At 61.7% G+C, this 55,134-nt stretch carries 52 protein-coding genes (2 of these 52 only partly in view); 25 read left to right on the top strand and 27 right to left on the bottom strand.

Going from position 1 to position 55,134, the window contains the following annotated elements; genetic code table 11:
- The 3 genes in view from DGA31_RS02015 to DGA31_RS02005 are tightly spaced (at most 45 nt apart) and all read right to left on the bottom strand, a layout consistent with a single transcriptional unit that may run on beyond the window.
- Positions 1-557, bottom strand: the 5' portion of a protein-coding gene (locus DGA31_RS02015; protein WP_109511371.1) for a cob(I)yrinic acid a,c-diamide adenosyltransferase. It extends 22 nt beyond the left edge of the window; the window shows 557 of its 579 coding nt (coding positions 1-557); its start codon is at positions 555-557; its stop codon lies off the left edge, out of view.
- A 15-nt stretch (positions 558-572) separates the two neighbouring features.
- Positions 573-2,609: a sensor histidine kinase gene (locus tag DGA31_RS02010; protein WP_109511370.1), complete on the bottom strand. Its 2,037-nt coding sequence runs from the start codon at positions 2,607-2,609 to the stop codon at positions 573-575.
- A gap of 45 nt (positions 2,610-2,654) precedes the next feature.
- Entirely contained in the window at positions 2,655-3,614 is a 960-nt protein-coding gene (locus tag DGA31_RS02005) for a putative 2-dehydropantoate 2-reductase (protein WP_109511369.1), read from the bottom strand.
- 114 nt (positions 3,615-3,728) lie between these two features.
- On the opposite strand from DGA31_RS02005, the gene DGA31_RS02000 reads away from it, so the two are divergent.
- Together DGA31_RS02000 and DGA31_RS01995 are read left to right on the top strand one after the other, a co-directional pair.
- On the top strand, positions 3,729-4,214 hold the full coding sequence (locus DGA31_RS02000) for a YajQ family cyclic di-GMP-binding protein (RefSeq protein ID WP_109511368.1): 486 nt from the start codon (positions 3,729-3,731) through the stop codon (positions 4,212-4,214).
- A gap of 138 nt (positions 4,215-4,352) precedes the next feature.
- Positions 4,353-5,195, top strand: coding sequence for a mechanosensitive ion channel family protein (locus DGA31_RS01995; protein ID WP_109511367.1), 843 nt, complete (start codon positions 4,353-4,355; stop codon positions 5,193-5,195).
- 68 nt (positions 5,196-5,263) lie between these two features.
- Here DGA31_RS01995 and DGA31_RS01990 read toward each other — a convergent pair whose 3' ends face one another.
- Entirely contained in the window at positions 5,264-6,793 is a 1,530-nt protein-coding gene (locus DGA31_RS01990; RefSeq protein WP_056834261.1) for an AmpG family muropeptide MFS transporter, read from the bottom strand.
- Positions 6,794-6,835: 42 nt separating this feature from the next.
- Entirely contained in the window at positions 6,836-7,207 is a 372-nt protein-coding gene (locus DGA31_RS01985; protein ID WP_056834264.1) for an MGMT family protein, read from the bottom strand.
- A 139-nt stretch (positions 7,208-7,346) separates the two neighbouring features.
- On the opposite strand from DGA31_RS01985, the gene DGA31_RS01980 reads away from it, so the two are divergent.
- A complete protein-coding gene (locus DGA31_RS01980; protein WP_109511366.1) occupies positions 7,347-8,354 on the top strand; it encodes a DUF481 domain-containing protein in 1,008 nt (335 codons plus the stop codon).
- A gap of 52 nt (positions 8,355-8,406) precedes the next feature.
- On the opposite strand, the gene DGA31_RS01975 is transcribed toward DGA31_RS01980, so the two are convergent.
- Positions 8,407-9,165 (bottom strand): SDR family oxidoreductase, encoded by a 759-nt coding sequence (locus tag DGA31_RS01975; RefSeq protein ID WP_109511365.1) that lies wholly within the window; start codon positions 9,163-9,165, stop codon positions 8,407-8,409.
- Between the two features lie 110 nt (positions 9,166-9,275).
- On the opposite strand from DGA31_RS01975, the gene DGA31_RS01970 reads away from it, so the two are divergent.
- The 10 genes from DGA31_RS01970 (at position 9,276) to DGA31_RS01925 (ending at position 17,711) form a co-directional block, all read left to right on the top strand.
- Positions 9,276-10,007, top strand: a complete 732-nt coding sequence (locus tag DGA31_RS01970; RefSeq protein WP_109511364.1) for a HugZ family pyridoxamine 5'-phosphate oxidase — start codon at positions 9,276-9,278, stop codon at positions 10,005-10,007.
- A gap of 66 nt (positions 10,008-10,073) precedes the next feature.
- On the top strand, positions 10,074-10,574 hold the full coding sequence (locus DGA31_RS01965) for an FxsA family protein (RefSeq protein ID WP_056834274.1): 501 nt from the start codon (positions 10,074-10,076) through the stop codon (positions 10,572-10,574).
- 243 nt (positions 10,575-10,817) lie between these two features.
- A complete protein-coding gene (locus DGA31_RS01960; RefSeq protein WP_056834276.1) occupies positions 10,818-11,111 on the top strand; it encodes a co-chaperone GroES in 294 nt (97 codons plus the stop codon).
- A gap of 51 nt (positions 11,112-11,162) precedes the next feature.
- On the top strand, positions 11,163-12,806 hold the full coding sequence (gene groL, locus DGA31_RS01955) for a chaperonin GroEL (RefSeq protein WP_056834278.1): 1,644 nt from the start codon (positions 11,163-11,165) through the stop codon (positions 12,804-12,806).
- 174 nt (positions 12,807-12,980) lie between these two features.
- Positions 12,981-13,664: a two-component system response regulator ColR gene (gene colR, locus DGA31_RS01950; protein ID WP_056834281.1), complete on the top strand. Its 684-nt coding sequence runs from the start codon at positions 12,981-12,983 to the stop codon at positions 13,662-13,664.
- Positions 13,654-14,943 (top strand): sensor histidine kinase, encoded by a 1,290-nt coding sequence (locus DGA31_RS01945; protein WP_056834283.1) that lies wholly within the window; start codon positions 13,654-13,656, stop codon positions 14,941-14,943. Before colR ends, DGA31_RS01945 begins: the two co-directional genes overlap by 11 nt.
- Before the next feature lie 194 nt (positions 14,944-15,137).
- Positions 15,138-15,830 carry a class I SAM-dependent methyltransferase gene (locus tag DGA31_RS01940; protein ID WP_109511363.1) on the top strand — a complete coding sequence of 231 codons (693 nt, stop codon included), beginning with the start codon at positions 15,138-15,140 and terminating at the stop codon, positions 15,828-15,830.
- 15 nt (positions 15,831-15,845) lie between these two features.
- A complete protein-coding gene (locus tag DGA31_RS01935; protein ID WP_109511362.1) occupies positions 15,846-16,550 on the top strand; it encodes a lipopolysaccharide kinase InaA family protein in 705 nt (234 codons plus the stop codon).
- Positions 16,550-16,777 (top strand): hypothetical protein, encoded by a 228-nt coding sequence (locus DGA31_RS01930; RefSeq protein WP_056834290.1) that lies wholly within the window; start codon positions 16,550-16,552, stop codon positions 16,775-16,777. Before DGA31_RS01935 ends, DGA31_RS01930 begins: the two co-directional genes overlap by 1 nt.
- Positions 16,778-17,000: 223 nt before the next feature.
- Complete coding sequence (locus DGA31_RS01925; protein ID WP_056834292.1) at positions 17,001-17,711, top strand: PspA/IM30 family protein; 711 nt, start codon at positions 17,001-17,003, stop codon at positions 17,709-17,711.
- 7 nt (positions 17,712-17,718) lie between these two features.
- Here the strand turns inward: DGA31_RS01925 and DGA31_RS01920 are convergent, their stop codons facing one another.
- The 11 genes from DGA31_RS01920 to DGA31_RS01870 form a co-directional block, all read right to left on the bottom strand.
- The gene (locus DGA31_RS01920) at positions 17,719-18,822 is read right to left on the bottom strand and encodes a DUF1513 domain-containing protein (protein ID WP_109511506.1); all 1,104 of its coding nucleotides are present in this window, start codon (positions 18,820-18,822) and stop codon (positions 17,719-17,721) included.
- A 17-nt stretch (positions 18,823-18,839) separates the two neighbouring features.
- Positions 18,840-19,904 carry an imelysin family protein gene (locus tag DGA31_RS01915; protein ID WP_109511361.1) on the bottom strand — a complete coding sequence of 355 codons (1,065 nt, stop codon included), beginning with the start codon at positions 19,902-19,904 and terminating at the stop codon, positions 18,840-18,842.
- 28 nt (positions 19,905-19,932) lie between these two features.
- Positions 19,933-21,360: a di-heme oxidoreductase family protein gene (locus DGA31_RS01910; protein ID WP_109511360.1), complete on the bottom strand. Its 1,428-nt coding sequence runs from the start codon at positions 21,358-21,360 to the stop codon at positions 19,933-19,935.
- 102 nt (positions 21,361-21,462) lie between these two features.
- Entirely contained in the window at positions 21,463-22,548 is a 1,086-nt protein-coding gene (locus tag DGA31_RS01905; protein WP_109511359.1) for a hypothetical protein, read from the bottom strand.
- Between the two features lie 375 nt (positions 22,549-22,923).
- The gene (locus DGA31_RS30120; protein ID WP_241509509.1) at positions 22,924-24,045 is read right to left on the bottom strand and encodes a DUF6708 domain-containing protein; all 1,122 of its coding nucleotides are present in this window, start codon (positions 24,043-24,045) and stop codon (positions 22,924-22,926) included.
- Positions 24,032-27,490: a toxin VasX gene (locus DGA31_RS29505; protein WP_152034983.1), complete on the bottom strand. Its 3,459-nt coding sequence runs from the start codon at positions 27,488-27,490 to the stop codon at positions 24,032-24,034. The genes DGA31_RS30120 and DGA31_RS29505 overlap by 14 nt, the downstream gene beginning before the upstream one ends.
- Entirely contained in the window at positions 27,487-28,365 is an 879-nt protein-coding gene (locus tag DGA31_RS01890) for a DUF4123 domain-containing protein (RefSeq protein ID WP_109511357.1), read from the bottom strand. Before DGA31_RS01890 ends, DGA31_RS29505 begins: the two co-directional genes overlap by 4 nt.
- A 200-nt stretch (positions 28,366-28,565) precedes the next feature.
- Entirely contained in the window at positions 28,566-29,948 is a 1,383-nt protein-coding gene (locus DGA31_RS01885) for an imelysin family protein (RefSeq protein WP_109511356.1), read from the bottom strand.
- 208 nt (positions 29,949-30,156) lie between these two features.
- A complete protein-coding gene (locus DGA31_RS01880; protein WP_109511355.1) occupies positions 30,157-32,208 on the bottom strand; it encodes a putative bifunctional diguanylate cyclase/phosphodiesterase in 2,052 nt (683 codons plus the stop codon).
- Positions 32,209-32,567: 359 nt separating this feature from the next.
- Complete coding sequence (locus DGA31_RS01875) at positions 32,568-33,149, bottom strand: superoxide dismutase (protein ID WP_056834310.1); 582 nt, start codon at positions 33,147-33,149, stop codon at positions 32,568-32,570.
- A gap of 198 nt (positions 33,150-33,347) precedes the next feature.
- Positions 33,348-33,950, bottom strand: coding sequence for a LysE/ArgO family amino acid transporter (locus tag DGA31_RS01870; protein ID WP_056834312.1), 603 nt, complete (start codon positions 33,948-33,950; stop codon positions 33,348-33,350).
- A 97-nt stretch (positions 33,951-34,047) separates the two neighbouring features.
- Here DGA31_RS01870 and DGA31_RS01865 point away from each other — a divergent pair, with 97 nt between their 5' ends.
- The 4 genes from DGA31_RS01865 to DGA31_RS01850 all read left to right on the top strand — a co-directional run bounded on the left by DGA31_RS01865 (position 34,048) and on the right by DGA31_RS01850 (position 37,834).
- Positions 34,048-34,968: a LysR family transcriptional regulator ArgP gene (locus DGA31_RS01865; RefSeq protein ID WP_056834314.1), complete on the top strand. Its 921-nt coding sequence runs from the start codon at positions 34,048-34,050 to the stop codon at positions 34,966-34,968.
- A 26-nt stretch (positions 34,969-34,994) separates the two neighbouring features.
- Positions 34,995-36,005, top strand: a complete 1,011-nt coding sequence (locus tag DGA31_RS01860) for an NAD-dependent epimerase/dehydratase family protein (protein WP_109511354.1) — start codon at positions 34,995-34,997, stop codon at positions 36,003-36,005.
- A gap of 69 nt (positions 36,006-36,074) precedes the next feature.
- The gene (locus tag DGA31_RS01855; RefSeq protein ID WP_056834319.1) at positions 36,075-36,947 is read left to right on the top strand and encodes a hypothetical protein; all 873 of its coding nucleotides are present in this window, start codon (positions 36,075-36,077) and stop codon (positions 36,945-36,947) included.
- Between the two features lie 110 nt (positions 36,948-37,057).
- A complete protein-coding gene (locus DGA31_RS01850; RefSeq protein ID WP_109511353.1) occupies positions 37,058-37,834 on the top strand; it encodes a hypothetical protein in 777 nt (258 codons plus the stop codon).
- A 51-nt stretch (positions 37,835-37,885) separates the two neighbouring features.
- On the opposite strand, the gene DGA31_RS01845 is transcribed toward DGA31_RS01850, so the two are convergent.
- Both DGA31_RS01845 and DGA31_RS01840 read right to left on the bottom strand, forming a co-directional pair.
- On the bottom strand, positions 37,886-38,935 hold the full coding sequence (locus DGA31_RS01845) for an alkene reductase (RefSeq protein ID WP_109511352.1): 1,050 nt from the start codon (positions 38,933-38,935) through the stop codon (positions 37,886-37,888).
- Between the two features lie 105 nt (positions 38,936-39,040).
- Positions 39,041-39,355, bottom strand: a complete 315-nt coding sequence (locus tag DGA31_RS01840) for an ArsR/SmtB family transcription factor (protein ID WP_109511351.1) — start codon at positions 39,353-39,355, stop codon at positions 39,041-39,043.
- A 164-nt stretch (positions 39,356-39,519) separates the two neighbouring features.
- On the opposite strand from DGA31_RS01840, the gene DGA31_RS01835 reads away from it, so the two are divergent.
- Complete coding sequence (locus tag DGA31_RS01835; protein ID WP_109511350.1) at positions 39,520-40,158, top strand: acyl carrier protein phosphodiesterase; 639 nt, start codon at positions 39,520-39,522, stop codon at positions 40,156-40,158.
- On the opposite strand, the gene DGA31_RS01830 is transcribed toward DGA31_RS01835, so the two are convergent.
- Positions 40,077-40,880, bottom strand: coding sequence for a lysophospholipid acyltransferase family protein (locus tag DGA31_RS01830; protein ID WP_109511349.1), 804 nt, complete (start codon positions 40,878-40,880; stop codon positions 40,077-40,079). The two genes, DGA31_RS01835 and DGA31_RS01830, sit on opposite strands and share 82 nt — an antisense overlap.
- Positions 40,880-41,635 (bottom strand): L-ornithine N(alpha)-acyltransferase, encoded by a 756-nt coding sequence (olsB, locus tag DGA31_RS01825; protein ID WP_056834330.1) that lies wholly within the window; start codon positions 41,633-41,635, stop codon positions 40,880-40,882. Before olsB ends, DGA31_RS01830 begins: the two co-directional genes overlap by 1 nt.
- A 467-nt stretch (positions 41,636-42,102) precedes the next feature.
- Here olsB and DGA31_RS01820 point away from each other — a divergent pair, with 467 nt between their 5' ends.
- The 4 genes from DGA31_RS01820 (at position 42,103) to DGA31_RS01805 (ending at position 45,357) form a co-directional block, all read left to right on the top strand.
- The gene (locus DGA31_RS01820; RefSeq protein WP_109511348.1) at positions 42,103-43,200 is read left to right on the top strand and encodes a serine hydrolase domain-containing protein; all 1,098 of its coding nucleotides are present in this window, start codon (positions 42,103-42,105) and stop codon (positions 43,198-43,200) included.
- Positions 43,197-43,532 carry an amidase gene (locus DGA31_RS01815; RefSeq protein WP_109511347.1) on the top strand — a complete coding sequence of 112 codons (336 nt, stop codon included), beginning with the start codon at positions 43,197-43,199 and terminating at the stop codon, positions 43,530-43,532. The genes DGA31_RS01820 and DGA31_RS01815 overlap by 4 nt, the downstream gene beginning before the upstream one ends.
- 76 nt (positions 43,533-43,608) lie before the next feature.
- Complete coding sequence (locus DGA31_RS01810) at positions 43,609-44,190, top strand: YceI family protein (protein WP_109511346.1); 582 nt, start codon at positions 43,609-43,611, stop codon at positions 44,188-44,190.
- 3 nt (positions 44,191-44,193) lie between these two features.
- Positions 44,194-45,357: a phospholipase D-like domain-containing protein gene (locus DGA31_RS01805; protein WP_109511345.1), complete on the top strand. Its 1,164-nt coding sequence runs from the start codon at positions 44,194-44,196 to the stop codon at positions 45,355-45,357.
- On the opposite strand, the gene DGA31_RS01800 is transcribed toward DGA31_RS01805, so the two are convergent.
- Entirely contained in the window at positions 45,354-46,289 is a 936-nt protein-coding gene (locus DGA31_RS01800; RefSeq protein ID WP_109511344.1) for an iron-sulfur-binding ferredoxin reductase, read from the bottom strand. The genes DGA31_RS01805 and DGA31_RS01800 overlap by 4 nt on opposite strands.
- A 168-nt stretch (positions 46,290-46,457) precedes the next feature.
- Between DGA31_RS01800 and DGA31_RS01795 the strand changes: the two genes are divergently transcribed.
- The gene (locus tag DGA31_RS01795) at positions 46,458-47,981 is read left to right on the top strand and encodes a fumarate hydratase (protein WP_056834342.1); all 1,524 of its coding nucleotides are present in this window, start codon (positions 46,458-46,460) and stop codon (positions 47,979-47,981) included.
- Positions 47,982-48,518: 537 nt separating this feature from the next.
- Here the strand turns inward: DGA31_RS01795 and pyk are convergent.
- Positions 48,519-49,970, bottom strand: a complete 1,452-nt coding sequence (gene pyk / locus DGA31_RS01790; RefSeq protein WP_056834344.1) for a pyruvate kinase — start codon at positions 49,968-49,970, stop codon at positions 48,519-48,521.
- 170 nt (positions 49,971-50,140) lie between these two features.
- Between pyk and DGA31_RS01785 the strand changes: the two genes are divergently transcribed.
- Together DGA31_RS01785 and DGA31_RS01780 are read left to right on the top strand one after the other, a co-directional pair.
- Positions 50,141-50,515, top strand: coding sequence for a tetratricopeptide repeat protein (locus tag DGA31_RS01785; protein ID WP_109511343.1), 375 nt, complete (start codon positions 50,141-50,143; stop codon positions 50,513-50,515).
- A 197-nt stretch (positions 50,516-50,712) separates the two neighbouring features.
- Positions 50,713-51,066 carry a PilZ domain-containing protein gene (locus tag DGA31_RS01780; protein ID WP_109511342.1) on the top strand — a complete coding sequence of 118 codons (354 nt, stop codon included), beginning with the start codon at positions 50,713-50,715 and terminating at the stop codon, positions 51,064-51,066.
- A 183-nt stretch (positions 51,067-51,249) separates the two neighbouring features.
- On the opposite strand, the gene DGA31_RS01775 is transcribed toward DGA31_RS01780, so the two are convergent.
- The 4 genes in view from DGA31_RS01775 to DGA31_RS01760 are tightly spaced (at most 8 nt apart) and all read right to left on the bottom strand, a layout consistent with a single transcriptional unit that may run on beyond the window.
- The gene (locus DGA31_RS01775; RefSeq protein ID WP_109511505.1) at positions 51,250-52,581 is read right to left on the bottom strand and encodes a DUF58 domain-containing protein; all 1,332 of its coding nucleotides are present in this window, start codon (positions 52,579-52,581) and stop codon (positions 51,250-51,252) included.
- An 8-nt stretch (positions 52,582-52,589) separates the two neighbouring features.
- Complete coding sequence (locus DGA31_RS01770) at positions 52,590-53,630, bottom strand: AAA family ATPase (protein WP_109511341.1); 1,041 nt, start codon at positions 53,628-53,630, stop codon at positions 52,590-52,592.
- The gene (locus DGA31_RS01765) at positions 53,627-54,817 is read right to left on the bottom strand and encodes a DUF4350 domain-containing protein (RefSeq protein WP_109511340.1); all 1,191 of its coding nucleotides are present in this window, start codon (positions 54,815-54,817) and stop codon (positions 53,627-53,629) included. The genes DGA31_RS01770 and DGA31_RS01765 overlap by 4 nt, the downstream gene beginning before the upstream one ends.
- A protein-coding gene (locus DGA31_RS01760; RefSeq protein WP_109511504.1) for a DUF4129 domain-containing protein crosses the window boundary here: on the bottom strand, positions 54,814-55,134 show its 3' portion. Its footprint extends 1,221 nt past the window's final position; the window shows 321 of its 1,542 coding nt (coding positions 1,222-1,542); its start codon lies beyond the right edge, outside the window; it ends in the stop codon at positions 54,814-54,816. Before DGA31_RS01760 ends, DGA31_RS01765 begins: the two co-directional genes overlap by 4 nt.

Below are 55,134 nucleotides of genomic sequence, written 5' to 3'. Positions count from 1 at the left end.
TGCCACAGGATTTCATCCACTCCCTGGCGCCTGGCAATCAGCCGGGCTGCCACAAACAGCAGATCCGACAGCCGGTTGATATACGCCAGCCCCACGCCCTGCAGTGGCTCGATGGCATTGAGTTGCTGGCAGCGCCGTTCTGCCGTACGGGCCAGGCTGCGGCAGACATGGGCCTGGGCGATCAGCGCCGAGCCGCCGGGCAGGATGAAGTTCTCCAGCGGGCCCAGTTCATCGTTCCACAGGTCGATCGCCGCTTCCAGGCGCTCGATTTCCTGGGTGTTCAAGGCCTGGTAGGCCGGCATCGCCAATTCGCCGCCCAGATCGAACAGCCGATGCTGGCAGGGCGCAAGCACCTTGATCACCTCGGCCAGCGCCGGGCGTTGCTCCACGGCCTCGTTCAGTCCGGCCAGCAGCAGCCCTAACTGACTGTTAAGCGTGTCCACCTCGCCAATGGCCTCGATGCGCGGATGATCCTTGGGCACCCGACGGCCGTCGCCCAGCCCGGTTTCGCCGCTGTCTCCGGTACGTGTGTAGATTTTCGACAGGCGAAAGCCCATACGTGTCGCTCCTGTTCAAGGCTTGTTGATGACATAGGCCGGCACCGTGACCTGGTTGGCCACCAGCGGCAGGCGCAGGGTAAAGCAGGTGCCCAGGCCAATGGACGATTGCACCTCCATCTGGCCCTTGTGATTGTTGGTGATGATGAAGTACGACACCGACAGGCCGAGACCGGTGCCCTGGCCGATCTCCTTGGTGGTGAAAAACGGCTCGAAGGTGCGCTTGCGCACGCTTTCGGACATGCCGATGCCGTTGTCTTCGACCTGGATTTCCGCCCAGGGCGGATTGAGACGGGTGCGCAGGGTAATACGCCCCGGCTCATCGTCATTGCCACGCTGATGAATCGCCTGGGCAGCGTTCTTGAGCAGGTTGAGCAGCACCTGTTCCAGCTCGTTGGAGATGCATGGCACCGGGCCAAGGTCAGGGTCGAACTGACGAATGATGTGCTGGCCCTTGAAGTCAAAGCCGATGGCCAGGTCGAAATCGTTGCTGGCAATTTCCACTGCCTGATCGATCAGCGCCGGCAGGTCGCACGGCGCCAGTTGCCGGTTGCTCAGGCGACTGAAATTGAGCATGTGGCTGACGATCTTGGCGGCGCGGGCGCCGGCCTGCTGGATGCCGTCGAGCAAGGCCGGTACTTCGCGGGCAGTCAGGTAGCGATTGACCTGCTCAAGGTCCAGGCCCTCGCTTTGCGCCTGCTCCAGGTTTCTGGGCAGCTCCGGCGACAGGCGGCGGCGGATGTTCTGCACATTGTGCAGGATCGCGCCCAGCGGGTTGTTGATCTCATGCGCCATGCCGGCGGCCAGGCCGCCGACCGAGAGCATTTTTTCCGACTGCACCATCATTTCTTCCAGGGAAATGCGCTGGGTAATGTCATCGATACGGATCACCACGCCGCGTCCGGCGTCGCCAGTCAGCGGGTAGAAGGTCAGCGCATAGTGGCGGGGCTCGTCCTGCTTGATCCAGGTGACGCGCTCGATCTTGGTGACGCTGTGCTGCTCGACGGTCTGCTTGAGCTGCGGCATGAACGCGCGCATCGGTTCGAAGGCAATGAAGATCGGCTGGTTGAGCGCCTCGTCCAGCCGCGTGCCGGACAAGGTGGCGGCCTCCTGATTCCACTGGGTCACGTACAGCTGTTCATCCAGGGCAATCATTGCTGACGGCATCGAGTCGATGATGCTGTTGAGGTAATTCTGGAAGCCGGTGAGTTTCTTTTCGATCTTGCCACGCACCTGCACTTCCAGCTCCAGCTTGCGGTTGGTGCGCCGGGTTTCTTCGGCCAGCCCGCGGGCCTGGTCATAGGCGTCCTGTGAGTCGTCGCGGGCGCGCTTGAGCTGCTGCTCGCGAGCCTCGATACGGGCCAGCATGGTATTGAAAGCCGAGGCCAGGCTGCCGATCTCGTCCTTGTTGCCCGGCCCGACCCGCAGGGCGTAGTTCTCTTCGCGGGTCACCTGGCGCGACAGCTCTTCAAGCTGGTAGATCGGCTCGGTGATCAGGCGGCGAATCTGTCGGGCCACCACCATCCACAGCAGAATACTGAACACCAGGATGCCCAGGCTGGCGGTCAGCGTGCCGCTGTAGAACGCGGCAGGCAATTCGCTGCTGGCCACCAGCAACAAGTGCCCCGGTGGCTGATCACCCTTGGGCACCGTGATGACCTGAGTGGTGCGAAACTCGGTCAGCCGCCAGCTCTCGATGCCGCTGTAGCGGCTGGGCAGGTCCAGCGCGTCGCCTTGTTGCAATTGCGCCAGGCGCTGGCCGTCATTGTCATACACCGCCGCTGCCCGCAGCGGGCTGTAGCTTTTGAGCTCGTTCAGCAGGGCCTGGGCGTCGGTACTCGAGTCGAGCGCCCGCTCGTTGAGATTGGCGCTGCTGATCAGTCGGCCGATGGTCTGCATGGCCTGGGGCGCCATGGCTTCCTGGGAGATGTAGTAGGCCGCGCCGATAAAGGTCAGGTTGGCCACCAGCAGCACGGTGGTCAGCAAGACCAGCAGGGCTGCCAGCAGCTTCTGGCCAACCGGCAGGTTATCCAATCGTTGACGCAAGGGCATGGGCAGATCACACGACGACAAAGGGTGCCAGCAGGGTAGCGCGGGCTAGTCGCTACGCAAACCCTTGGCGGCCAGATGCTGGCACAAACGGTGGTGCAATTGCTGTACATGCGGGATCGTGCAGTGATGGCGCCGCGCTGCGGCGCTGACATAGCCCAGCAGGTAGGCGATTTCGGTGCGCCGGCCATGGGCGACATCCTGATACATCGACGAGTAGTTGGCGGCCGTGGCCTGGATGACGCGCAGTACGTCACTGTGCAGGTCGTGTGCGGCAACAGGTTGACCGCAACGCTGCAGCAGTTCAGTCAGCTCCTGGCACAGGGTCGCGACTTCGCACGGGTGCTCCAGCAGGCCGCCATTGCGGCAGTCATGCAATACCGTCAGCGGATTGATCGCGCAATTGAGTGCCAGCTTGCGCCACAGGCGGGTCAGAATGTCCGGTGTCCATTCATGGCTGATGCCTGCGGTATGCAGATCGTCCAGCAGGGCGGTGGGGGCTGCCGGGTCTTGCACATCGCCCAGCCAGGTGAAGCCGTGCCCGGCAAAGCGCACCTGCCAGTCCGCTTCGCGAAACGCGCCCTCGGTGCTGGAGGCAAAGATACAGCGCCGCGGCTGAATCAGCGCCGCAACGGCCTCCTGGCTGCCCAGGCCGTTCTGCAGCAGGATGACGTCGGCCTGGGCACTCAGGCGCGGTCTCAGTGCGGCGACGGCCTGTTCGGCGTCGTAGGCCTTGCACGCCACCAGCAGGCGCTCGATGGGCTCGCTGCCGTCTGCGGTTTCGGCCGGTATCGGCCATTGGACGCAACGATCCTGTTCGATCAGCGTCAGATGACTGCCATGGGCGCGGTAGGCCGCCAGCCGTGCCGCGTCACGCAAGATCAGTCGCACCGGCAGGCCGGCCCGTGCCAGGCGCGTCGCCCATAATCCGCCCAGGCTGCCGGCGCCCAGGATGTGCCAGGCAGTAGCGGGCGATGCAAGCGGGTGCAGCAAATCGCGGTCAGACATCAAGGCTCGCAGTGAAGGCTGGAAAAGTCTCGTTATAATGACCGCTCTTTCAAACCGTCAAGTCATGCGTGCCCGTGAATGATTCGCGCACGCCGTTCAACTGGAGAACCTTAAATGCCCTCGTTCGACGTAGTGTCCGAATTGGATAAACACGAAGTCACTAATGCCGTCGACAACGCGATCAAGGAGCTGGACCGCCGTTACGACCTCAAAGGCAAGGGGACTTTCGAATTCAAGGAAAAGGACCTGGCGATCACGCTCACCGCTGAAGCCGATTTTCAGCTTGAGGCGATGATCGAGATCCTCAAGCTGTCGCTGGTCAAGCGCAAGATCGACGTCAAGTGCCTGGACGTCAAGGAAGCCTACGCCTCGGGCAAGCTGATGAAACAGGAAGCGATCCTGCGCGAAGGGATCGACAAGGAACAGGCCAAGAAGATCGTTGCGCACGTCAAGGACGCCAAGCTCAAGGTCCAGGCAGCCATCCAGGGCGAGCAGGTGCGCATCACCGGCAAGAAGCGTGACGATCTGCAGGAAGCCATTGCCCTGCTGCGCGCCTTCGATGCCGAGCTGCCCTTGCAGTTCAACAACTTCCGCGACTGAGTCCTGCACCTGATCGGGCTGCCGGTGCGCCTGGGCAGCCTCGATGCCTTCTGTTTTCCTGCCTCTGCCGGGTGTCACGCTTGCTTGATTGTGGTGACGCCCAGGCGTTGTCGATTGACCCGTTTCAAGGAGTAAACGATGGATTTGAATGCTGAAGTGGACCACCTGTGGAAGATTTCCCAGTCCTGGGTTCCACTGATCATGCAGTACGGCAGTCGTGTGTTGCTGGCGCTGGTTACGCTGTGCATCGGCTGGTGGCTGATCAACCGCCTGACCAACAAGGTCGGTGCCTTGCTGGCGCTGCGCAATGCCGATCAGGCGCTGCAGGGGTTTGTCAGCAGCCTGGCCAATATCATTCTCAAGATCCTGTTGATCGTCAGCGTGGCGTCGATGATCGGGATCGAGACCACCTCGTTCGTGGCCGCCATCGGTGCGGCGGGCCTGGCCATCGGCCTGGCGCTGCAGGGCAGCCTGTCGAACTTTGCCGGCGGCGTGCTGATTCTGCTGTTCAGGCCGTTTCGCATCGGTGACTGGATCGAGGCGCAGAATGTGTCGGGCACGGTCGATAACATCCAGATTTTCCACACCATCCTGCGCACGGGCGATAACCGTACAGTGATCGTGCCCAATGGCATCTTGTCCAACGGCATCATCACCAACACCAATCGTCAGCCGACCCGCAAGATCGTGTTCGATGTGGGCGTTGACTACGAGGCCGACCTCAAGCAGGCCCAGCAGGTGCTGCTGGACATGGCCGACGATCCCCGGGTGCTCAAGGACCCGGCACCGCAGGCGGTCGTGACAGTGCTCGGCGATAACGCGATTACCCTGCAATTGCGCGTCTGGACCAAGACCGGCGATATGGGCGATCTGGTGTCTAAGTTCAATATCGAGATCCGGGACCGCCTGAAAGCCGCCGGTATCGACATTCCTTACCCACAGCGGGTGATCCGCGTGGTGCAGGATACGCCGAAGGTTTAGACGCACACGGGGCGTTGAGCGACCCGGCGTTCAGGCCGGGGCGCTCGTACGGGCGCAGAGGAGCCGTCTCAGGGTGTATCTTCCAGCGGCTCTTGCGGGCGTAGCTCGCGATTCCACTGCAGGATGATCATCACCAGCGTCGGCACCCCCAGCAGGGCGGTGATCAGAAAGAAGTTGTGGTAGCCGAGTTTTTCCACCATCACCCCCGAATACCCCCCGATCAGGCGCGGCAACAGCAGCATGATCGAGCTCAGTAGCGCGTACTGAGTGGCCGAGAAGCGCAGGTTGGTCAGGCTCGACAGGTAGGCCACGAAGGCCGACGTCGCCAGCCCCGAACTGAAGTTATCCAGCGAGATGGTCAGGATCAGCATCTTCACGTTCGGCCCCATGTCGGCCAGCAACAGGAACAGGATGTTGGTGGCCGCCGAACTCAGGCCACCGATGAACAGGATCGGCATGATGCCGAAACGCACGATCAACAGGCCGCCCGCGCCCGCACCGACCAGGGTCATCACCAGGCCGAACAGCTTGCTGACACTGGCGATCTGCTCCTTGGTAAAGCCCTGGTCGATATAGAAGACGTTGGCCATGACGCCCATCACCGTGTCCGACATGCGGTACGTGGCAATCAGCCCCAGCAACAGCAGCGCCTGCCAGCGGTAGCGCATGATGAAATCATTGACCGGCGTCAGCACCGGCGCCAGCCCCCGGCGGCCCATCGATGACAGGCAGCCCAGCGTGAGCAGGGTATAGAGGATGGCACGCAGGAACGCCCGGTCTTCCAGCAGCAGGTCGGTCCAGCCCGTGGCGCCGAACAGCACGCTGGCAAAGTCGGTATTGTACAACTGGGTGAACATCGCCGGCACCGACACCAGCAGCACGATCAGCACGAACACCGAAGCCAGTTGATGGGTGAAGCCGTAGCGCGCTGCCGACAATTGCGTGCGCAGCGGCACCGGTGGTTCGCGCATGATGAACGTGACCGCCAGTGCCGGCAGCATCAGCAGGCCGAACAGCAGGTAAGTGCCGGTCCAGGCCGAGTGCTTGTAGGCAAAGCCGGTAGAGCCGAAGCCTTCGGCGAAATACAGGGCGCCGGCGGTCGACAGCAGGGCAGCCACCCGATAGCCGGACATGTAGCTGGCTGCCAGTGCGGCTTGCTGGGTGTCCTGGGCGATTTCCAGGCGGTAGGCGTCGATGGCGATGTCTTGCGTGGCCGAGGCAAAGGCCACCACGACGGCAATGGCGATCAGCCAGGACAGATGCTGCTGGGGATCGCAAAAGCCCATGCCGATCAGCCCCAGCATCACCAGGGTCTGCGACAGCACCAGCCAGGAGCGGCGCCGGCCGAGTTTGCCGAGCAACGGCAGGCGCCACTGGTCGAGCAAGGGCGACCAGACCCACTTGAACGCATAGGCCAGGCCGATCAGGCTGGCGTAGCCGATGGTTTCACGCGCGACCCCGGCTTCGCGCAACCAGACCGACAGGGTGGAAAACACCAGCATGTAAGGCAGGCCGGCAGCAAAGCCCAGCAGCAGCAGCACGAACGTTGACGGGCTGGCATAAGCGGCGAGCGCGGCGCGCCAGGTTTTACGGGGCATGAGCTAAGAACGGCCTCGGGTAACGAAAACAAAGGGCGCACTCTAACCGCTGTGCTGCATGGGACGCCAGCCATGGCGCTGCATATCCACACGATTATTGCGGACGGTAATGCCCTCGGCGCGCAATCGGGCGCGCTGCTCGTCGCCTGAGGGCGTGCCGGCCGCCAGGCTGATCCGACCGCCGGCACCCAGCACCCGGTGCCAGGGCAGGGTCGAGCCCTCGGGCAGCTGGCCCAGGGTGCGCCCCACCCAGCGGGCGGCCCGGCCAAGCCCGGCCAGTCGGGCCAGTTCGCCATAGCTGATGACATGACCGGCAGGCACTTGATGCAAGGTCAGGTACAGCGCGGTCTTGCGCATTTCGGCAGGCGACAGGCCAGAGGGTTCGTCGACAGTGGCAGGGTTGGGTTCGTTCATGTTTATTCGATGCGCGGTCCGTGGGAATTTGAACTACAGAACATTCCATGGGTCAGTGCTAATCGCGTCCCGCGGCTGTTCCTGCGAAGTGCTGCCGACGGATAATGCCTGAATTTCTGCCAGAGTCCGGTCGTTGCTTATGTTGTCCAGAACCCTGCTGTGCCTCGCTGTAACCTGCGCCTCCACCCCCTTGCTTGCCGACACTGTCTGGCTGAAGAACGGCGACCGCCTGAGCGGCACGATCAAGCTGTTCGACGGCGGCAAGCTGTTGCTGCAGACCGATTATGGTGGTGCCATCCCGCTGGACTGGAAACAGATCAAGACCCTGGAGAGCAAGGAGCCGCTGCTGGTCAAGCAGGGCGAGTACACCGGCGAAGTCGCCCAGTCCCTGCAAGCCAGTGACGAGGGCAAGGTGGTGCTGTCCGAGGGCGGCGCGCCCAAGACCGTGGAGCTTGCCAGTATCCAGCAGATCATCAAGCCGAAGCCTGTGATCACCGACCTGGTCTGGAAGGGCAATATCGATGCGGCGGTGGACTTCCAGAAAGCCGAGAACGACACCGACGACTACAACCTGGCGTTCAAGACCTCGGCACGCCATGACCGCTGGCGCCACAATGCCAAGGGCGAATATAACCGCGAAAGCCAGGACGACGTGGTCAGCACGGACAACTGGAGTGCCGAATACTCGCTCGATTATTTCCTGACCGACAAATTCTTCTGGGACGGCCGGGTCAATTACAAGCGCGACAAGATCGAAGACCTGAGCCGCGAGCGCACGGTCGGTACCGGTCCCGGCTACCAGCTGTGGGATGACGAACTGGGCGCCTTCAAGGTCGGCGCCTTGCTCAATCGCACCGATTACCAGTTCTCCAACGGACAGAAGGAAAACTTCTATGCCGTGGCCGGCACCTGGGATTACAACCGCTATCTGGTGGGCAAGAAGTTCGAGTTCTTCACCAACGGCGAGTTGGGCAAGCCCCTGAGCGGCGTGGCTGATTATGCCCTGGATGTCGAGGTCGGCCTGCGTTACAAGGTCACCGACTGGGCCTCGCTGAACCTCAAGGCCGAGAAAGACATCATCAGCGGCTCCAATGACGGCGACGTCGACAAGACCCGCTACACCGCAGGCTTCGGCGTGACCTGGTAAGTCTTGCAGGCTGCACGTGGCCTGACGGCAAACCGTCAGGCCATCGTTGTCTTCAGAGGCGCATGGCGCCATCGAGCTCCAGCACCCGGCCGCTGAAATAATCGTTTTCCAGAATGAACGCCACGCCGTGGGCAATTTCCTCGGGCGTGCCCATGCGCTTGAGCGGGATGGCCGAGGTCATCTTTTCCAGCGCTTCGGGTTTCATGCTGCCGGTCATTTCCGTCTCGATAAAACCGGGTGCCACAGCCGCCACGCGAATGCCGTAGCGCGCAAGCTCCCGCGCCCAGGTCACGGTGGCAGCGACCACACCGGCCTTGGATGCGGCGTAGTTGGTCTGGCCGATATTGCCGGCCCGCGAGATTGACGAAATGTTGATGATCGCGCCCTGGCTCTTCTGCTCGACCATGGTGGCGGCCACTTCGCGGGTGCACAGGAACACGCCGGTCAGGTTGACATCGATCACCGACTGCCACTGCGCCAGGCTCATGGTGCTGATCTGCCCATCCTTGACCTTGACCAGCAGGCTGTCGCGCAGGATGCCGGCATTATTGATCAGCCCGTGGATCGCACCGCTGTCGGCGGCAATGCGCGCAACGGTCTCGACCACCTGCGCCTCGTCGGTGACATTGCACAGGTACGCATGGGCCTGGATGCCCAGCGCTGTGCAGGTCGCCACCGCCGCATCAAGCTTGTCCTGATCAAGGTCCAGCAGCGCCAGGTTCGCCCCACGGCCTGCCAGGTGGCGCGCCATCGCCAGGCCCAACCCCTGGCATCCACCGGTAATAATGATTAACTTGCCTTTCAATTCCATACGCGTGCCCATTGAACAAGTCATAGTGATGGCATGGCGGGCATGCCACTGATAGGTATAGCAGTCGAGCCCATGTATCGACCTGCCACTCACCCTGATAAGGAAACACGATGAGCGCCAAAGCCTCTCGATCGGCCCGCGAGCTGTTGCTGCGCGAATACCGTGGCGTACTGTCCACGCACTCCAAGTCGATGCCCGGCTTTCCGTTCGGCTCCGTGGTGCCTTATTGCCTGGACGGGCAGGGCATGCCGCTGATCCTTATCAGCCGTATCGCCCAGCACACCCATAACCTGTTGCAGGATCCCAAGTGTTCGCTGCTGGTGGGCGAACGCGAGGCCGCCAACGTCCAGGCCGTGGGGCGTATCACGATGATGGCCGAAGGGCACAAGCTCACCGATCCCGACAGCATCGCGGCAGCGGCCCGGCGTTACTACCGCTATTTTCCGGAGTCACAGAGCTATCACAGTGCCCACGATTTCGATTTCTGGCGGCTGACCCCGGTGCGCTATCGCTACATCGGTGGCTTCGGTGCCATCCACTGGCTTGATGATGTGACGCTGGCCAACCCGTTCGCCGGCGCCAGCGAGGCCGGGATGATCGAACACATGAATCAGGATCACGCCCAGGCCATCGCTCATTATGTGCAACTGGCCGGTCTGCCGCAGACCGAGCCGGCGCAGATGGTCGGCGTCGACAGCGAAGGCCTGCATTTGCGTATTGGTCAGGCTTTGTTCTGGTTACCCTTTGGCGAAACCTGCAACACTCCGATACAGGTTCGCGAAGCCTTGGTTTATCTGGCCCGCGCCCGCGAATGGCCGACCCCTGACGCATCCGGCACTTGATTTAACGACTTTCCGGCTGCAAATAGGGTCTATTGGAAGACGTTCTTCCTTAGAGGAATCGATTTGATGCGTGTTTTTCTGCTGCTGTTTCTCCTGTTTCCAGTGATCGAGCTGTTCATCCTGGTGAAGGTCGGCATGTCCATCGGCTTTTTGTGGACGTTCCTGCTGGTGCTGGCGACCTCCATGCTCGGTTTGTTCATCATGCGTGTGGCAGGGCTTGCCACCGCCCTGAGCGCCCGTGAAAGCCTGGCGCGTGGCCAGTTGCCCGCCCAGCAGATGCTTGAAGGACTGATGATGGCGGTCGGTGGCGGCCTGTTGCTGTTGCCCGGTTTTCTCAGCGACATCCTGGGCGTGATCTGCCTGCTGCCGTTCACCCGTCGCCTGCTGATCGCCAGGCTGCGCAAGCGCGCCGAAGACCAGGCCATGCGCCAGCGCGCTTTTGCCGACGACCTGCAGGCCTACCCGCACGCCCGGCAACCCCAGGAGCCTCAGTCTTCAGGGGCGATTCATGCGCCGACGCGCAAGCCCGACGTGATCGAAGGCGAGTTCGAACACCGCGACAAATGACCGGCACTTGCACCGCACACGGCACCTTCGGGTGCCGTGTGCGTTTGATGCGGATGTAAAAAATTTCGTGTCCTGCACTTGTAATCACCTTGGGTGCCCTTATGTATGGGTCACCGCAAGGTTTCTGGCTCGATGCCAGACCGTATTCTGCGGTTCGCCCGTCGAACCGTACCCGGCCATGCCGGAATTCAACAAACCGCCGGTGTGCTCACCGGACCTATAAACAAAATCAGGAGATCGACAATGAAGCTTCGTCCTCTGCATGACCGCGTCGTAATCCGTCGCAGCGAAGAAGAAACGAAAACTGCCGGTGGCATCGTGCTGCCAGGTTCGGCTGCCGAGAAGCCTAACCGTGGCGAAATCGTTGCTGTAGGTACCGGCCGTGTTCTGGACAACGGTGAAGTCCGTGCGCTGGCCGTGAAAGTGGGTGACAAAGTGGTATTTGGCCCTTACTCCGGCAGCAACACCGTGAAAGTAGACGGCGAAGACCTGCTGGTGATGAGCGAGAACGAAATCCTCGCCGTCATCGAAGCCTGAGTCCTCCCGCTCAATTTCCCGCGATTACCCAGTATTTAAGGAATAACGATCATGGCTGCTAAAGAAGTTAAATTCGGCGATGCCGGCCGCAAGAAAATGCTCGCAGGCGTCAACGTCCTGGCTGACGCTGTAAAAGCGACCCTGGGCCCTAAAGGCCGTAACGTGATCATCGAGAAGAGCTTCGGTGCTCCTCTGATCACCAAGGACGGCGTTTCGGTTGCCAAAGAGATCGAACTGAAAGACCGTTTCGAAAACATGGGCGCGCAGCTGGTCAAAGACGTTGCCTCCCGTGCCAACGACGACGCCGGTGACGGCACCACCACGGCGACCGTTCTGGCTCAGGCCATCGTCAACGAAGGCCTGAAAGCCGTCGCTGCCGGCATGAACCCGATGGACCTCAAGCGCGGTATCGACAAGGCGACCATCGCCATCGTTGCCCAGCTCAAGTCGCTGTCCAAGCCATGCACCGACACCAAGGCGATTGCCCAGGTCGGCACCATCTCGGCCAACTCCGACACTTCCATCGGCGACATCATTGCCGAAGCCATGGAAAAAGTGACCAAAGACGGTGTTATCACCGTTGAAGAAGGTTCGGGTCTGGAAAATGAACTGTCGGTTGTAGAAGGCATGCAGTTCGACCGTGGCTACCTGTCCCCGTACTTCATCAACAAGCCGGACACTATGGTGGCCGAGCTCGACAGCCCGCTGCTGTTGCTGGTCGACAAGAAAATCTCCAACATCCGCGAAATGCTGCCAGTGCTGGAAGCCGTTGCCAAAGCCGGCCGTCCGCTGCTGATCGTGGCTGAAGACGTCGAAGGCGAAGCGCTGGCGACCCTGGTCGTCAACAACATGCGTGGCATCGTCAAGGTTGCAGCCGTCAAGGCTCCAGGCTTCGGCGACCGTCGCAAGGCCATGCTGCAGGACATCGCTGTCCTGACCGGCGGCACCGTGATTTCCGAAGAAATCGGCCTGAGCCTGGAAAGCACCACCCTGGAGCACCTGGGTAACGCCAAGCGCGTCGTGCTGAACAAGGAAAACACCACCATCATCGACGGTGCTGGCGTTAAAACCGATATCGACTCGCGCATCGCTCAGATCCGCCAGCAGATCGGCGACACCAGCTCCGACTACGACAAAGAGAAACTGCAAGAGCGCCTGGCCAAGCTGTCCGGCGGTGTTGCCGTGATCAAGGTCGGCGCCGGTTCCGAAGTCGAGATGAAAGAGAAGAAAGCCCGCGTTGAAGACGCCCTGCACGCTACCCGCGCAGCCGTCGAAGAAGGCGTGGTACCTGGCGGTGGCGTAGCGCTGGTTCGCTCGCTGCAGGCCATCGAAGGCCTGAAAGGCGACAACGCCGATCAGGACGTGGGTATCGCTCTGCTGCGTCGCGCTGTTGAAGCGCCACTGCGCCAGATCGTGGCCAACTCCGGCGACGAGCCAAGCGTTGTGGTTGACAAGGTCAAGCAAGGCTCGGGTAACTTCGGTTACAACGCAGCGTCCGGCGAATACGGCGACATGATCGAAATGGGCATCCTGGACCCGGCGAAAGTGACCCGTTCTGCTCTGCAGGCCGCGTCCTCGATCGCCAGCCTGATGATCACCACCGAAGCCATGATCGCTGACATCGCCGAAGACAAGCCAGCCGGCGGCGGCATGCCGGACATGGGCGGCATGGGTGGCATGGGCGGCATGATGTAAATCGCTTCACCCTCAAGCGTCACCTGAAGAACCCCGCCTCGTGCGGGGTTCTTTCATTCAGGGGATGAAATGTATGACGCCGGCGATGGTCTGTTGCCATAGCCATTGCTGCGGCTTGCACTGCAACGTCAACAGCCCCTAAGCTGCGCCAGCCCATTGCCTGCGGAGAGCCTCATGCGAATCCTTCTGGTTGAAGACAACCGCGATATTCTGGCGAACCTGGCCGACTATCTGGGGATGAAGGGATACACCGTCGATTGCGCCCAGGACGGCCTTTCCGGCCTGCACCTGGCCGCCACCGAACATTACGATCTGATCGTGCTGGACATCATGCTGCCCGGCATCGACGGCTACACGCTGTGCAAGCGCCTGCGTGAGGATGCCCGGCGCGATACGCCGGTGATCATGCTGACGGCCCGCGACCAGCTCGACGACCGCCTGCAAGGCTTTCGCTCGGGTGCCGACGACTACCTGCTCAAGCCATTTGCCCTTTCGGAACTGGCTGCACGTATCGAGGCGGTGTTGCGTCGTGCCCAGGGCGGCGGGCGTCGGACCCTGCAAGTGGCCGATCTGGTCTACGACCTCGACACCCTGGAGGTCACCCGTGAAGGGCGACTGCTCAAGCTCAACCCGGTCGGCCTCAAGTTATTGGCGGTGCTGATGCAGAAAAGCCCGCATGTGCTGCGCCGCGAGATTCTCGAAGAGGCGCTGTGGGGCGACGACTGCCCGGACAGCGACAGCCTGCGCAGCCATGTGCACCAGTTGCGCCAGGTCATCGACAAACCGTTCCCCAAAGCGCTGCTGCACACCGTGCATGGCGTGGGCTACCGCTTGGCCGAGGGCCGGGATGGAGTTTAAACAGAGCCTTGCCCAACGGATCATCATCGCCTTTGCCCTGATGAGCGCACTGGTGGCCGGGTCCTTCGCCGTCGGCATCATCTCCACAGTGCACCTGGTCGAGGAAAAACTGATTTCGGCCGGCCTGGGTGGCGATCTCAACCGCTTGTTGCTGGCCGACAGCGTCAGCGACTGGAGTCACCGACCCAAGCAGGATCAGTTGTTCTACTTCAGCAACGGTCCTGGCGATTTCGACCTGCCACAGGACATACGCCACCTGGAGCCCGGCTTTCATGAGGTGTTTCGCGGCCCGTTGTCGTACCACGCCATGATCGAGGTGGTCGAAGGCCGCCACTACGCCTTGCTGCAGGACCAGAGCGATTTCGAGGAGCGCGAGCGCGTGTTGTTCGCGGTGGTGCTGGTGGGCTTTGTCATGGCCCTGGCATTGGCCGTGTTTCTCGGCTGGGTGTTGGCGCGCCGGGTCATCGCCCCTGTATCGCGCCTGGCACGCCAGGTGCGGCACCGCGACCAGTTGCTGGGCCTGGCGCCACCGCTGGCGCCTGATTATGCCGCCGATGAGGTCGGTGAACTGGCTGTGGCCTTCGACGCCACCCTGGGACGACTGCGTCAGGCCCTGAGCCGTGAGCGGATGTTCACCAGTGACGTCAGCCATGAGTTGCGCACGCCCTTGATGGTGCTGGCCAGCTCGTGCGAACTGCTACTGGAAAACCCGGCGCTGGACCAGCGTGCCCGGCGTCAGGTCGAGCGTATCGCCCGTGCCTGCGAAGAGATGCGCGATCTGGTCCAGACCTTCCTGATGCTGGCCCGTACCCAGCGCGAAGACCCGACCATGACCCCCAAGGCGACCCTCAACAGCGCTGCAGAGCAATTGGTTGCGCAATGGCGCGGGCCGATTGAAAGCAAGGGCCTGCAATTGATCTACACGCCCAGTGAAAACGATCCGGCGCCCGATATCAGCTACAACGCGACCTTCTTGCTGGCCGTCATGGGCAACTTGCTGCGCAATGCACTGCATTACACCGACAGCGGTTTCATCGCCCTGACGTTGCAGGCTGAAGGTTTTGTGGTCGAAGACAGTGGTGTGGGCATCCCCGAGGAAAAGCGCGAAGCCATGTTCGAGCCATTCGTACGGGGTAACGAACAGCGTGGCGAAGGATTGGGGCTGGGCTTGTCACTGGTGCAGCGCATCTGCGCCAACCAGGGCTGGACCGTGAGCCTGACCCCCAATGAGCCAAACGGGTGCCGGTTCAGGGTCAGTCTGGAAGTGGCCCGCGCTTGAGCGGGCCTTTCATCCGCAAGGTGTGGATGCCGATAAAGTGCCGTACACCTCCACGAACAGACCCGAATAGCCGTAACTTCTTGTAATTTATGGAAACATCCCGTTTCATTGCGTACATTTTTTTCACATTGGCATGACCTGAGCAAGACGCCCGGCTCCTTATCGTGAGCGGCATCTGAATCGGAGACGCCGCCATGAGTGATCGCATCGAACTGGAATTTTCCAGCAAATACGACAATGACCACGCCCAGCAATATTTGCACAAGCACCAGAACGGCCTATGGCGTCAGTTGTCCCATCGGCGTGATGAACAACTGGCCCGCAAGGCCTTGCGCCTGGCAGGCGACCCTGGCCTGGTGCTGGATTTACCTTGCGGGGCAGGGCGTTTCTGGCCATTGCTGGCGGAAAAGCCCAATCGCTTGATCATTGGGGCCGACAATTCGGCCGACATGCTCAGGACCGCTTGCCGGGCACAACCCGCCGAAGTCGTACAACGGGTACAACCCTTGCAGACATCTGCCTTTGACATTGATCTGCCCGACAGTGCAGTAGACAGTATCTTTTGCATGCGCCTGATGCACCATATTGGTCAAGCCGAGCATCGTATCGCTCTATTGCAGGAGTTCCAGCGGGTTACCCGCGACAGTGTCATCGTTTCGTTATGGGTCGATGGCAACTTCAAGGCCTGGAAACGCAAGCGTCTGGAGCGAACTCGCAAGCACTCCGGCGAGCAGGTCGATGGGGAAAACAGTTACCAGAATCGTTTTGTGTTACCAGCCGCTACGGTCGAAGCCGAGTTTGAACAGGCCGGCTTCCGGATCCAGCAGCGGATGGATTTCCTGCCACTGTATGCCATGTGGCGTGTTTATTTGTTGCGCAAGAAGTAATCGGGATGACGCACCATGGGACAGGCAGTACTGACAGAGTCAGAGAATGAGTTCGAGTACTTCTGGGCAACACGCGGTGAGTGGGTCGAACCGCCCAACGTGCGTCGTGGCGGCGAGAGTGGCGTGCAGCGCGTGCAGGCTGACGACGGTCGTTTACTTTACGTAAAGCGCCAGACCGGCCACATCTACCGCAGTGTGTTGCACCCGTTTGGCCGTCCTACGGTACTGCGTGAGCGAGATGCCCTTGAAGGCCTGCATCGCCTGGGTGTTGGCGCACCGCAAACTGTTTTCTGCGGGGCCCAGCGCGATGACAAGTCGCAATGGCGTGCCCTGCTGGTGACCGAAGCGCTGGTGGGCTACGAGCCGATCGAGGACTGGTACGCTGCCGGTGGCCGTGAGCGTCATGGTGAAGCGCTGCACGACCAGTTGCTGCAGACCCTTGCGCAGAACCTGGCGCGGATGCACCGGGGGCGTTGGCAGCACAGTTGCCTGTATATCAAGCATGTGTTCGTCAGGGTCACGGGTGAAGGCGAGCAGGCCGTTGCACAAGTCGCCTTGCTGGACCTGGAAAAAGGCCGGCAACGACTGACCGCCCGGCGCGCAGCGCTGCATGACATCAAACAATTACGCCGCCATTCGTCATTCACCGCCCCCGACTGGGAAAAGTTCATCTACTTTTACCAGACAGCGTTTGGCAGCGCCCTCAAGGGGTTGGAGTGATGAAGCTAGAAATGGCTCGAGGTTTATTCCTGGTGGCAGCCCTGGCAACGACCACGGTCGCCATGGCGGCCTGGCAACAGCCGGCTACCCGGATTCTGAGTACCGTACACGGTGAGGGGCATTGTCCCTTGCCACGTGTCGCCAAGTCGCAACCGGTGGTGCGGCCTGACCATGATCTGCTGCTGTTTCTCTACAGCATGACCCAGGGCACCGGCCAGAGAGGTTGAATCCATGCGTCACCCGACAAGCCTCGAGCGTTTGACGCCCGGGGCTTTTTTACGTCCGGCATAAGTAAGGGGCACCTCTGAAGCCTCAAGTCGTGTGGAAATTTCTTACTTCCTCTATGGGATATTTCCGGCATATCCGCCCCAGTGCTTGTGTCATCGTTTTCCCTTGCTCGCTGTAACGTTCGCTTTCATTCATTTCGCGGCTGCGCAGAAGGAAATTGCCATGGGCCTGATCTGGACAAAAATATTGATCGCCTTGCGGGGGCGCGGCCATGATGTCTCCGATACCGTCATGGCCGACCAGGCGTTACGCCTGCTTGATCGGGCGGTGGGTGAAGCCGAAGAGGAGATCGGCCTTGGGCGTTCGAGCCTTGCCAACCTGATGACCAAGCATATCCTTGCTTCCCGGGAAACCGAACAGACCGCTGCGCGGCTGGCGGAACTGGCCGGAAATGCCGGCAAGGCATTGGCGCTGGGACATGATCACCTTGCACTGGAACTGGCTGCCCACATCGGCAGGCTTGAGCGAGTGCAGGTCGAAGACAAGCGCGTCGCGCAACAATACGGCAGGAATGTCGACACGCTGCGCCTGGCACTCGAAAAAGGTGAAAATGCCCTGCGTGCCCTGAAGCGGCAGATTGACACCTTGCGCATCAACACGACCAGACACGCAGCTTTACCCGCTTGCGATACCATCGCCCGTCTCCAGGCGGCAGCCGATGCGCTCGATATCATCTGCCAGCATCAGAGAGAGGTAGCTGCTCAGCTTGAGGCCCGGAATGATCTCTGCACACGTGATCCGCGTCTGGAAAAGCTGCTCTGCGAGCCCGTGATCATTCCTGACGAGTCCAGTGCCTATGCGGTGCTGGCCCGGATCAAGTCCGCACCGCAGCCGTCGCCGGGCAACAGCCTTGCCGGCGGCAAGGTCATGTAGTCCTGGCTCAGGCCACCTGCAGGTGCAGATGGTTATCCCAGAACGCACTTGGCAGGTCCAGCGGCCTGGCCTGCAAATCGGTCTGGCGACAATCGTAGAAACGGCAGCGTCCCTGGCCGGACGTCACCACGAAACCCTCACTGACTGCACCCACGCCCGCACAGTCGGGCATGGAGGCATCGAGCCGCAAGGCACCACTGTCCAGGTCCCAGATGAACAGACGGTTGGCCCGTGGTGCCGTGAGCGCCACCAGGCGCAGGTCGTCGTGGATGGCGACGCTGGCCGTGTAATGGTTCATGGCCCGCAGCTGCGCCTCGGCCACCGGGAAGGCTTGAAACGGCTGGCCGGGCCGCTTGATCGCCAGCAGCTCGGCTGTCTCCTGGGCATCGCCCATGAATTGCTGGCCGGCGACAATGGTGCCGTCGCGGGCGACAGCAAGATGACGCACGCTGTTCATCGGCTGGGCCAGGGTTTCCTTGCTCAGCAGCGTACCGTCACGCTTCATCAGGACCAGGCTAGGTTGCATGGCATCGAGGTTCATCTCGACCCGGCTCTCGGCTTCGGTGCGGATACCGCCATTGGCCACGATCAGGGTTTCACCGTCAGGCATCCACGAGACCTGATGCGGGCCGATGCCGTGGGTGGAGACTTCACCGTCACGCACCAGCCGCTCGTTGACGAAGCGATAGGCGCCCAGCACGCCGCGACCGGGATCGCGGGTATCGTTTTCGGTGGCGTACAGCCATTCACCCTGCTGATGAATCACGGCATGGCCATAGAAATGACGGCCCGGCGGCGACACGACGGTCTGCAGCAAGCGGCCGTCACGCAGGTCGATCAGGTAGCTTTCCGTGCCTGGGCGCCTGGCGATGAACACCGCCAGTGGCAGCGTGGGGTGATTGATGATGTCATGGCAACGCAGGCGCACTTCGGTGGCAAAGACAGCCTTGCCATCGAGCCGGTAGCCCACGGCATAGTGTTTGCCGTCGGCATCATCGCGTGCCGACAGCAGCAACGGGCTAATTTCCTTCTGCCGAAACAGTGTCCAGCCGCCCAGTGTCACGGCACTGAGCAACAGGCTGCCAAGGGCCAGGGCCTGACGTCGCAACATCATCTGTGTTCTCCCGATCAGTCGCCGTCGTTGGCGTTGAAGCCCAACTGAATGCCCAGCGCCTTGGCCAGTTCGCCTTCCTGCAGGCGATGCACCACGTTGAGGCTGTCATAGAAAGCGTTGAGTTGCTGGCGCCCGGTGTCGCTGGCCAGCAGATCGGCCAGCGGCGGGGTCAGTTGCGAGAGTAGCGTGTGGCTGGCGGCATACGCCGCATCGATCTTGTCGGCCAATGGCTTCTGCTCGCGGCTCAGCAGGCCACGCAAGCCCTTGTTGTCGACACCGGCCCAGACGGTCTCGGCGCTGACCAGGCTGGCCTGCAGGCTGCTCAGCGAGGCCTGACTGCGCCAGGCGTCGGCCTGGAAAGGCTGCGGTACGCCCTTGGACTGGCGACCCAGTGGTGTGCCCAGCTTCTTTTTCAGGGTGTCGAGCGCGGTGACCTGCACACGCAGCAGCTCGGCAATGGCCTCGTGTGAGTCGGCATAGCGCTGGTTGGGGAACTTGCTCAATTGCGCAAGCATGCCGTCGGTGCTGTTCCAGCTGTTGAGGATCTCTTCGGCCAAGGCTTTCTGGCGCGCACCGATAGCGGTCAGCAATGGGCAATAGCGGGCTTTCTGCTCGGCATTGGCCATGTCGATATTGGCATCGAACAGGATGTACTCGTAGGCCGACAGGCCTTGCACCACGACGCTGGCCTTGGTCAGCTCATCGACGCTGATCGCCGGCTGGGCCGTGACCAGTTGCTCGACCTGACGGCCGACCAGGTTTTTCTTGTCGGGCCAGAACTGCACCTGCCAGGCACGATTGCCCTCGGCCAGCGGGCCGATCAGCAAGGGCTGCAACTCGGCCCAGCTTTTCTGCGCCTTGAGAAAGTCGGCTCGCGCGCTTTGCAGGTCGGTCTTGCCCTGACAGAACGCCAGGGCGCTGTTCGCCAGCTGACGGTCAGCTTCGACCCAGCGGCTATAGGTCGGCAGAATCACTTGCTTGGCAATGGCCGCAGAAGTGACCGCCTGCGGGTCGGCAGGTGTACAGGCACCCAGGGCCAGGGCCGCAAGGCCGGTGAACAGCAATTTGGGACGGAACATCTCTGGCTCCTTGGTTAAAGGGACGCAATCATAATGAATTGAGGAAAGCCAGCAAGGCTGCTCTTTGTTGTGCATCAAAAGCCAGCACTTGCCGCTGTGCAGCCTGGGCTTCGCCACCGTGCCAGAGAATCGCTTCGAGCACATTGCGGGCCCGGCCATCGTGCAGCAACTGGGTGTGCCCGCTGACGGTCTGGGTCAGGCCCAGGCCCCATAGCGGTGGTGTACGCCATTCACGGCCGGTGGCCTGGAATTCGCTGCGATTGTCGGCCAGACCTTCGCCCATGTCATGCAATAACAGGTCGGTGTAGGGCCGAATGATCTGGTTGGCCAGCTCAGGCTCTGCGGCATCGGCGTGGGTGGTGAACTGCGGCGTGTGGCATTGCTGGCAGCCAGCCTTGAAAAACAGGTTCTTGCCGGCCAGCACTTGAGGATCATCCACCTGGCGACGGGCCGGAACACCCAGGTTACGGGTATAGAACTCGACCAGGCGCAGGATATTGTCGCTGACCTCAGGTTCACCCTGCGGGCCATTGCCGTTGGGTGCTTGAAGGCAGGCGGTCTGTGCCGGCGTGCAGTCATCGAACGGCAGCAGGCGCGTGGTCAGGCCCAGGTCGCCGGCAAACGCATGGGCATTCTGCTGGTTGAGCGTGGGCTGCCCGGCCTTCCAGCCAAAACGCCCCAGCGCCACCTGTTGGCGCGCTTCGTCCCAGACCCAGTTAGGTCGCCCGGAAATGGCATCGCCATCCTGATTCTCAGGGTCGGCATTGGCCAGGATGGCCGCTTCGGGAATGGCTTCGAGCAGGCCCAGGCCGATCATCGGCGGCGCGATGCGCACCGAAATGTGGGTGTCAGGGTGCAGCGGACCATAACCCAACTGGGTGATGCTCAGTGTGGGCTGGCGCAGTTCGACCTGCATGCCGTCGCGAAAGCGCACGGTCAGTGGGTCATACTCGACCCTTATCTTGCCTTCAGGCGCGACACCAGGCACTGCCATGTCCTGTAGCTGCGTGCCATACACCGGCTCCGGCACCACCCCGACACGCTGCAGCACTTCGGCCGTACCGGCGCTGTCGGGAATCGACAGCCGGACCAGCATCGACACCGCATTGCTGTCGCCAGGTTCTGGCGGGTGACCACGGCCATCGCGAATATGGCAGTTCTGGCAACCATTGGTATTGAACAACGGCCCCAGCCCGTCGCGCGCCGTGGTGGTCGACGGGGCAATGACCCAGGGGTTGCGGAAAAAACTGTTGCCGACGCTGAAGTCCACCCGCTTGACCGGCGGCAGATTGGCCGATGGCAGGGAAAAGGCATGCTTGTCGCTGCGCTGCACGGTCGTGGCACCCCCCGACAACGCCTCCCCCGGCTCGGCCTGGGTGAAACGCGGTGCGTCCTCGCACCCGGTCAGGACCAAGGCCAATAGCAACGCCAGGGATGAACGCAACGGCACAGTCATAGCACTCTGCAAACAGCCAAACCTCAGGGCGGGCAAGCTTAACAGCCCCGGCCGGTTTGAATAAGAGGGATTATCGTTTGCTGAGGGTGATGCAATTTGTTGTTACGAATTGGCCTCCTCGAAAGCGTCGTCCTCCAGACGGACAAACTCCACGCATTCGCGTTGATAGTCCATCAGCGTCTTGCCAGTATTGAGGTACTCAAGTCTTTCCAGGGTGAGCTCACGGAACAACTCATCCGGGCGTTTCCATGATCTGGACGGTATCGCTTGCGACCATTCGCGCATCTCTTTCGAGTGCTCGACCCGGGGCAGTTTCTTGATCCAGCGGGCAATATGAAAGGGGAGCGTCCCGCCTGCGAGCAGGTTGAGCGGGATGAAAACCAACAGGTAACGCAGGTAACTGCCTTGCTTGTATAGATCGCGGAGCATATGAAGATGCTCAAGCGTGCCCCCCATTGCATCATGCGCCACGGAATCGGCGGGCAAGTATTTGCGGCCTCTCTCCATGAAAATCCGGATGCTTTCCCATTCGCCCATGGCCTTCTCCAGGCTTGAGTGTGATGAAAGAAATATGTTCGTTTCAGCATCGTCTTCACTAAAGAGCACCAGGTTGAGCGTATAGATCCTGATAGGCTCCGCGAGCAAAGAGGTATGAGTGTCCGTTCCTCTGACAAACGCACCGATCTTCTCCCAGGCAATGAACCGCGTCCGTTGGTCAGCATCGGCAATGTAGGCCATCTCGCGACGCTGGCGGTTGAAGCGCATCGGATAGGGACGCGTCCATACCCAGATGCTTCGCAGGACCGAGCTGATCAATATGAAGGCGATGAACGCCCCGACGCTGATGAGCCAGCCATCGTCCGCCAGCAAGCCGCGCAACCTTTCAAAGGCCGGGCGTTGCCCTGTGAGGCTGATGATGTCGAGCGCAAGGGTGTAAACCAGATAAATCGCGATCAGGCCGAGCGCAAAGCCCAGATAACGGCGAATCACTCGCTCGGGAAGCCGCACCTTTGGGGTGAAATCAAGATAGACCTCGTTGTCATCTGGCAGGCTGAGCTTCGGTGATCGATAGGCACGAAAACCGGTAGGCAGTGGAAAGGGCGACACGCTGATGCTGTCTTTGCCTATAGCATCCTCTGTTTCCAGGGGAGCAGTGTCTTGCATGGAATCGGGTTCGAAACTGGGCATGCGGTGCGCCTTGAAAATGAGCAAGACGCGATACTCGGCACAGCCGCCGGGACAAACAAGACGTCAACCTGCGTTTCGGAATAGCCCTACAGCCATTGCAGAAAAGTCAGGTCAGGACGTAATGCCGATCAGTTAAAACGTATCTACCAATGTCTGTCTGGAACACAACCTGTGGCAGGGCGCTTGCTCGTGATTGAGTGCGAAGCGCTCACGAAAATTGACAGGGCACCACAATTTTACGAAGGGTCGGCATTAGGGTCTGTTGCCGTTTCATCACGGCTCGTGCTGAAGCGGCAACAGCCCCTAGGTTTGAGCGCAGCTTTTACGGCGAAAACACATGAGGATGCCGGTCGGTGAGCTGATCATTGGCAAGCGTCAGTGCTGCTCACTCTGCAACCTGGCCTCCCTGCGCCGTTTACGCCGTTCCGTAAGCGAGCCGGGTTTAGGGGCGGTCGGCGCGCGGGGCAGTGCTGTGAAATGATCGATCAAGGTAAGTCCCTTGCGCAGTGTCTTTTGTACTGCCTGGCTTTGTTCGATCAACTCGGCGCTCGGTTGCTGCCATTGATCCGGCGGCAGTGGTTTTGACCATTCATGAATCGATTTGGGAAACGCGGTTTTGGGTAGGCGCTGGATCCAGGCTGCAATATGGCAGGGCAACGTCCAGCCGCCCAACGCCTGGAGAAATACGAAGCCGAACAGGTACATCAGGTAACCCTGTTTTTCACGGTAAACACGGCGGCAGAGATGGAAGTGTTCAAGGCTGCCTTCTTCAGCTTCCAGATCACTAACGTCAAAGTATTTGGGACGGGTGTCCGGACCTTCTTCCATGTACACACGAATGGTTTCCCACTCACTGAGGGCGCAGGCCAGGTTGAAGCAGGCAATGTCTAGCCAGACCACCTCGTCTTTTCCAGAGGCGGGCAGACCGATCCTCAGAGTATCGCTAGGCTGATAGCCATATTTTGTAAGGGTTATTGTGCTGCTGATGCAGGCGATAAGGTTTTCCCAAGGAACGATATGCGGTGCCATGCCGCGTCTGGCGACATAGGCGACTTCTCGACGTTGGCGATTGAAGCGGATGGGAGGGGTGCGTATATACAGCAGTATAGAGTGCCCTATAGGTATACCAAAAATGAGTGTAATACTTGAAAGCAGTACTGTGACAAAGGGGCCTTCTAAAAATAAAACTTTCAAGCCTTCAAGGATCGGACGGCCAAAGTACAGGTGTGCATAGAGTCCGGGAAGGAGTCCTATCAGGAAAAGAAGGAGCGTTATCCCGATAAGGGTGGTGAGCGCAACGCGGATAGGGAACTCGAATGAGGCACTGCCTAGCATGAAATCAAAGTAAGATTTGCTGTGAGGAATTATTGGTTTTTGCGAGCTAAAAATAGTCGCACCTGTCGGCAATGGCAAGGGGGCCAGGCAGAATGTTCTCTCGTTATGCGTATTTTGAATGTCGCCAGCGCGCAGCAATTGTGCATGTTCAGTGGTTGTCATTTATAAGGACCCTGTTGATGCAGGTTTTTGGTAGTTGCTTTGAACTGTTGGGAGGGGCTATTGTCGGCCTGGTGGGCTTATTTACGATGTCGAGGCTCAAGGGAATATGATAGTAAAGATAGCCATTTTCAGCGTTCAAAAAATGCTCGGCTAGCAAAGGTTTTACTGCCAGGTGCAGGCTTAGATAGACGTGATGGCCCATGTAGTCAGGGTCCAGTTTTAATTCTAGTGTTAAGGGGGATGCGCTTTTAAGACTGAGTTTTTGTTTGAAGAATTCACTGGCGTCAATTTTTTCGGAGCCGCTCGACCATATAACATTCCAGCGTAATGTGTCTTGGTCGAGCATGGCTGGTGTCAGGCCGGGTAGAATTAGATAAATGCTCCGCACGGCTTCGCCTGTGGCAAAATCCGACACTATGCCGTTGTCAAAGAATGTAGGTAGTAAAGTTGCTTCAGCCAGTGTTTGTCTTTGATCGGCTTCACTCCAACCTTGAGGTTGAACACCCCAGAGACAGCCTGATAGCCAGCGTTGCATTTCATCAAGGTTGTAATAGTTATAGATGGCCTCACCGCCTATCTGGAGGAGGGTTGAGGCCAGTCCCCACAGATTCAGGCGGGCTGCAAAGTTTAAAAATCGCCCCCCTCGCGTAGCCCAAGCCTGGCTGGCAACCAGCTTTTTCTGTGCGGGCTCAGCGTGGAGCACTTGCGTGAATAAAATAGCCATTTCTTTTATGGCGATCCCAGAGCCCAGGGCCGTCGTGCCTACAGCTCCCCAGTCCCCGGTGCGACCTATAAAAGCACCTACTTGCTCGCCTCGAGTACCACTGATCAAAGCGGTTTTCCATTTTTCATGATTGCTTAGAAGAGTCGTGAGAGACAGGCTGAAATTTAATGTTAGTATGCCTCCGCCCAGCCCTAGTCCCAGCTTCCCTATTTTTACTGACGTTAAGCTGCCTGCCATCCTTGCGGTGGTTAGAGTGACGTTTCTCATTACGTTGTCCAGCATTGCGATATGCGCCATTTGATAAGCGGTTAAGCCGCTGCTGAGAACGCTGAAGACTGAGGCGGTAATAAGTAAATATGTCTTGTTGGATATTTGGCCATCTTCCCACTCTTTAAGGCCCATGCTCCAGGCAGTCTGGATATTTGCCACCTGCAGCGCGCCTAATAACAACGGCGCCCAACTGCTTTTGAATGCCGCCCCATATGCCCCGGATGTGGCGTAACCACCACGCATTCCGGCTTGCAAACGCCGGGTCTCTTCCTGTAAGCCTGCGCGTTGAGCATCGCTTATATTCAGCCTTGCCTGTATGTAACCGCTGTCCAATGTGTTGGTTGGTTCAATACTGTCTTCAAGCAGTCGCCGAAGCGCTGTACGTGCATGGCGTGTAGTTAGCAGTTCTTGACTAGCAGCCTGTTTGGCATGGGAGAATTTTAGTTTTTCATCCGCAGACAGTCCACGCTGGCGTACTCGCCTTTTCAGTTTCCCGACCTGCTTTTTGAGTTTGTCTTCGTGGTCAATCAACTGTCCGAAGTGAATCAGGCGATCCCTGAACTGGTCAATATCGGCCGGATGTGCAACTTTTAGCGTCACCCCTTCGACCTGTAGCGCAACCAGCATACCCAGGCGTTGGGCGCGATTGGTGACGCTGTTGAGTTTTTTGAGATGATTGTGGAGATCGCTGTCGTCGAGCCGGCTTTGCAGCTTCGCCAGCCAGTCATCCATACTCAAAGCTACAGAGGGTATGAAACTGGCCAGTACACCCTGATGCAGCGCTTGCTGTTGCGGAGTCAGCTCCAGACTCCTCGACCAGTGATGACTCATGATTTGATCAATTTCATGCACCCGGGCATTCGCATCGACCAGCCCTTGCCCGAAGTTGCGAATGTCATCCAGCCACTTGTTCAGGTCGCCGGCCTTGCTCTTGAGGAAGTTGAAATCCAGCCGGCCCTGGAAGACCGGCAGGATGTAATGCGGGTTTTCATGAAAGAACTCACCGACCTTTCTCAGGCTTTCGTCAGTGCGGCACAGGTCGCGCATGCAGTTCTGTTCGACGATCAGCGCCTGCTCCAGTTGTTCGGCGTTCTCGGGGTCGAAGTACCAGGTGCTGCGGTGGTATTCGCTGCGGCTCAGCAGGTGGGTGCGGTCCTCGGTGATGGCTTCCAGGCGTTGCTGCCAGCGCTTGAGGTGGGCGCGCTCGCGGTGCAGGTAGGCTTGCATGTCTTCGTGGCGCACCAGGTCATGGATGCCGCGTGCACCCAGGCCTATGCCATTCAGGGTGCCCTGGCTGCTGTCCTCCAGGGCTTCGATCTCGCGCTTGAGTTCGTTGTAGCGGACCTCGCCAAGCGCTTCGATCATTTCACGCTTGCGCAGGGTCATGTCCTGCTCGGCCATCCGGGTTTCTATCGGCTCCTGGGGGATCTCATCGAAGCGGTAGGTCGTGTCGCGGTAGTTTGTACGTTTTTCCCAGCGCCACCGATTGCGTGCATTGACCCAGGCGTAGATGGACGCACGCTGGTCGGGGGTGGTTTTCTCGAACAGCGTCGAATCGTTGCCGGCGCTCTGTCGTGCCGTATGCTCGCCCACGGTCATCAGGGTATCGATGTAGCTGGCCGTGACGTAGCGCAGTTCATTGTCATGCGCTTCGCGCCAGTCGCTGATCCAGTCGACAACCCGGTCCTGCTCATCGGCCAGGTCCTCGATAATGCCCAGGCTGTCTTCAAGCACCAGATACAGGTGGTCGTTTTCATAGAGAGGGTTGAGCGCCTGTTTCAATTGGCCGATATGCGCTTCGCGAAACAACGGCGGATCTTCCCAGTGATAATCCTGTTGTTCCTTTTCGGGAATGCCCGGGGCGAAGCAGTGCGCGGCCGGCTGTTCGGCAATTTCAGCCAGCTGCTGCCTGATCTGGCTTTCCACACGCAAGTGCGGGCCACCTTTCTGGCAGTCGGTCTTGGCCAGGTGCACCTGTTGCATGAAGTAATAGCGGTCCAGCGAGCTGTCCAGTACGTGCATGCATTTGGCGGCGGTCCATTGAATAGGGGACCAGGCCACATGCAGCAGGCTGTCGTGGGGGAAAACCATATCCGGGGAGCCGCCCGGCTCCAGGCGGATATCCTGGGTCACTTGCCTGCCCTTCCACAGCAACCCGGCAGGCCGGCCATCGACCAGGCGGTATTCACGCAGCTCGACATCGTTTTCGTCGATCACGTACAGAAAACCGTCACGCACCAGGCGCAGGCCCAATGGGCGCTGGAGGCCCTTGTAGCGATCCCCGTCAGGTTGGCTGCGCAGGCGTTCCACACGGCCATAGCGCACAGGGATCAACTGCACGTTCTTGCCCATCAGCGGGCAGGCGCTGATGCTGTCCTTCACATCTACATGGCTTCTGGCGCGCGATTCCCAGTGGGCTTTTTCGATGGGGGACAGCGTCTTGCGGCTCATGACGAGGCTCCTGCATGGCTTCGTTCCACGGCCAGCCAGTTGGCCTGCTGGACACGCTGCGAGTGGGTCAAGGGGGACGTCGTGGTCAACAGTTGGCGAATGTCGGCATGCGCATCAGTGGGCTGGGTCGAGAGAAAGTGGCTGACGTTGGCGTAGTGGAAGATGTCCATCTCGGTGGTGAAACCTTGCGCATAGGCCTGGCTCGCCAGGCCATGCAGATGCTGATAGCGCTCCGGCAGGCTGGCATACGGCAGGTAGTCGGTGAAGAACTGGCGCATGTGCTTTTCCAGCTCGATCACCATGATGTTCAGGTTGCTCTCGCCCAGGGCTTGCAGCTGCATCGGGTTCAGGCCGTACAGCGGTTGTTTCTGCGCCGGCGGGGGCGGGCCCTGACGCACATGGCGCCGCCAGCAGGCGTGGATGACATCGGCGGCATGCACCTGTTCGATGGGGCCGAACAGGCGATCATCGGTGTGCTGTGGGGGCAAGCCGTACAGGGCGTTGGCCACGATCGGGTCGGAGAGGTTCAGGTAGGTCGGCTTGCGGTCCGGTTCGTCGACGAACAGCAGCCAGCGCAGGTGAGCGAGGATGTCCTGCATGGGGCTTTCGCTGAACAGCAGCAGGCCCCAGTCGTGCCAGACGTGCTTGAGGAACAGCTCGTAGAGTGGATCGAAGCGCCCCTCTATAGCGACCAGCATGGGCGACTTGTCCAGCAGGTCCTTGAAGCGTGTCAGCAGGAACACCGGCTGCGGGTCGATACCGGATTTGCAGCTGTACAGGGTGCGAGCCAGGTGCTCGACATTGACGCCGTTGAACAGCAGCCAGGCGGGTGTGGACCAGGGCAGGTCGACGGGACCGGATTCGAAGTCGGGCATGCAGGTACGCCTTGAGCAGGATCAAGACGCGATAGTCGGCACAGCCGCCAGGACAAACAATACGTCAACCTGCGTTTCGGAATAGCCCTACAGCCATTGCAGAAAAGTCAGGGCGGGGCGCGGCTGTTCATCCGCAAAACCATAAAAAATGCCGGTCAGCGAACTGACCGGCATGTGTGTGTTGCGCGTTACCGGACGGATCAGAACTCGTGATCGGCAGTGTCCGGGTTCAGGTCGGTGATGCCCAGTTTGCCGGCAGCCTGTTCGATGGCGCCGGTCTGCTTGACCAGGGCTGCGATGGCGTCCCGGACCACCTGGTTGCCTTCGGTGTTGCCGGCGGCGATCAGTTGGTCGAAGTGCTCGCCCTTGCCGGCGCGGTCAACCAGCACCTGGAGTTTGGCCTGGGTGTTGTCCAGGTCGCTGCGCAGGGTGGCGTCGGTGGCGGCGTCAGCCTTGGCCACCAGCGACGACAGGCTTGGGCCGCTGACTTTGCTGCCGTCGGTGCGGGTGTATTCGCCCAGGTAGACGTTGCGGATGCCCAGGCCGTTGTAGAAGTGCGAGTTGTGCGTGTTGTCGCTGAAGCAGTCGTGCTCGTCTTCGCTGGAGTTGGCTTCCAGGGCCACTTTCATGCGCTCGCCGGCCAGCTCGCCCAGCGACAGGCTGCCCATGCCGAACAGCATCTTGCGCAGGCCGTTCTCACCGGACTCGGCTTCCAGGGTGGCACGGTAGTTGTCGGCCACACCCGGCTTCCAGTTGTTGACCATTTCCTGCAGGTCGTTTACCAGCAGTTCGGTGACGGCCTTCAGGTACGCACGACGGCGTTCGTTATGGCCACCGGTGGCGCCTTCGCCCTGCAGGTAGTCACTGGCCGGGCGCTCGCCGGCACCTGGACCATTGCCGTGCAGGTCCTGGCCCCAGAGCAGGAATTCAACGGCATGGTAGCCGGTGGCGACGTTGGCTTCCGAACCGCCCAGCTCGTTGAGGCTGGCAAGTTTCTCGGCGGTGATGTCCTTGACGTCGACCTTGTCTTCGCCCACCTGGATCTCGGTGTTGGCGATGATGTTGGCGCTGGCGCCGGGGTTGCCCAGCGCGTGTTGATAGTCCTTGGCGACGTAGTCGATCAGGCCTTCATCCAGCGGCCAGGCGTTAACCTGACCTTCCCAGTCGTCGATGATGGTGTTGCCGAAGCGAAAGACTTCAGTCTGCATGTAAGGCACGCGGGCGGCGACCCAGGCGTCGCGAGCGGCCTTGAGGGTGGTGTCGTTCGGGGCAGCGAGGAATTCGTCGATGGCGACCTGCAGTTTCTTCGCGCTGGCCTCGGCGTCACTGAAGACGGCATGCACGATGTTGGCGTAGTTGGCGACCACGGCCTTGGCGGCTGCATCGTTGGTCTGTGCGGCGGCCGCTGGCGCTGCTGCAGCCGGTGCGGTGGCTGGCGCCGGAGCCGGTGCAGGCGCTGCTGCGGGGGCCGGTGCAGCGGCAGGTGCAGGGGCGGCTGCCTTGTTGTCCTTGCCTTCGCCGCAACCGGCGAGAGAGATAGCGATGGCCAGCAGACTGGCACTGGCCAGAGGCATACGAATCATGACGAAATCCTGCGTTCTAGGAAGAAGAGGTGGCGCGGACGCCCGAAAAAGCTGCGACATAATGCGAAAGATTCACATTCGGTGTAAAGGCATAACGCCGGTAAAGCCGCAGACAGGTTCAGTGCGGATGTAACCAATGATTTCAGGGACGCGGTCGAGGGGGCACGAATCCAGCCAGCCCGATGCTGCAGGCCGTTCGGCAGCGGCTCTACAACGTGGCTGTGCTGCTGCGCCGGGCCTGCTTGAGGTAGGTTAGCAACTCGCGTGCCGGCAAGGGTTTGCTGTACAGATAGCCCTGGCCCTCGTGACAGCCTTCGGAAATGATATAGGCCTCCTGTTCGACCGTTTCCACGCCTTCGGCGATGACCTGCATGCCCAGGCTTTTGCCCAGTTGGATGATGGCGCGCACGATGGTGGCGTCGTCATCGTCATCGATCAGGTCCTGGACGAAGCTTTTGTCGATCTTGATCTTGTCCAGCGGCAGGCTCTTGAGGTAACTCAAGGACGAATAGCCGGTGCCGAAGTCGTCGATGGCAATCAGCGCGCCGGAGCGGCGCAGGCTTAGCAGGTGCTGGGCGGCGGTGCTGATGTCTTCCATCAGGCCGGTTTCGGTTACTTCCAGCTCCAGGCTGCGCGGCGGCAGGCGATAGATCTGCAAGAGGTTGTTGACCACCCGCGGCAGCTCGCTGTGGTGCAGTTGCACGGTCGACAGGTTCACCGCCATGCGCAGTTCGACGAAGCCCTGGTCATGCCATTCGCGCAACTGGCGACAGGCCTGGTCGAGCACCCACTCGCCGATGGCGATGATGGTGCCGTTCTGTTCGGCCAGCGGAATGAACACATCCGGCGGCACCAGGCCATGTTCGGGATGTTGCCAGCGGATCAGGGCCTCGACACCCATGATGCTGTGGTCCTTGTAGCTGACCTGCGGCTGGTAGACCAGGTACAGCTGGTTGCGGGGCAGGGCTTCGCGCAGGTCTTTTTCCAGTTCGCGGCGCCGACGTATTTCACTGTCGACGCTGGCGATATAGAACTGATAGCGATTGCGTGAGCGGGTCTTGGCCAGGGTCATGGTCTGCTCGGCCTTTTGCAGCAGCTTCTCGGTGCTGTCGCCATCCTCCGGAAACAGGGTGATGCCGATGGTCGCGCGCAGGCGGATTTCCTGCTGCTCCAGGGCAAAGGGTGCTTCCAGGCCGTCGAGAATGTTCTGGGCCAGTTCCGCCGCTTCGTAGGGTTGTTCGATGTCGGCCTGTACCAGCGCAAACTGGTCGCCGCCCAGGCGTGCCAGCGCCCCGAGCCGTCCGCTGTGGGTGCGCAGGCGGTCGGCCAGGGCCAACAGTAATTGGTCGCCGGCCTGGTAGCTGAACTGTTCGTTGATGCCCTTGAAGTCGTCCAGCCCTACGCACAGCACCGCCACCCGGCGTTGTTGACGTCCGGCGGCCTCAAGGATCTGGTCCAGTTGCAGCTGCAGTTGTAGGCGATTGGGCAGGCCGGTGAGAAAGTCGTACTGGGCCATGCGTTGCAGGCTGTTCTCGGCTTCGTGGCGCAAGTAGGTATTGCGTTCGATAGAGGCCAGCAACTGGTTGGCGGTATTGATCCACAGGCCCAGCTCGTTCTTTTCGTGACCCCTGAGCAGTGGCAGCTGGTGTTCGCTGGGGCGGTCAGGATTGATATCGGTCAGGTGCTCGATGATCTTCGACAGGGGCTTGGTGAGCATCCAGTGATAAATCAGGTACAGCACCAGCGCTAGGACCAGCGCACGCAAGGTGCCGGAAACGAAGATGATCAGCGCACTGATCAGAAAGCTTTCGCCGTAGTTGGCGGTGTCGAGGGTGATGCGCAGGTCGCCGTAGTACTCGCTGTAGGGACTGCGACCCATCAATTGGGTGGTAAAGCTGCGCTCCTGGCCAAGGATGAGGTCGGTCAGCCAGCGGCTGGAGGACTGGGTGAGGGGGCGTTCCTTTTCGGCCAGCAGGGTTTCATTGGGATGGCCGATCGACGCCTGGCGCACCGAGCTGTCCTGGAACAGACCCTCGATGACCTGCATGCCCATTTCGCGATCCAGGCTGTACACCGCCTGGGTCGAAGGGTCGCGGAACATGTCGAGGATGCGTTCGGCGTCATACGCCAGGGTCTGGCGGGTCTTGTAGGCATCGAAGACGATTTGCGCGCAACTGAGCACGACGCCGACGACCAGCGCTGCCAGCAGCACGACACGCAGTAGCTTCACCGACAGGCTGTGTTTGAATTCCAGCTTCAAATGCTCATTCCTTTAATCGGTTCCGGGAGCCTGCTGATCAACCACGGGTGAACGATGCGCAACACCGGCAAGCGGGCAGGGGGCCGGATGACGCTGCGATTGCCTCCTTGCGCAGGGAGGGGCGTCCATAATGTCGGACGAATAGGCCAAGAACTTGAGCGAAAAGTAGAAAGATACAAAAAAGTGATATTGCTCCGCCATCGCTTTCTGGCTGCACGAACGACTTTGGTCGGGAACCGTGCACCCAGGCTTGCGTGCCTTGCGGCTGGAACGGCTCTGGTGGGTTCGCACACCCGGAACGCAGTTGCGCAGGCAACAAAAAACCCGGACAAGCCGGGTTTTTTGTATGCAACAGGGAATCAGGCCGCGTATTGCTTGGCCACGAAGTCCCAGTTCACCAGGTTCCAGAACGCCTCGACGTACTTGGGACGCAGGTTGCGGTAGTCGATGTAGTAGGCGTGTTCCCAGACATCGCAGGTCAGCAGCGGGGTTTCGCCGCTGGTCAGCGGGTTGCCGGCGCCGATGGTGCTGGCCAGGGCCAGGGAGCCGTCAGCCTTCTTGACCAGCCAGCCCCAGCCGGAACCGAACGTGCCGATGGTGACCTTGCTGAACTCTTCCTTGAATTTCTCGAAGGAGCCAAAGGAAGCGGTGATGGCGTCAGCCAGTGCACCAGTAGGCTCGCCGCCGCCGTTTGGCGACAGGCATTCCCAGTAGAACGTGTGGTTCCAGACCTGGGCGGCGTTGTTGAAGATGCCGCCCGAAGAGGACTTGATGATCTCTTCCAGGGTCTTGCCTTCGAACTCGGTGCCAGGCACCAGGTTGTTCAGGTTCACGACGTAGGTGTTGTGGTGCTTGTCGTGGTGATATTCCAGTGTTTCCGCGGAAATGTGCGGCAACAGCGCGTCTTTTGCGTAAGGCAGTGGCGGCAATTCAAAAGCCATGGTCTATCTCCTTTCAGGACGAGTGCGAATATCGCGGGGCCGCTCACGGTGCGGCCGTCTGCAACAACATGCGCCGGGAGTTTCTACTCTTTTGCGACGCAGACCCCGGATCATAGCACCGGCCCTTGAGCATAACCACGCAACAACTGTGTGGAATAGGGGTTCAAGGATTTTCGTCAATAAAGGTATAAGCGGCACTCAAGCGCTGCGGATCAACTGGATCGCGACGCTGAACATCATCACCGCCACCATCAGGTCCAGCAGCCGCCAGGTCGCCGGGCGTGCCAGCCACGGCGCCAGCCAGGCCGCGCCGATCGCCAGGGCCGAGAACCACAGGAACGACCCGCTGGCGGCCCCCACGACATAAGCGCCCGGCACACTTTGCTGGGCCCCCAGTGAACCGATCAGCAAGACGGTGTCGAGGTACACATGCGGGTTGAGCAAGGTGACCGCCAGGGCACTGAGCAACACGGTGCGCAACGATTTGACGCCCTGTTGTGCGTCATTGGTCAGGCTCTGGCGGGCGCAGGCCCGGCGCAGGGCCTGCAGGCCGTACCAGCTCAGAAACACCACACCGCCCCAGCGTGCGACCGCCAGCAGGGTCGGGTTCTGCACCAGCAGGCTGGCCAGGCCGAATACGCCGACGGCCACCAGCAGGGCGTCGCAGACAATGCATAAAAGCGCCACCGGGATGTGGTGTTCGCGGCGCAGCCCCTGGGCAAGGACAAAGGCGTTTTGCGCACCGATGGCCATGATCAGTCCGAGGGCGACCAGCAGGCCGTTGAGATAGCTTTGCCACATGAGAAGTCATCCAGGTACAAGAAGTCAGGCTGGCGATTCTGCGTGGAAGGCATGTATAAGAAAAATCAATCCTGTTCATCACTCATTAGGAAAACTGATGTTCGATTACAAGCTCTTGGCGGCCTTGGCGGCCGTGGTCGAGCAGGCCGGGTTCGAGCGTGCCGCGCAAGTGCTGGGGTTGTCGCAATCGGCGGTGTCGCAGCGCATCAAGTTGCTGGAGGCACGAGTGGGTCAGCCGGTGCTGGTGCGCGCCACACCGCCGGGGCCGACCGAAATCGGTCGGCGGCTGCTCAACCATGTCCAGCAGGTGCGGTTGCTGGAGCGCGACCTGCAAGGCCAGGTGCCGAGCCTGGACGAAGAAAGCCTGCCCGAGCGCTTGCGCATCGCCCTCAATGCCGACAGCCTGGCGACCTGGTGGGCGACAGCGGTGGGTGATTTCTGCATTCGCCACCGCTTGTTGCTGGAGCTGGTGGTCGAAGACCAGGACGTCGGCCTCAAGCGCATGCGTGCCGGTGAGGTGGCGGCCTGCCTGTGCGCCAGCGAGCGCCCGGTGGCCGGTGCGCGCAGCCTGCCGATCGGGGCGATGCGCTATCTGGCCGTGGCCAGTCCTGCATTCATCGGGCGACATTTTGCCGCCGGCCCCGACCCCGCCGGGCTGGCCCAGGCGCCGGCACTGGTGTTCGGTCCGGACGATACGCTGCAGCATCGTTACCTGGCAGCGCTTGGCCTGCATGGCGGTTTCGCGCATCATCTGTGCCCCTCGTCCGAAGGCTTCGTGCGCATGCTCGAAGCCGGCCTGGGTTGGGGCATGGTGCCCGATCTGCAGGTGCGCGAGCAGTTGCGCAGCGGCACGTTGCGCGATCTGTTTCCGGGGCGTTGCATCGAAGTGCCATTGTACTGGCATCATTGGCGCAATGGCGGGCAACTCCTGACCTTGCTGACGGCGCACCTGGCCCGGCAGTCCGGTCAATGGCTGGTGCCGTGCAAGCCTGATGGCGCGTCATTGCCCACGGATTAATGTGTGTGTCGCTTAGGGAGCGGTGAATGAAGATTCTGGTCACAGGTGCAAGCGGCTTCATCGGCGGGCGCTTTGCGCAGCACGCTCTGGAGCAAGGCCTGAGCGTCAGGATCAATGCCCGGCGTGAAGAGGCTCTGCAACACCTGATTCTACAGGGCGCCGAGTTCGTTCCTGGCGACCTGGGCGATGCCGAACAGGTGCGGGTCATGTGTCGCGAGGTCGATGCCGTCGTGCATTGCGCCGGTTCAGTCAGCACCTGGGGGCGGCGTCAGGAACTGGTCCAGGCCAACGTGCAACTGACCGAGAACGTGGTCGAAGCCTGCCTGAAACAGAAAGTCCGGCGGCTGGTGCATCTGTCGTCGCCGTCGATCTATTTCGATGGTCGCTCGCACCTTGGGCTCAAGGAAGACCAGGTGCTCAAGCACCCGGGCAATGCCTATGCCGCCAGCAAACGGCTGGCCGAGCAAAAGGTCTTCGGGGCACAGGAGTTCGGTCTGCAGGTCATCGCCTTGCGGCCGCGGCTGGTGACGGGTGCCGGCGATCATCGCTTCTTCCCGCGGCTGTTGCGCCTGCAACGCAGCAAGCGCCTGGCGATTGTAGGCAACGGGCTCAACAAGGTGGATTTCACCAGCATGGCCAACCTCAATCAGGCGCTGTTGAGCAGCCTGCTGGCCGGGTCGGCCGCCCTGGGCAAGGCCTACAACATCAGTAACGGCCAGCCGGTACCCTTGTGGGACGCCATCAACTACGTCATGCGTCGCCTGCAACTGGCCCAGGTCACCCGTTACCGCGGTTATGGCCCGACCTGCATGCTGGCCGCGCTCAACGAAGGTGCCTGCCTGCTCTGGCCCGGGCGACCGGAGCCTGCGCTGTCGCGCCTGGACACCCGGATCATGCATAAGGATTTCACCCTGGATATCAGCCGTGCCCGGCATTATCTGGGTTACGAACCCCAGGTCAGCCTGTGGGCGGCGCTGGACGAGTTCTGTGCCTGGTGGCAAGCCGGGCCGGGCATTGATCGGCACGCTGCACGATGAGCCCTGTTCGCCAGGCTGGAGCGTTTATACTGCCCGGCCTGCTTCTAACCGTTCCTGAAAGGGTTGCTTATGCGTAAAGATCCCCACGACGACATCGATGATATCCCCAGCCTCAGCGCCCGGGATGGCGACGATGACGACTTCGTGCAAACCCGTGGTGCACGCGAGCGCACCACGGTGTATTCGCGCACAACACCGGTGGTCAAGGTCAAGGGCCCGAGCACCGGCCCCCTGTGGGCACTGATCGGTGCGTTGATCATCGCCTTCTGCGGATTGGGCTGGTGGAGCTTCCAGCAGATCTCGCTGATGGAACAGCAACTGGTAGCGACCCAGGAAAGCTTCGCGCGCATCAGTGAAGAAGCGGCAGGCCGGTTGCAGGATCTCTCCGGCAAGATGGTCACGCCCGAAACCCTGAGCCGCGACAGTGAGGCCCTCAAGCAGCGCCTCGGCCAGCTTGATGCACAATTGCAGGAGCAGAACGCCGCACGTGAAAATGCCCAGGGGCAGCAAGGCAGCCTGGACAAGCGTCTGGAGCTGATCGGCACGCAGGCCACGCGCCAGCAGGAAGAACTGGCGCAGGTGCAGGAACAACTCAAGGGGCTGGTCACTGAACTGACCACCCTCAAGGAGGCCCTGCCGGAGCAGATCAAAGGGGCACAGGGCGATCAGGGCAAGCTCGAAGCACAGATCAAGAGCCTGGGCGCCGACGTTGCCAGCCTCAAGAAACAAGACAACCCGGCCGCCGCCATCGAGCGCCTGGAGCAGGAGCTGCTGGTGATCAGGAGCGAGCAGGACAGCCGTGTTGCCGCCGCCGCTCCAGCCGCTTCGGGTGGCCCGAGCAATGCCGAGTACGATGCCTTTCGGGCTCAGGTCACGCGCAATATCAACGCCTTGAGCAGCCAGCTGCAAAGCCTTTCGCAGCGCGTCAATACCAGGCCGTGACGGCGCGGGTATCTGGTCAGGATAAAATTCCCTGCAATACATATGTAGGGAATTGTTGCGGCGGGGTTGTCATACAGTAAGCCCATTGTCAAACCCAATGGAGCTTTACCATGAATGGAATCAAGGGAATTCAGGACAATCCCGGTGCCCTGGCCGAAGCCTGGCAAGACGTCGAGTACATTGACGATACGGCTGTCGAGCACGATAAAAGCGCGGATATGCGCCTGGCGTCCGCTGCGCCGGCCATCAAGCCGCCTGTGAACAAAGGGGGATCTTTCAAGCCTCCGGTCGACAAGGGCGGATCGAAAAAGCCGCCGGTCAATAAAGGCGGCGCAATCAAACCGCCCGTCGACAAGGGAGGGATAAAGCCGCCGGTCGACAAGGGTGGCGTGAACCCACCCGTCACCAAGGTTGGGTCAGGCAAGTCGCCTGCCAATCAGCCCAAGAGACCGCCGGTCAAGCGCTCGGCCAGCGGACAGCCGCTCAAGACTTTGAGTCGCGACAGCGCACCTGAAGTCCCGACCCCGGTATCGACGTTTGAAAGGGTCACCACGACGGTCAATACGGTGGTTGGCGTCTTGAGTCTTATCCCGCAATTGCACAGCGTGTTCAACGCCAACGGCGAAGCGGTCCTGCCCAATGGCACGGTGCTGGATGCTCAGGGCGAGACAGCGACTTACCCGGACGGCACCGTGCAGCATGTCGATGGCCGGATCGTGCACACCGACGGCACGATCGAGCATGCCGATGGCAGTTTCGAATACAAGGACGGCACCTGGAAGATGGCCGATGGGGCGGTGCAGTACCCCAATGGCAACTGGCTGCTGGCCGATGGCACGTTGATCGATGCCGAAGGCAACGAACTGGGCAAGGTCGCGCCTGCGTAAGTCATTCCCTGGCGGACAAGACCCTGGCGTGCCAGGGTCTTGTCGCATCAATCAAAGCCGCGGGTAATCGATATAGCCCACCGGGCCGTTGCTGTAGAAGGTTTTGGCATCAGCGTCATTCAGCGGCGCATCCTGGGCCAGGCGCTCGGGCAGGTCCGGGTTGGCAATGAACGGCACGCCGAACGCCACGGCATCGGCTTTGCCGCTCTGCAGCCAGGCATTGGCGCTGTCTTTGGTGAACGCCTCGTTGGCGATGTACACGCCGCCAAAAGCCTGCTTGAGTTGCGGGCCAATGCTGTCTGCGGCCTCGTGCTCGCGGGCGCAGATAAACGCAATGTTGCGCTGGCCCAGGGCTGTGGCCACGTAGCCGAAGGTCGCGGCCAGATTGTCGTCGCCCATGTCATATAAATCGGCACGTGGCGACAGGTGCACGCCGACCCGGCCGGCGCCCCAGATCTCGCTGACCGCATCGGTCACCTCCAGCAACAGGCGCGCGCGGTTTTCCAGCGAACCGCCATAGGCATCGGTGCGCCGGTTGGTGCTGCTTTGCAGGAACTGATCAAGCAGGTAGCCATTGGCGGCATGGATTTCCACCCCGTCGAACCCGGCCGCCTTGGCATTCTCTGCGCCGACACGAAAAGCCTCGACGACATCGTCGATTTCGGCCAGCTCCAGCGCGCGCGGTGTCGGGAAGTCTGCCTTCGGGCGCATCAGGCTGACATGTCCTGCGGGCTTGACGGCACTCGGTGCGACCGGTGCTTCACCGTTCAGGTAAGCGGGGTGCGAGATACGCCCCACATGCCAGAGCTGCAACACGATACGTCCACCGGCGCCATGCACGGCCTTGGTGATATTGCTCCAGCCGCGCACCTGATCGGCGGACCAGATGCCGGGTGTATCGGGATAACCCACGCCCATTGGCGTCACCGAGGTGGCTTCGCTGATGATCAGCCCGGCCGAAGCACGCTGTACGTAGTACTCGGCCATCATGGCATTGGGGATCCGGCCTTCGTCGGCGCGGCAGCGGGTCAGCGGCGCCATGATGATGCGGTTGGGCAAGTGCAGGTTACCCACGGTAATCGGGTCAAACAGCGTTGTCATGAGCATTCCCTCAGGGTTGAGTGGCAGGCGCCAGGTTCGGCTTGGCAGTCTGGTGGAAAGTGATCAGGGTCACCGGCAGCGCCGCGGCGGTCAGCGGTACGCAGGTCAGCGCGGGGTGTCGAGTTCGGTCACCAGCGCTTGAACGAAGGCCTGCAGGGTTTCTTCATGGCGTTTGAAGAAATGCCATTGGCCGACTTTCTTGCAGGTGATCAGGCCCGCGCGTTGCAAGGTGGCAAGGTGGGCGGACACCGTCGATTGAGAAAGCCCGGCCCGCTGATCGATCTGGCCGGCGCAAACGCCATGCTCCAGCGAGTGTTCCTGCCCTGGAAAGCACGCGTGCGGGTCCTTGAGCCAGACCAGGATTTCACGGCGAACCGGGTGGGCCAGGGCTTTCATGATTTCGTCGAGGTCGATAGGCATGCCGTTCTCAATGGGGGGTGTAGCGGTATATCGCGATACGGCGAACTTTATATCGTGGTAAAGCGATATACAAATACCTAAAAGATTGAGCGCTGAAAAAATCGGTATATCGCGTTATAACGATGCAGTGGCCGTTTCCCGGTCATCCAGCGTAGGCTTGTGGCATGAACTATCTCGCGCACCTTCATCTTGGCGGCCAGCGGCCCGCCCAATTGCTCGGCAGCCTGTATGGCGATTTTATCAAAGGGCCGCTGGCCGGGCGCTTTGCCCCGGAACTTGAAGCCTCGATCCGCCTGCATCGGCGTATCGACGTGTTTACCGACCAGCATCCTGTGGTCCGCCACGCCTTGCAACGCTTCGCCCCCGGGCAGCGGCGTTATGCCGGCATCGTGCTGGATGTGTTTTTCGATCATTGCCTGGCCCGTGACTGGCCTCGGCATGCCGCCATGCCGCTGCCGGTCTTTACTGATCAGGTGTACCGTGTGCTGGCCGCCGAGCCCGACCTGCCGGAGCGCCTGGCGCTGATTGCACCGCGCATGGCGGCGCAGGACTGGCTGGGCTCGTACCGGGATTACGCCGTGGTAGAAATGGCGCTACAGGGCATCGCCCGGCGCCTGAGTCGCCCGGCCGGGTTGTTCGAGGCCATGCAGCAATTGCCTGGCCTCTACGAGCCCTTGAGTGCCGACTTCGAGGCGTTCTACCCGCTGTTGCGGGCGTTCGCTCAGGCGGCCCTGGCCGATGACGGCGAGACGGGCGTCATCACCGGCGCCTCGACCGGCTCGGCGCCGAATAACGCCAGTTGAACCGCCTGCCGGGCCTGCAAGGCCAGCACGGCACGATCCTGGCCTGCGCTGGCAATGGGTTTGAGCAGGTGGACATGCACCTCACCCTGTTCGTGGCTCAGTAACCTGCGGATATGCGAGAGCAGGTCGTCATCGCCAATGAATGGCGCGAGGGTATCGGGTTGGCCGTTGCGCAGGTACTGGATAGCCACCGGTTGCAGGTCGACACCGGCCTCGATGGCGCTGCCCAGCAGGCGGCCATGAAAGGTGCGCAGGCTGCGTCCGTCGGTGGTGGTGCCTTCCGGAAAGATCAGCAGCGGTCTGCCTTGTTGCAGGTGCTGGGTCATCTGGCGCTGCACCAGGCGGCTGTCGCCGGCACCCCGACGGATGAACAGCGTGCCTGCCTTGTGCGCCAGCCAGCCGGCGATCGGCCAGGTGCGCACCTCGGCCTTGGACAGGAATGACAGCGGCATCAGCCGGCCCAGCAACGGAATGTCGGTCCACGACACGTGGTTGCACACCCATAGCATCGGTCGGTCTGGTCGTTCGCCGATAACCGTGATGCGAAACGGCAGGGCATTGCTCAGGCGCGCCATGAACCAGCGGCTGCAACGTTGGCGCATGGCCATCGAACCGCCCAGTTTGAGCCGCTCCAGGGCCGCCACCGCGCTGGCCATCAGCAACCCGGCCAGCACCACCAGCAGCACCCGGGTCACACGCGCCAGGCGACGCACCCGGATCATCACACGGCGGCCTTGAAGTGCTTGGCGTAGCGCGGGCACAAGTCATCGCGCTTGAGCAGGATGAACACGTCGGCCACCTGGAATTCCGGGTCCCAGCACGGTTCGCCACAAATCTTGGCGCCCAGGCGCATGTAGGCCTTGAGCAGCGGCGGCATTTCGCAGATCACATTGTTCGGCACGTCGAGGCTGGGCAGTGGAGTCTTGGGTTCGGCGCGCAGGTGTTCATTGCACAGGTAGCGTTCGCGCAGGCGCTGCATGATGGCGTGGGCCTGGATGCCACCGTCCTGCATCGGAATGCTGGCGCAGCCCATCAGGTAGCTGTAGCGGCCCTCATTGAGCACTTCGGCCAGCTCGCTCCAGAGCACGGCAATGGTGCCGCCGTTGCGGTAGGCCGGGTCGACGCAGGTGCGGCCCAGCTCCAGGATCGGGCCCTGCAAGTGGCTGAGGCCGTGGAGGCTGAATTCTTCTTCGCTGTAGAAGCGCCCCAGGGTGTCGGCGGCTTTATGGTCGAGCAGGCGGGTGGTCGCTACCAGGCGCCCGGTGCTGAGGTCGCGTACGCCGATGTGCATGCAGTGAACGTCGTAGTCGTCGATGTCCAGGCCCAGTTCGGCGCCCTTCAGACGGGCATTGAATTCCTGGCTGAAGACACTGAAGCGCAGGGCCTGGGCTTCCTGAAGGGCACGCTGCCCGGTCAGGCGTTCGGCCTGGAGACGACGTTCGGGGCGGGTGTCACGAATGCGAGCGATCTGGGTCATGCGAACTCTCCGGGAGCCAGCCCTGCAAGGGCTGTTCGACTGAATGTGTCCAAGCGCTTTGCTGTAGATGCAGGCTAGGGAGGCGCCGTGTCATGCCCGTGAAGCTTTGGTGATGGTTGTGTTACGAGGGGTTTGCGGGTGCTTGACTGTTCTCGGGTTGTTTGTGAACAGACTGGTAAAACCGACCCGCTTGCAGTGGATGTGTCGCCGACAGCCAGCTGGTTCTGATCAAAATAAAAATAACTTACTGATTTTACTGGCGATTAAATTCACCTTTGTAGGAGCGCGCTCTGCCCGCGACCGGCTGCGTAGCAGTCGTAAATTTTCAGCGTCTATACAATTTTGCGAGCGTTGCGCACTCGGTCGCGGTGGTCCGGCATTCCGGCAGAGCGCGCTCCTACACCAGCCCCTCGTTCTGTCATCAACCGTTGTTAGGGTCTTTGCACTGTCATGCCGGTAGACCTTCGATGATTCAGCGTCTGGCCCTCTTTTTGTTGATGAGCCTGAGTGCGACCGCCAGCCAGGCTGAATACTGGCCGCAGTCGCAATGGCATGCGGCGCCGGCCACCTCAAGCACGGCCTTGCAGGCGCTCGAAGGCTATGCCTTTGCGCCTCGTGACGAGGCCACCCGCGAAGGCGTGCGCACCGATGCCTTGCTGGTGGTGCGCGACGGACAACTCGTCTACGAGCGCTATGCCGGCGTGACCACGGCCAATACGCCGCACCTGACCTGGTCGGTGAGCAAGAGCGTGCTGGCCACGCTGCTGGGGGTGGCCTTCGGCGAAGGACGCTTCGACCTGCAGGACCCGGTGGCGCAGTTCTACCCGCCGTTCAAGGCCCATCCGCAGGTCAGGCTTGAAGACCTGTTGCACTGGGCCTCCGGGCTCGACTGGCAGGAAAGCTACGAATACGCCCCGCTCAATTCCTCGGTGGTGGCCATGCTTTATACCCGTGGGCGCCAGGACATGGCGCGGTTTGCTGCCGATCATGGCACGGCCTGGGCGCCCGGTACGGCCTGGCGCTATTCCAGCGGCGACAGCACGGTGTTGGCGGCGGCGCTGAAAACCATGGTCGGCGCCCAGGCTTATGCTGACTATCCCTGGACGGCCCTGTTCGAGCCGCTGGGCATCGACAGCGCCGTCTGGGAAACCGACGCCAGCGGCACGTTCGTCGGTTCGTCGTACCTGTACATGAGTGCGCGCGACCTGGCCCGTGTCGGCCTGTTGATGCAGCGTTCTGGGCGCTGGCAAGACAGGCAGCTGGTGCCGCGCGCGTGGGTCGACTTTTTGCTCACGCCCTTTGCCGGGCGCAATGCCGATGCCGGCAACGAGGTCATTGGCGGTCACTGGTGGCTCAATCGCACGGTCACCGGCGCACCCGGTCCCTGGCCGCAGGCGCCGGCCGACACCTTCGCCGGCCTCGGGCACTGGGGGCAGGGCGTGTATGTGATTCCCAGCGCAGGGCTGGTGATCGTGCGTTACGGGGACGATCGCGACGGCGGCTTCAGCCATGACCGCCTGCTGCAACTGACGCTGGCCGCTTTCGCTGCGCAGGCCCGGCCATGAGCGCGCCTGGCGGGTTTGTCCGGCGTCACCCGTGGATGACCTTGCTGCTGCTGGCCATGGCGGCCCTGATCGTCTGGCTGTGGCAACAGCGCGTTGCCTTGCAGGCCTTTCCCGACATCATCAGTGCCTACACCGCCAAGGAGTATTGCTCGTGCCGCTATGTCACGCGCAACCCCGCCGAGTACTGCCGTGGCTACGTCAAGCAGTACGTACCGGGCACGCTGAGCGATGATGCGGCCACCCGCACCGTTACCGCCAGCGGCATGGGGCGCAGTAACCGGGCGATGTGGCTGGGCGAGCACCAGGGGTGTCGGTTATTGTCGACACCCTGATTGCAGGCGGCGAACCACGCTGTTTGCCAGCGGTCTGACAGCCCGACGGTTGTCGTCCCTTGTGCTCGGAGTGTGCATGCTCAATTTCCTTCGTCTGCTGCCGGTGATAGTCGCCACCCTGGCGCTGCCGGCTCAGGCTGGCTGGTCACTGGATAACGATTCTTCGCGGTTGTCGTTCACCACCTCCAGCAACGCCGGGCGCGCCGAGGTGCATCGCTTCGTGGTGCTCAAGGGCAAGGTCGATGACCAGGGCCAGGCGCAGGTGGACGTCGAGCTGGACTCGGTCAGCACCGGTATTGCCCGGCGCGACGAACAACTGCGCGAGCACCTGTTCGACATCAAGCGTACGCCCGGCGCGCGCCTCCAGGCCCGACTGACCCTGGCGCCACTGCTGGCCCTGGCGCCCGGCGCACAGATGGAAATGCGCCTGCCCGTTACCGTGACGTTGCGTGGCAGGCAGCACACCTACAAGGCCGACTTGCTGGTGACCCGGCTCGACCCGCGGCGTTTTCAGGTGGTGACCCTGGAACCGCTGGTGGTGCAGGCCGACGACTTCGGCCTGGCGCAAGGTTTTGAAACCCTGCGCAAGCACGGCGCCCTGGCGGCGCTCAACCTGGCGGTGCCGGTCGGTGCCGTCCTGATCTTCGCGGCGAACTGAGCCATGGCCGGAGCGATCTTTCCGTGGCGCAAAGACAACCGGTTCGAACTGTTGATCGACGGACCGAGCTTTTTCCCGCGCATGCTGGCGGCCATCGACCAGGCGCAGCAACAGGTCGACCTGGAGCTGTACCTGGTCGAGGCCGGCAGTTGCGCGGACGCGGTGGTCGACGCGCTGGTCGCGGCTGCGCGGCGCGGGGTGATCGTGCGGTGTCTGTTCGATGGCTACGGCGCCCAGGCCTTCGGCTCGCGGCTGCGCCAGCGGCTGGCCGATGCCGGCGTGATCCTGCGCTTGTATAACCCGGTCGGCCTGCGCCGCGGCCTGCGTAACCTGTACCGCGATCATCGCAAGCTGCTATTGGTTGACAAGCGCCTGGCGGTGGTCGGCGGCACCGGGGTGACCGATGAGTTCTGGGAGCCTGGCAAGCCGGTCAGCCAGTGGCATGAGGTGATGGTGGAAATCACCGGCCCGCTGGTGATCGACTGGCAGGCGCTGTTCGACCGGCAGTTCCATGCCAATGACAAACCCACGGCCTGGCGCCCCCAGGAAAACTTCGGCCTGACCCATTTGCCCAAGGTGCCGGTCTCGGGCCAGGGGCTGGGGCGGGTGGCGTATGCCGACTCGCGTCAGCACCGCGACATTCTGCAGTCGCTGGTGCGGGCCCTGAACAGCGGGCAGCGGCGGATCTGGCTGGCGACGCCGTATTTCCTGCCCACCTGGCGGGTACGCCGTTCATTGCGCAAGGCGGCAATGAACGGGGTGGATGTGCGCCTGTTGCTCACCGGCCCCCGCACCGATCACCCTTCGGTGCGCTATGCCGGGCATCGCTACTACCCACGCCTGCTGCGCGCCGGGGTCAAGATCTTCGAATACCAACCATGTTTTCTGCACCTGAAAATGGTGTTGATCGACGACTGGACCAGCATCGGCTCGTGTAACTTCGATCACTGGAACCTGCATTTCAATCTGGAGGCGAACCTGGAGGCCATCGACCCTGCGCTGACGGCCCAGGTCGTGGCCAGCTTCGACACCGACTTTGCCCGCAGCAGCCCGGTGACCCTGGAAGACTGGAAAGCCCGGCCGCTCTGGCGCCGGATCAAGCAACGGGTATGGGGCTGGCTGGACCGGCTGGTGGTCAACCTGCTGGATCGGGGGCGAAGAGGCTAGCGGGTCAAGAACGTATCCGCCAGCAACTGGCTGCGCGGCAGGCCACTCAGGTACAGGCGCTTGGCAAACGTCTCGACGCTCGCCGGGCTGCCGCACACCAGCGCCATCGCCCGGCGCGACACCAGGCGTAGCTCATCCAGAGCGGCAGGCAGCTCGTCCGGCGTAACCTGGCGCACGGTCAGCGACGGGTGCTGCGCCACCAGCGCTGCCAGTTCATTGGCCAGGTAGTGTCCGGCAGGTTCAGACGCCAGATGCAGCAGGCGTATCGGTCCCTGATGCTCCTGCTGCAAGGCGTCGCGCAGCACGCCCCACAGCGGCCCCAGGCCGGTGCCGGCCGCCAGCAGCAGCAAGGGCCGCTCCTGCCAGTCCGGATCATAGTGCAAGGCGCCGCCGCTCAACTCACCCAGGCGCAGCGCATCGCCCACCTGCCACTGGCGCGCCACATCGCAGAACGCGCCTGGCTGGCGGCAATCAAGGTGGTACTCAAGAAAGCGGTCTTCGCCGGGCAGGCTGGCCAGCGAGTAGGGGCGGGCAATGCCGCAGGCGGTCCACAGCACCTGATGCTGGCCGGCGCGGTAACGCAGCGGGCGCTGCGGCTCGACGCGCAGGCGCAGTACGTGCGGCCCCAGCCAGTCGTGCCCTGCAACGTGCGCGGGCAAACCGTCGCGCACCGGGTCGAACACTTCGACCCGCACATCGTCGACCACCCGGCACTGACAGGCCAGGCGCCAGCCTTGCTGGCGCTGGCCGGCGGTCAGTGCCAGGGGCAAGGCATCGAGTGGCTCGCCCTGCACGCAGCGCACCAGGCAGGCGTGGCAACTGCCGGCCCGGCAACTGTAGGGAACGGCTACGCCGGCCTGGTTCAAGGCATCGAGCAGATTGCTGGCCGACGCCACTGACCACTGCCGGTCACCGACATACACCTGGGGCATTGGCTGCCATCCGTAGAAAATAACCGCGATTGTACAGGTAGGCCTTGCGGGCAGGTTATACTGCCGCGCCTTTTTGCGCCCGCTACGGCTACTCTGACACCTCAGCCTGTGCCAGAGGTGTGCCGATAGCGTCATCAATGTTCCCGTCCAGATAGAGGAGCGCGCCGCATGACCGTGATCAAGCAAGACGACCTGATTCAGAGCGTTGCCGACGCCCTGCAATTCATTTCCTACTACCATCCCGTGGATTTCATCCAGGCGATGCACGAAGCCTATCTGCGCGAGGAGTCGCCGGCTGCCCGCGATTCCATCGCCCAGATCCTGATCAACTCGCGCATGTGCGCCACCGGCCACCGGCCGATCTGCCAGGACACCGGCATCGTCACCGTGTTCGTACGCGTCGGCATGGACGTGCGCTGGGATGGCGCGACCCTGAGCCTGGACGACATGATCAACGAAGGCGTGCGCCGCGCCTACAACCTGCCGGAAAACGTCCTGCGTGCCTCGATCCTGGCCGACCCGGCCGGTGCCCGCAAGAACACCAAGGACAACACCCCGGCGGTGATCCACTACTCCATCGTGCCGGGTAACACCGTCGAAGTGGACGTCGCGGCCAAGGGCGGCGGCTCGGAAAACAAGTCGAAGATGGCGATGCTCAACCCGTCCGACTCGATCGTCGACTGGGTCCTGAAAACCGTGCCGACCATGGGTGCCGGCTGGTGCCCACCGGGCATGCTCGGCATCGGCATCGGCGGCACCGCCGAAAAGGCAGCGGTCATGGCCAAGGAAGTGTTGATGGAGTCCATCGACATCCACGAGCTCAAGGCCCGTGGCCCGCAGAACCGCATCGAAGAGATCCGCCTGGAACTGTTCGACAAGGTCAACCAGCTGGGCATCGGCGCCCAGGGCCTGGGCGGCCTGACCACCGTGCTCGACGTCAAGATCATGGATTACCCGACCCACGCCGCGTCCCTGCCGGTGTGCATGATCCCCAACTGCGCCGCCACCCGTCACGCGCACTTCGTGCTCGACGGTTCCGGCCCTGCCGAGCTTGAGGCGCCATCGCTGGACGCCTACCCGGAAATCGTCTGGGAAGCCGGTCCTTCGGCCCGCCGTGTCGACCTCGACACCCTGACGCCTGAAGAAGTGCAAAGCTGGAAGCCGGGCGAAACCGTCCTGCTCAACGGCAAGATGCTCACCGGTCGCGACGCCGCGCACAAGCGCATGGTCGAGATGCTCAACAAGGGTGAAACCCTGCCGGTGGACCTCAAGGGCCGCTTCATCTATTACGTCGGCCCGGTCGATCCGGTGCGCGAAGAAGTGGTGGGCCCGGCCGGCCCGACCACCGCGACGCGCATGGACAAGTTCACCCGCCAGATCCTCGATCAGACCGGCCTGCTGGGCATGATCGGCAAGTCCGAGCGCGGCCCGACCGCCATCGAGGCGATCAAGGACCACAAGGCCGTGTACCTGATGGCCGTCGGCGGTGCTGCGTACCTGGTGGCACAGGCGATCCGCAAGTCGAAAGTCGTGGCCTTCGCCGAGCTGGGCATGGAAGCGATCTACGAGTTCGAGGTCAAGGACATGCCGGTCACCGTGGCGGTGGACAGCAACGGTGAGTCGGTGCACATCACAGGTCCCGCGATCTGGCAGAAGAAGATCAGCGACAGCCTGGCGGTCGAGGTGCAGTAAGCGCTTCGATAGCCTCAAGGCCCGGCCCGCAAAGGCCGGGCTTTTTTATTGGGCGCATGTTATTGGATCGGTAACCGCCCGGCGTGCACTGTCAAATCTGTCAGTAGACGCGTGTGGACCGTCCTTGCACACTGTCCCGGCAGCTGCAAAAAACGTCATGGATGACACGTTCTTCTCCCTTGTGGCCAGGCCCGTCAGGATGTCGGGTATGACCGAGCAACAGGATAGTGCTGGCGACACTGATGGTGTTGCCGCCGTGAACGATCAGGCCGATCGCATGCCGGCCTGCAGTGATCGGTAAACTGGTGGCCATCGGCAATGCCGAGAGGGAGAAGGCCACGAGCGAATCTGATTGCAGGCGCCACCCGGTCCGGAGGGCGCAGCGTTGATCATGGCTCATCAGGGTTATGATGGTTCGACGATATGAAGACCGTTCTGGATGCACGGGCTGTGGTGGCCTTCGAGCGCGCTTCAGGCCCTCATATGAAAAAGCCCCGGCGTCTTCACGCCAGGGCTTTTTTCGTTACTGCCTTCGCATTACACCAATGGGTCGCCCACGTGCAGGATCTTCATGCCGTTGGTGCCACCGATGGTGTGGTAGCTGTCGCCCTTGGTCAGGATCACCCAGTCGCCTTGCTCGACCAGTCCGCGCTTGAGCAGCTCGTCCACCGCCGCCTGGCTGACCTGGCCTGGTGGCAGGGCAGCTGGGTCGAACGGCACGGTATAGACACCCCGGAACATGGCCGCCCGCGCCTGCGTCCCGCGGTGCGGGGAGAAGGCGTAGATCGGCATCGAGGAGCGGATGCGCGACATGATCAGCGGCGTGTAGCCGCTCTCGGTCAGGGCAATGATCGCCTTCACACCCGGAAAGTGGTTGGCGGTGTACATGGCCGCCAGGGCAATGCTCTCGTCGCAGCGGGTGAAGTTTTCACCGATGCGATGCTTGGAGGTCTTGCCCGTCGGATGACGTTCGGCGCCCAGGCAGATACGGGCCATGGCCTGCACCGCTTCGACCGGGTAGGAGCCGGCGGCGCTTTCTGCCGAGAGCATCACCGCGTCGGTGTAGTCGAGCACGGCGTTGGCCACGTCGGACACTTCGGCGCGGGTCGGCATGGGGCTGGTGATCATCGACTCCATCATCTGCGTGGCGACGATCACCGCCTTGTTGTGCGTGCGGGCGTGGGCAATGATTTTCTTCTGCACGCCCACCAGCTCGGCGTCGCCGATTTCAACGCCCAGGTCACCACGGGCGACCATGACCGCGTCGCTGGCCCGGATCAGTGCGTCGAGCACCTCGTCATTGGCCACCGCTTCCGCGCGTTCGATCTTGGCCACCAGCCAGGCCGTACCGCCGGACTCGTCGCGCAGTTGACGGGCGTATTCCATGTCGGCGGCATCGCGCGGGAAGGAGACGGCCAGGTAGTCCAGGTCCATCTCGGCGGCCAGCTTGATGTCGCGCTTGTCTTTCTCGGTCAGCGCCGGTGCGGTCAGGCCACCGCCACGGCGGTTGATGCCCTTGTGGTCCGACAGCGGGCCACCGACCACGACGGTGCAGTGCAGCGCATCGGCGGTCTGGGTGTTGACTTCCATGACCACGCGGCCGTCGTCGAGCAGCAATACATCGCCGACACCGCAATCTTTGACCAGGTCGGGGTAGTCGATGCCCACGATTTCCTGATTGCCATCGGTCAGCGGGTGAGCGGTGGAGAAGGTGAACTTGTCACCGACCTTCAGCTCTATTCGCTTGTTGGTGAATTTGGCGATGCGGATCTTTGGCCCTTGCAGGTCGCCCAACAGGGCAACGAAGCGGCCATGCTTGGCGGCAATTTCACGGATCAGCACGGCGCGAGCCTTGTGCTCGTCCGGCGTGCCGTGGGAGAAGTTGAGGCGGGCAACGTCCAGACCCGAAAGGATCAGTTGCTCGATGACTTCTGGCGAGTTACTGGCAGGGCCCAGTGTGGCGACGATTTTGGTGCGGCGAACGGTCATGCACAAACTCCTAGATTGAAGCGCAGCGAAAGGCTACTCCTGTCTGGACCTGTAGTCATTGTTCCTTTGCACTACCTGCCGGGCGTTCGACAGGGCAACCGGCTGACGATTGGTGCTGAAGAAATCCGCAGTGCAGCCGATAGGTGGCTCAGTACAGGAGATTTTGACCCATGCGTATCGTGATGCTTGTCGTATTGCTGGCTGCTGCCAGCGGTTGCACCCGTTGGGCCATGAATTCCAACCTCGACGACGCCTACGTCGCCTACGAGCGCGGCGACTGCGAACGGGTCATGCTGTTGCTTTCAAGGGTCGACCGGCAAAGCCGTTCGCGCCGCTATGTACAGCCGGAAGTGACGATGCTGCGCGGCCAGTGCCTGGAACGGCAGAAGCTGTTCGTCGATGCGGCACAGACCTATATGTTCCTGGTCAATCAGTTCCCCGGCCATGAATATGCGTACCGGGCGCGGGCGCGTCTTGATACGCTGGCGCAACTGGGCCACTACCCGCCGCGGCCACCGGCAACGACTTTTCCTGCTTCACGCTAGTTACACCCGATTGGATGATTGGTAATGTAGTCGGGTGGATGTTCGCAAATATTGCGCTAGTCTGAGTGTTAACGGAATGAAAGGGCTGAAAAGCCCTGCATCCAGGGATTTTCGTGCGGCGGGCAGGTTTGCGTCTGCAGTGTTCCAGAATGTTGACGTGACGACTTCCCGTGGTCATTGAAGGGGCTGCCAGGCTTATGGAAAGAAGAATAGAGCGACACCAATTGCAGTATTACCTTCAGGTCTTCAATCGGTACACCGACCGCCCCATGGGCTGCCTGGGCAATGTATCCGAAGACGGGTTGATGCTGATCAGCGATCTGCCGATGCTGGTGGGCGGACGCTTCGACCTGCGCCTCAAGGTGCCTCACGGCAATGACGGGTTTCGCGTGGTGGATGTCAGCGCCACCTGCCAGTGGTGCCATGAAGACGAAACACCGGGCTGCTACGATTCAGGGTTCCATGTGCAGGAAGCACCGGTCGAATACCTTGAGCTGATGCACAGCCTGCAGCATTACTTCAGCTTCTACCCGCTCGAAGCTTCGGCTTGAGCCGCAGGCAGGCCTGACACCAGGCCGGTGCACACCAGACCCTATGGTCTGTACGAAAAGTCGGTGAGCGAAGGTCAGGCAAGGCAAAAAGCGGCGAGCAAGCGCAGTTGACACGTGTCAATGAGCATTGCGAGTCGCTTTTTAACGCAGCATGGCCGAGCGCAGCCACTTTACGTACAGACCCTAAAGTGCGCCGGCCTTCTTCATGTCCAGATAGCGACCTGTCAGACGTGCGCCAAGTTCTTGAGAGCGTGCATCGATCGCCGTGATACCGAGTGCTGCCAAGCGTTCGTGAAGGTTATTGCGGGCCTCAATAAAATCCACCGCGCCACAATAGGCCAGCGCCTGTTCATGGCGTTGCACCGGGCTGTGGCGCAGCCGGTCGAGCACGTCCTCACGCAGGCTGGCCACCAGCACCCGATGGCGCAGGCTCAACTGCCGTGCCGCACTCAACAATTGCTCATCGTCTTCGTCGCGCAGGCTGGTCACCAGCACCACCAGGGCGCGGCGTTTCTGATGGGCCATCACGTATTGTGCGGCGGCGCTGTAGTCGGCCGGTTGTTGCGTGCTCTGCAGATCGAAGACCGTGCCGAGCAACCGGTTCAATTGCCGATTGCCCTTTTGCGGCGGCAGGTAACGGTTCTGGTCGCCGGCAAAGGTCGACAGGCCCACGGCGTCGCCCTGGCGCAAGGCCACATGGCTCAGCAGCAGGCAGGCATTGAGGGCATGGTCGAAGTGCGCCAGCTCATCATCCTGGCTGCGCATGTGCCGGCCACAATCGAGCATCAACAGCAGTTGCTGGTCGCGTTCGTCCTGGTACTCCCGGGCAATCGGTGTGCGAAGCCGGGCCGTGGTCTTCCAGTCGATCTGGCGCAGGCTGTCGCCCTCGCGAAACTCACGCAACTGATGAAATTCCAGCCCCGGTCCACGACGCTGGTGCTGGCGCACACCGATCCGGCTCAGCCAGTGATCGATACCCAGCAGAGGCTCGTCGTGCAGACGAGCGAAGTCCGGGTAGACGCGCACACTGTCGTTCAGCGCCAAAACGCGCCGGGTTTCCCAAAGGCGCAAGGGGCTGCACAGCATCACCTCACAGTGCTCGAACACAGCGTGCCCGCGTTGCAGGGCGCGCAGCGGATAACTCAGGCGTGCCTGGGTGCCGGTCTCAAGCACCAGGCGTTGCGGCAGTTGCTCGAACGACAGCCCGGGCGGTGGATGATCGAAGACGCGCAGGTGCAGGGCGCGTGCAGCCTTGTGCTCCAGTGTCAACTGCACCTCGCTCCAGCGGCCCAGTGCCAGGCTGGCGGGCAGGTGCCGCTGCAGGCGCGGTGAGGGCAAGCGCAGCACCAGCAGGGCATCGATCAGTGCCAGCCCGACAAGCGCCAGCAAGGCGCCCCAGGACAGTGGGGTGACCCAGGCCGGGATGTCGATCACCAGCGCCTCGAGCACGCCCGGTATCAGCGCGCTGACGGTCAGCAATGCTGTCCAGCCCAATAGCGCACCCGCAGGGCGCAAGTGCTGTTTCACAGGCGCGGCGCCGGAACCTGGTCGAACAGTTGCCTGAGCACCTGGTCCACCGACAGCCCTTCGATGTCCAGCTCCGGCGTCAGGCGTACACGGTGACGCAGCACGGCCAGGGCGCACTGCCTGATGTCGTCGGGGGTGACGAACTCTGCGCCGCGCAGCAGTGCCCGCGCCCGTCCGCCACGCACCAGCGCAATCGAGGCCCGGGGGCCTGCGCCCAGTGCCAGCCCAGGCCAGCTGCGGGTTGCCCGCGCCAGGCGCACGGCGTATTCCAGCACCTGCTCGTCGATGGGCAGTTCGCTGGCGATGCGTTGCAGCGCCTGTACCTCGCGCGGCTGCATCACCACGCGCAAGGGCTGCACGTCGAGCATGTCGGCGCGGGTCGAGCGCGTCACCTGGCGCACCATCAGCAATTCTTCGTGGGCGGCCGGATAATCGATGTGCAGCTTGAGCATGAAGCGGTCCAGCTCGGCTTCCGGCAATGGATAGGTGCCTTCCTGCTCGATGGGGTTCTGGGTGGCCAGGACCATGAACGGCTGGGCGATGGGCAGTGTGCGGCCCTCAAGGGTAACCTGGCGCTCCTGCATGGCTTCGAGCAGGGCCGCCTGGGTCTTGGCCGGTGCGCGGTTGATTTCGTCGGCCAGCAGCAGGTGAGTGAACACCGGGCCCTTGCGCAGCTTGAACTGTTCGCTTTGCTGGTCGTAGACGGCATGCCCGGTCACGTCGCTGGGCATCAGGTCGGGCGTGAACTGGATGCGCGCAAACTCACCGCCGAAACAGCGCGCCAGGGCACGCACCAGTAACGTCTTGCCCAGCCCCGGCACGCCTTCGATCAACACATGCCCGGCACCGATCAGGGCGGTGAGCACATCATCGATGACTGCTTGCTGGCCGATCACGGCCTTTTGCAATTCCTGGCGCAGGCCTTGTGCCAACTGGCTGGCGCGCTGGCGCTGGCGTGCCTGGTTATCGTCGGTCGATGCCAACTCTGGCGTGGCTGAAGGGACATCGGGAAACAGCGGTTCGCTGTACTCGCTCATAGGGCATTCCTGAGGGTTTGCAGGCGGGCGACCTGGCGGGTGAAGTCGGCACTGGACAGGCGCTGCACCGGACGCGGATGCAGAGCCTCACCGATGACGCTGGTGGGTTGGCGGGTCAGGCGCGCCAGGACTTGCCATTGGTCGGCAACGCCCAGCGCTTCGAAACCGGGATGGCGCAGGCGCGCACGGCGCAGGATGTCCTGTTGCAGGTGCTTCAATAGGGCCTGATGGCCATGGTGCCTGAACAGGAAGTCGGCACTGGCGCGCAAGTGTTCGGCCAGCTGTCGGCGGGCCAGCGGGGGCGGCGCCTGCAACGGGCCTTCGCGTCGCGCGACCCGCCAGAGCGCCAGCACCAGCAAGAGCGCCAGGCAGGTCAAGGCCAGGGGGAAGTGGCGCAGCAACAGCGTTATCAGGTTGTCATGCCCGGTGCCGCGCACCAGCGTGACCTGGCTGTCCTGGGTCAGGTACCACAGCAACCAGGCATTGTCGTGCCCGGCGATGGTGCTGTTCTGCCAGAGCCCGGCATCGGTCACGACCGTCACCAGGCCCTGGCCGTGCGCCAGTTGCAGCAGGTGGGTGGCCGATGCGCTGTTGGCCCAGTAGCGGGCATGGTCTTCAGGGTCTTCCAGGTGCCAGGTCGTATCGAACTCCAGATAGGCCGGCGCCTGCTCGTTCTCAAGGTACAGGCGGGTCAGCTCCGGCCAGCGCGGGCTGACAGGTTCTGGCGCGGCCAGGGGAATCGCGGGCACTGGCTGATCGGGCTCTGGCAGGTCGTGGGTCGACAGCCGGCGAATCTGCAGGCGGTCCAGCAGCAGGTCGCCGCTGCGTTGGGTCTGCTCGTTCCAGGTCTGCTCGGCGACCAGCACCAGATGCCCGCCTTTGTCTACCCAATCCAGCAGTTGTTCGACCTCGGCGGGCCGCATGTAGGTGCGCTTGTCGAGCAGCATCAGGGTCTGGCGCTGCGGGCCCGGGTCGGGCAAGTCATTCCAGGTTGTGACCGTATGTACAGGGATCGAGCGCTCGCGCAGAAAGTACTCGGCGGCCAGCCAGGGATTTTGCCGGGCCTCGGGCGAAGGGCCTTGTTCGACCATTTCTTCGTAGCGCTCAAGCGGCGGCATCAACAGCACGATCAGCCCGGCCAGAAGGGCCATCAGCAAAAGGCCGAGCAACGGGTAGCGCCACTTCATGGGCGTGACCTGTGGTCGAACAGTTGCCGCCAGGTGTCACACAGGCGTTGCTGAACATCCGTGCCAGGCAGGCGATGACCGTAGGCGAGGTTTTGCCAATGGCCGGTCAGTTCCTGGCTGAATGCGCTCAAGGCCGGGTGATCGAGCCGGTTGATACGTTCAAGCACCTGTTCTTCGGTGTCGGCACCGCTGATGGGCAATTGGTAATCGCGGGCCACCCGACTGATGAGGGCCCGGTACAACAGGCCGAGGGCTTCACGCGGCTGGCTGGCCCACAAGGCCTGAACCTGGGTAGCAATGTCCTCGGGCAAGCACTC

Origin of the sequence: Pseudomonas ovata (genome assembly GCF_003131185.1) — a bacterium.
Lineage (GTDB): Bacteria > Pseudomonadota > Gammaproteobacteria > Pseudomonadales > Pseudomonadaceae > Aquipseudomonas > Aquipseudomonas ovata.
This window is presented reverse-complemented; position numbering and strand designations above follow the sequence as displayed.

What these genes read in the sequence shown, in the direction of transcription:
- DGA31_RS02010 (WP_109511370.1), bottom strand. Translation starts at nt 2,609, where the DNA reads ATGCCCTTGCGTCAACGATTGGATAACCTGCCGGTTGGCCAGAAGCTG.
- DGA31_RS02005 (WP_109511369.1), bottom strand. Translation starts at nt 3,614, where the DNA reads ATGTCTGACCGCGATTTGCTGCACCCGCTTGCATCGCCCGCTACTGCC.
- DGA31_RS02000 (WP_109511368.1), top strand. Translation starts at nt 3,729, where the DNA reads ATGCCCTCGTTCGACGTAGTGTCCGAATTGGATAAACACGAAGTCACT.
- DGA31_RS01995 (WP_109511367.1), top strand. Translation starts at nt 4,353, where the DNA reads ATGGATTTGAATGCTGAAGTGGACCACCTGTGGAAGATTTCCCAGTCC.
- DGA31_RS01990 (WP_056834261.1), bottom strand. Translation starts at nt 6,793, where the DNA reads ATGCCCCGTAAAACCTGGCGCGCCGCGCTCGCCGCTTATGCCAGCCCG.
- DGA31_RS01985 (WP_056834264.1), bottom strand. Translation starts at nt 7,207, where the DNA reads ATGAACGAACCCAACCCTGCCACTGTCGACGAACCCTCTGGCCTGTCG.
- DGA31_RS01980 (WP_109511366.1), top strand. Translation starts at nt 7,347, where the DNA reads ATGTTGTCCAGAACCCTGCTGTGCCTCGCTGTAACCTGCGCCTCCACC.
- DGA31_RS01975 (WP_109511365.1), bottom strand. Translation starts at nt 9,165, where the DNA reads ATGGAATTGAAAGGCAAGTTAATCATTATTACCGGTGGATGCCAGGGG.
- DGA31_RS01970 (WP_109511364.1), top strand. Translation starts at nt 9,276, where the DNA reads ATGAGCGCCAAAGCCTCTCGATCGGCCCGCGAGCTGTTGCTGCGCGAA.
- DGA31_RS01965 (WP_056834274.1), top strand. Translation starts at nt 10,074, where the DNA reads ATGCGTGTTTTTCTGCTGCTGTTTCTCCTGTTTCCAGTGATCGAGCTG.
- DGA31_RS01960 (WP_056834276.1), top strand. Translation starts at nt 10,818, where the DNA reads ATGAAGCTTCGTCCTCTGCATGACCGCGTCGTAATCCGTCGCAGCGAA.
- groL (WP_056834278.1), top strand. Translation starts at nt 11,163, where the DNA reads ATGGCTGCTAAAGAAGTTAAATTCGGCGATGCCGGCCGCAAGAAAATG.
- colR (WP_056834281.1), top strand. Translation starts at nt 12,981, where the DNA reads ATGCGAATCCTTCTGGTTGAAGACAACCGCGATATTCTGGCGAACCTG.
- DGA31_RS01945 (WP_056834283.1), top strand. Translation starts at nt 13,654, where the DNA reads ATGGAGTTTAAACAGAGCCTTGCCCAACGGATCATCATCGCCTTTGCC.
- DGA31_RS01940 (WP_109511363.1), top strand. Translation starts at nt 15,138, where the DNA reads ATGAGTGATCGCATCGAACTGGAATTTTCCAGCAAATACGACAATGAC.
- DGA31_RS01935 (WP_109511362.1), top strand. Translation starts at nt 15,846, where the DNA reads ATGGGACAGGCAGTACTGACAGAGTCAGAGAATGAGTTCGAGTACTTC.
- DGA31_RS01930 (WP_056834290.1), top strand. Translation starts at nt 16,550, where the DNA reads ATGAAGCTAGAAATGGCTCGAGGTTTATTCCTGGTGGCAGCCCTGGCA.
- DGA31_RS01925 (WP_056834292.1), top strand. Translation starts at nt 17,001, where the DNA reads ATGGGCCTGATCTGGACAAAAATATTGATCGCCTTGCGGGGGCGCGGC.
- DGA31_RS01920 (WP_109511506.1), bottom strand. Translation starts at nt 18,822, where the DNA reads ATGTTGCGACGTCAGGCCCTGGCCCTTGGCAGCCTGTTGCTCAGTGCC.
- DGA31_RS01915 (WP_109511361.1), bottom strand. Translation starts at nt 19,904, where the DNA reads ATGTTCCGTCCCAAATTGCTGTTCACCGGCCTTGCGGCCCTGGCCCTG.
- DGA31_RS01910 (WP_109511360.1), bottom strand. Translation starts at nt 21,360, where the DNA reads ATGACTGTGCCGTTGCGTTCATCCCTGGCGTTGCTATTGGCCTTGGTC.
- DGA31_RS01905 (WP_109511359.1), bottom strand. Translation starts at nt 22,548, where the DNA reads ATGCCCAGTTTCGAACCCGATTCCATGCAAGACACTGCTCCCCTGGAA.
- DGA31_RS30120 (WP_241509509.1), bottom strand. Translation starts at nt 24,045, where the DNA reads ATGACAACCACTGAACATGCACAATTGCTGCGCGCTGGCGACATTCAA.
- DGA31_RS29505 (WP_152034983.1), bottom strand. Translation starts at nt 27,490, where the DNA reads ATGAGCCGCAAGACGCTGTCCCCCATCGAAAAAGCCCACTGGGAATCG.
- DGA31_RS01890 (WP_109511357.1), bottom strand. Translation starts at nt 28,365, where the DNA reads ATGCCCGACTTCGAATCCGGTCCCGTCGACCTGCCCTGGTCCACACCC.
- DGA31_RS01885 (WP_109511356.1), bottom strand. Translation starts at nt 29,948, where the DNA reads ATGATTCGTATGCCTCTGGCCAGTGCCAGTCTGCTGGCCATCGCTATC.
- DGA31_RS01875 (WP_056834310.1), bottom strand. Translation starts at nt 33,149, where the DNA reads ATGGCTTTTGAATTGCCGCCACTGCCTTACGCAAAAGACGCGCTGTTG.
- DGA31_RS01870 (WP_056834312.1), bottom strand. Translation starts at nt 33,950, where the DNA reads ATGTGGCAAAGCTATCTCAACGGCCTGCTGGTCGCCCTCGGACTGATC.
- DGA31_RS01865 (WP_056834314.1), top strand. Translation starts at nt 34,048, where the DNA reads ATGTTCGATTACAAGCTCTTGGCGGCCTTGGCGGCCGTGGTCGAGCAG.
- DGA31_RS01860 (WP_109511354.1), top strand. Translation starts at nt 34,995, where the DNA reads ATGAAGATTCTGGTCACAGGTGCAAGCGGCTTCATCGGCGGGCGCTTT.
- DGA31_RS01855 (WP_056834319.1), top strand. Translation starts at nt 36,075, where the DNA reads ATGCGTAAAGATCCCCACGACGACATCGATGATATCCCCAGCCTCAGC.
- DGA31_RS01850 (WP_109511353.1), top strand. Translation starts at nt 37,058, where the DNA reads ATGAATGGAATCAAGGGAATTCAGGACAATCCCGGTGCCCTGGCCGAA.
- DGA31_RS01845 (WP_109511352.1), bottom strand. Translation starts at nt 38,935, where the DNA reads ATGACAACGCTGTTTGACCCGATTACCGTGGGTAACCTGCACTTGCCC.
- DGA31_RS01840 (WP_109511351.1), bottom strand. Translation starts at nt 39,355, where the DNA reads ATGCCTATCGACCTCGACGAAATCATGAAAGCCCTGGCCCACCCGGTT.
- DGA31_RS01835 (WP_109511350.1), top strand. Translation starts at nt 39,520, where the DNA reads ATGAACTATCTCGCGCACCTTCATCTTGGCGGCCAGCGGCCCGCCCAA.
- DGA31_RS01830 (WP_109511349.1), bottom strand. Translation starts at nt 40,880, where the DNA reads ATGATCCGGGTGCGTCGCCTGGCGCGTGTGACCCGGGTGCTGCTGGTG.
- olsB (WP_056834330.1), bottom strand. Translation starts at nt 41,635, where the DNA reads ATGACCCAGATCGCTCGCATTCGTGACACCCGCCCCGAACGTCGTCTC.
- DGA31_RS01820 (WP_109511348.1), top strand. Translation starts at nt 42,103, where the DNA reads ATGATTCAGCGTCTGGCCCTCTTTTTGTTGATGAGCCTGAGTGCGACC.
- DGA31_RS01815 (WP_109511347.1), top strand. Translation starts at nt 43,197, where the DNA reads ATGAGCGCGCCTGGCGGGTTTGTCCGGCGTCACCCGTGGATGACCTTG.
- DGA31_RS01810 (WP_109511346.1), top strand. Translation starts at nt 43,609, where the DNA reads ATGCTCAATTTCCTTCGTCTGCTGCCGGTGATAGTCGCCACCCTGGCG.
- DGA31_RS01805 (WP_109511345.1), top strand. Translation starts at nt 44,194, where the DNA reads ATGGCCGGAGCGATCTTTCCGTGGCGCAAAGACAACCGGTTCGAACTG.
- DGA31_RS01800 (WP_109511344.1), bottom strand. Translation starts at nt 46,289, where the DNA reads ATGCCCCAGGTGTATGTCGGTGACCGGCAGTGGTCAGTGGCGTCGGCC.
- DGA31_RS01795 (WP_056834342.1), top strand. Translation starts at nt 46,458, where the DNA reads ATGACCGTGATCAAGCAAGACGACCTGATTCAGAGCGTTGCCGACGCC.
- pyk (WP_056834344.1), bottom strand. Translation starts at nt 49,970, where the DNA reads ATGACCGTTCGCCGCACCAAAATCGTCGCCACACTGGGCCCTGCCAGT.
- DGA31_RS01785 (WP_109511343.1), top strand. Translation starts at nt 50,141, where the DNA reads ATGCGTATCGTGATGCTTGTCGTATTGCTGGCTGCTGCCAGCGGTTGC.
- DGA31_RS01780 (WP_109511342.1), top strand. Translation starts at nt 50,713, where the DNA reads ATGGAAAGAAGAATAGAGCGACACCAATTGCAGTATTACCTTCAGGTC.
- DGA31_RS01770 (WP_109511341.1), bottom strand. Translation starts at nt 53,630, where the DNA reads ATGAGCGAGTACAGCGAACCGCTGTTTCCCGATGTCCCTTCAGCCACG.
- DGA31_RS01765 (WP_109511340.1), bottom strand. Translation starts at nt 54,817, where the DNA reads ATGAAGTGGCGCTACCCGTTGCTCGGCCTTTTGCTGATGGCCCTTCTG.